This window comes from Sphingobium sp. MP9-4, from assembly GCF_005281675.1.
Taxonomy (GTDB): Bacteria; Pseudomonadota; Alphaproteobacteria; order Sphingomonadales; family Sphingomonadaceae; genus Sphingobium; species Sphingobium yanoikuyae.
In genome coordinates this window covers 57672-115342 of sequence record NZ_LUFI01000049.1, presented here as the reverse complement: position 1 = coordinate 115342, position 57671 = coordinate 57672, and the positions used below count along the sequence as shown (strand labels likewise).

Annotated in this window: 50 protein-coding genes, 1 tRNA gene and 2 pseudogenes (2 of these 53 cut by a window edge); 36 read left to right on the top strand and 17 right to left on the bottom strand. The window is 61.0% G+C overall.

Features of this window, described 5'->3' with window-relative positions; genetic code table 11:
* The 3 genes in view from aroE to A0U87_RS16370 are tightly spaced (each overlapping or abutting the next) and all read right to left on the bottom strand, a layout consistent with a single transcriptional unit that may run on beyond the window.
* Positions 1–241, bottom strand: partial view of a shikimate dehydrogenase gene (gene aroE, locus A0U87_RS16380; RefSeq protein ID WP_048938011.1) — the beginning only. 599 nt of this gene lie to the left of the window's left edge; only the first 241 of its 840 coding nucleotides appear in the window; its start codon is at positions 239–241; its stop codon lies beyond the left edge, outside the window.
* Positions 238–831: a nucleoside triphosphate pyrophosphatase gene (locus tag A0U87_RS16375; RefSeq protein WP_048938010.1), complete on the bottom strand. Its 594-nt coding sequence runs from the start codon at positions 829–831 to the stop codon at positions 238–240. Before A0U87_RS16375 ends, aroE begins: the two co-directional genes overlap by 4 nt.
* Entirely contained in the window at positions 828–1655 is an 828-nt protein-coding gene (locus A0U87_RS16370) for a pyruvate, water dikinase regulatory protein (protein WP_026108809.1), read from the bottom strand. The genes A0U87_RS16375 and A0U87_RS16370 overlap by 4 nt, the downstream gene beginning before the upstream one ends.
* A gap of 291 nt (positions 1656–1946) precedes the next feature.
* On the opposite strand from A0U87_RS16370, the gene hemE reads away from it, so the two are divergent.
* The 4 genes from hemE (at position 1947) to A0U87_RS27040 (ending at position 4473) form a co-directional block, all read left to right on the top strand.
* Positions 1947–3008 (top strand): uroporphyrinogen decarboxylase, encoded by a 1062-nt coding sequence (hemE, locus tag A0U87_RS16365; protein WP_048938009.1) that lies wholly within the window; start codon positions 1947–1949, stop codon positions 3006–3008.
* Positions 3008–3448 carry a CopD family protein gene (locus tag A0U87_RS16360; RefSeq protein WP_010335790.1) on the top strand — a complete coding sequence of 147 codons (441 nt, stop codon included), beginning with the start codon at positions 3008–3010 and terminating at the stop codon, positions 3446–3448. The genes hemE and A0U87_RS16360 overlap by 1 nt, the downstream gene beginning before the upstream one ends.
* Before the next feature lie 118 nt (positions 3449–3566).
* Positions 3567–4172: a hypothetical protein gene (locus A0U87_RS16355; protein ID WP_048938008.1), complete on the top strand. Its 606-nt coding sequence runs from the start codon at positions 3567–3569 to the stop codon at positions 4170–4172.
* A 172-nt stretch (positions 4173–4344) separates the two neighbouring features.
* Positions 4345–4473 (top strand): hypothetical protein, encoded by a 129-nt coding sequence (locus A0U87_RS27040; protein ID WP_268746425.1) that lies wholly within the window; start codon positions 4345–4347, stop codon positions 4471–4473.
* A 15-nt stretch (positions 4474–4488) separates the two neighbouring features.
* Here A0U87_RS27040 and panC read toward each other — a convergent pair whose 3' ends face one another.
* The gene (panC, locus tag A0U87_RS16350; protein ID WP_048938007.1) at positions 4489–5334 is read right to left on the bottom strand and encodes a pantoate--beta-alanine ligase; all 846 of its coding nucleotides are present in this window, start codon (positions 5332–5334) and stop codon (positions 4489–4491) included.
* Between the two features lie 108 nt (positions 5335–5442).
* Between panC and A0U87_RS16345 the strand changes: the two genes are divergently transcribed.
* The 13 genes from A0U87_RS16345 (at position 5443) to A0U87_RS16285 (ending at position 18883) form a co-directional block, all read left to right on the top strand.
* Positions 5443–6249 carry a division plane positioning ATPase MipZ gene (locus A0U87_RS16345; RefSeq protein ID WP_004209209.1) on the top strand — a complete coding sequence of 269 codons (807 nt, stop codon included), beginning with the start codon at positions 5443–5445 and terminating at the stop codon, positions 6247–6249.
* Positions 6249–6707 carry a hypothetical protein gene (locus A0U87_RS16340; protein ID WP_004209210.1) on the top strand — a complete coding sequence of 153 codons (459 nt, stop codon included), beginning with the start codon at positions 6249–6251 and terminating at the stop codon, positions 6705–6707. The genes A0U87_RS16345 and A0U87_RS16340 overlap by 1 nt, the downstream gene beginning before the upstream one ends.
* 19 nt (positions 6708–6726) lie before the next feature.
* On the top strand, positions 6727–8109 hold the full coding sequence (locus A0U87_RS16335) for a phosphomannomutase/phosphoglucomutase (protein WP_048938006.1): 1383 nt from the start codon (positions 6727–6729) through the stop codon (positions 8107–8109).
* Positions 8110–8531: 422 nt separating this feature from the next.
* A complete protein-coding gene (locus tag A0U87_RS16330) occupies positions 8532–9833 on the top strand; it encodes an outer membrane protein transport protein (RefSeq protein WP_137405736.1) in 1302 nt (433 codons plus the stop codon).
* A gap of 51 nt (positions 9834–9884) precedes the next feature.
* Positions 9885–11030 (top strand): flavodoxin-dependent (E)-4-hydroxy-3-methylbut-2-enyl-diphosphate synthase, encoded by a 1146-nt coding sequence (ispG, locus tag A0U87_RS16325; RefSeq protein ID WP_004209214.1) that lies wholly within the window; start codon positions 9885–9887, stop codon positions 11028–11030.
* Positions 11027–11257, top strand: a complete 231-nt coding sequence (locus A0U87_RS16320; protein ID WP_048938004.1) for a hypothetical protein — start codon at positions 11027–11029, stop codon at positions 11255–11257. Before ispG ends, A0U87_RS16320 begins: the two co-directional genes overlap by 4 nt.
* A 15-nt stretch (positions 11258–11272) precedes the next feature.
* A complete protein-coding gene (locus A0U87_RS16315) occupies positions 11273–12190 on the top strand; it encodes a DMT family transporter (protein ID WP_048938003.1) in 918 nt (305 codons plus the stop codon).
* Positions 12187–12678: a GNAT family N-acetyltransferase gene (locus A0U87_RS16310; protein WP_048938002.1), complete on the top strand. Its 492-nt coding sequence runs from the start codon at positions 12187–12189 to the stop codon at positions 12676–12678. Before A0U87_RS16315 ends, A0U87_RS16310 begins: the two co-directional genes overlap by 4 nt.
* 231 nt (positions 12679–12909) lie before the next feature.
* Positions 12910–15234: a DNA translocase FtsK gene (locus tag A0U87_RS16305; protein ID WP_037508930.1), complete on the top strand. Its 2325-nt coding sequence runs from the start codon at positions 12910–12912 to the stop codon at positions 15232–15234.
* A 407-nt stretch (positions 15235–15641) separates the two neighbouring features.
* A complete protein-coding gene (locus A0U87_RS16300) occupies positions 15642–16280 on the top strand; it encodes an outer membrane lipoprotein carrier protein LolA (protein ID WP_004209221.1) in 639 nt (212 codons plus the stop codon).
* Positions 16281–16527: 247 nt separating this feature from the next.
* On the top strand, positions 16528–17325 hold the full coding sequence (gene xth, locus A0U87_RS16295; protein WP_137405735.1) for an exodeoxyribonuclease III: 798 nt from the start codon (positions 16528–16530) through the stop codon (positions 17323–17325).
* Positions 17325–18386, top strand: coding sequence for a GTP cyclohydrolase II (gene ribA, locus A0U87_RS16290; protein WP_048938000.1), 1062 nt, complete (start codon positions 17325–17327; stop codon positions 18384–18386). Before xth ends, ribA begins: the two co-directional genes overlap by 1 nt.
* On the top strand, positions 18383–18883 hold the full coding sequence (locus A0U87_RS16285) for a L,D-transpeptidase family protein (protein WP_048937999.1): 501 nt from the start codon (positions 18383–18385) through the stop codon (positions 18881–18883). The genes ribA and A0U87_RS16285 overlap by 4 nt, the downstream gene beginning before the upstream one ends.
* A gap of 23 nt (positions 18884–18906) precedes the next feature.
* On the opposite strand, the gene A0U87_RS16280 is transcribed toward A0U87_RS16285, so the two are convergent.
* Together A0U87_RS16280 and mutS are read right to left on the bottom strand one after the other, a co-directional pair.
* On the bottom strand, positions 18907–21669 hold the full coding sequence (locus tag A0U87_RS16280; protein WP_037490690.1) for a [protein-PII] uridylyltransferase: 2763 nt from the start codon (positions 21667–21669) through the stop codon (positions 18907–18909).
* A 9-nt stretch (positions 21670–21678) separates the two neighbouring features.
* Positions 21679–24321, bottom strand: coding sequence for a DNA mismatch repair protein MutS (gene mutS, locus A0U87_RS16275; RefSeq protein WP_137405734.1), 2643 nt, complete (start codon positions 24319–24321; stop codon positions 21679–21681).
* Positions 24322–24458: 137 nt separating this feature from the next.
* On the opposite strand from mutS, the gene A0U87_RS16270 reads away from it, so the two are divergent.
* The 4 genes from A0U87_RS16270 to A0U87_RS16255 all read left to right on the top strand — a co-directional run bounded on the left by A0U87_RS16270 (position 24459) and on the right by A0U87_RS16255 (position 29662).
* The gene (locus A0U87_RS16270; protein WP_037509024.1) at positions 24459–26720 is read left to right on the top strand and encodes an NADP-dependent malic enzyme; all 2262 of its coding nucleotides are present in this window, start codon (positions 24459–24461) and stop codon (positions 26718–26720) included.
* A gap of 101 nt (positions 26721–26821) precedes the next feature.
* Positions 26822–27319, top strand: coding sequence for a flavin reductase family protein (locus A0U87_RS16265; protein ID WP_004209228.1), 498 nt, complete (start codon positions 26822–26824; stop codon positions 27317–27319).
* Between the two features lie 157 nt (positions 27320–27476).
* The gene (locus tag A0U87_RS16260) at positions 27477–28457 is read left to right on the top strand and encodes a hypothetical protein (protein ID WP_048937997.1); all 981 of its coding nucleotides are present in this window, start codon (positions 27477–27479) and stop codon (positions 28455–28457) included.
* Positions 28454–29662 carry a carboxylate--amine ligase gene (locus A0U87_RS16255; protein ID WP_048937996.1) on the top strand — a complete coding sequence of 403 codons (1209 nt, stop codon included), beginning with the start codon at positions 28454–28456 and terminating at the stop codon, positions 29660–29662. The genes A0U87_RS16260 and A0U87_RS16255 overlap by 4 nt, the downstream gene beginning before the upstream one ends.
* Here the strand turns inward: A0U87_RS16255 and A0U87_RS16250 are convergent.
* Entirely contained in the window at positions 29631–30182 is a 552-nt protein-coding gene (locus A0U87_RS16250; protein WP_048937995.1) for a phosphotyrosine protein phosphatase, read from the bottom strand. The genes A0U87_RS16255 and A0U87_RS16250 overlap by 32 nt on opposite strands.
* Positions 30183–30273: 91 nt before the next feature.
* Between A0U87_RS16250 and A0U87_RS16245 the strand changes: the two genes are divergently transcribed.
* Positions 30274–31308 carry a LacI family DNA-binding transcriptional regulator gene (locus A0U87_RS16245; RefSeq protein ID WP_048937994.1) on the top strand — a complete coding sequence of 345 codons (1035 nt, stop codon included), beginning with the start codon at positions 30274–30276 and terminating at the stop codon, positions 31306–31308.
* 4 nt (positions 31309–31312) lie between these two features.
* Here the strand turns inward: A0U87_RS16245 and uxaC are convergent, their stop codons facing one another.
* Complete coding sequence (uxaC, locus tag A0U87_RS16240) at positions 31313–32722, bottom strand: glucuronate isomerase (protein WP_048937993.1); 1410 nt, start codon at positions 32720–32722, stop codon at positions 31313–31315.
* A 46-nt stretch (positions 32723–32768) separates the two neighbouring features.
* On the opposite strand from uxaC, the gene A0U87_RS16235 reads away from it, so the two are divergent.
* A complete protein-coding gene (locus A0U87_RS16235) occupies positions 32769–34298 on the top strand; it encodes an altronate dehydratase family protein (protein ID WP_080993602.1) in 1530 nt (509 codons plus the stop codon).
* Between the two features lie 111 nt (positions 34299–34409).
* Here the strand turns inward: A0U87_RS16235 and A0U87_RS16230 are convergent, their stop codons facing one another.
* Both A0U87_RS16230 and A0U87_RS16225 read right to left on the bottom strand, forming a co-directional pair.
* Positions 34410–34685 (bottom strand): HU family DNA-binding protein, encoded by a 276-nt coding sequence (locus tag A0U87_RS16230; protein WP_017499409.1) that lies wholly within the window; start codon positions 34683–34685, stop codon positions 34410–34412.
* Positions 34686–34884: 199 nt separating this feature from the next.
* Positions 34885–34976: transfer RNA gene (locus tag A0U87_RS16225), tRNA-Ser, on the bottom strand.
* 231 nt (positions 34977–35207) lie between these two features.
* Between A0U87_RS16225 and A0U87_RS16220 the strand changes: the two genes are divergently transcribed.
* On the top strand, positions 35208–36011 hold the full coding sequence (locus A0U87_RS16220; RefSeq protein ID WP_048937992.1) for a DUF1134 domain-containing protein: 804 nt from the start codon (positions 35208–35210) through the stop codon (positions 36009–36011).
* 3 nt (positions 36012–36014) lie between these two features.
* On the opposite strand, the gene dinB is transcribed toward A0U87_RS16220, so the two are convergent.
* Genes dinB through A0U87_RS16205 form a run of 3 tightly spaced genes read right to left on the bottom strand, consistent with a single transcriptional unit; the run spans position 36015 to position 38230 of the window.
* The gene (gene dinB, locus A0U87_RS16215) at positions 36015–37112 is read right to left on the bottom strand and encodes a DNA polymerase IV (RefSeq protein ID WP_048937991.1); all 1098 of its coding nucleotides are present in this window, start codon (positions 37110–37112) and stop codon (positions 36015–36017) included.
* A 48-nt stretch (positions 37113–37160) separates the two neighbouring features.
* Positions 37161–37706 carry a DUF177 domain-containing protein gene (locus tag A0U87_RS16210; protein ID WP_048937990.1) on the bottom strand — a complete coding sequence of 182 codons (546 nt, stop codon included), beginning with the start codon at positions 37704–37706 and terminating at the stop codon, positions 37161–37163.
* On the bottom strand, positions 37703–38230 hold the full coding sequence (locus A0U87_RS16205) for a ubiquinol-cytochrome C chaperone family protein (RefSeq protein ID WP_010335815.1): 528 nt from the start codon (positions 38228–38230) through the stop codon (positions 37703–37705). Before A0U87_RS16205 ends, A0U87_RS16210 begins: the two co-directional genes overlap by 4 nt.
* A gap of 162 nt (positions 38231–38392) precedes the next feature.
* Between A0U87_RS16205 and bamE the strand changes: the two genes are divergently transcribed.
* Positions 38393–38905 (top strand): outer membrane protein assembly factor BamE, encoded by a 513-nt coding sequence (gene bamE / locus A0U87_RS16200; RefSeq protein ID WP_004209273.1) that lies wholly within the window; start codon positions 38393–38395, stop codon positions 38903–38905.
* Positions 38906–39756: 851 nt separating this feature from the next.
* Here the strand turns inward: bamE and A0U87_RS16195 are convergent.
* Both A0U87_RS16195 and A0U87_RS16190 read right to left on the bottom strand, forming a co-directional pair.
* Positions 39757–40992: pseudogene (locus A0U87_RS16195) on the bottom strand (IS701 family transposase); the annotation flags it as partial.
* A gap of 99 nt (positions 40993–41091) precedes the next feature.
* Positions 41092–41746, bottom strand: a pseudogene (locus A0U87_RS16190) (IS3 family transposase); the annotation flags it as partial.
* Positions 41747–42055: 309 nt separating this feature from the next.
* On the opposite strand from A0U87_RS16190, the gene A0U87_RS16185 reads away from it, so the two are divergent.
* The 9 genes from A0U87_RS16185 to A0U87_RS16145 all read left to right on the top strand — a co-directional run bounded on the left by A0U87_RS16185 (position 42056) and on the right by A0U87_RS16145 (position 53872).
* Complete coding sequence (locus A0U87_RS16185; protein WP_137405733.1) at positions 42056–43063, top strand: KpsF/GutQ family sugar-phosphate isomerase; 1008 nt, start codon at positions 42056–42058, stop codon at positions 43061–43063.
* An 18-nt stretch (positions 43064–43081) separates the two neighbouring features.
* Positions 43082–43912 (top strand): 3-deoxy-8-phosphooctulonate synthase, encoded by an 831-nt coding sequence (kdsA, locus tag A0U87_RS16180; protein WP_137405732.1) that lies wholly within the window; start codon positions 43082–43084, stop codon positions 43910–43912.
* 179 nt (positions 43913–44091) lie between these two features.
* On the top strand, positions 44092–45219 hold the full coding sequence (locus tag A0U87_RS16175; protein WP_137405731.1) for a glycosyltransferase: 1128 nt from the start codon (positions 44092–44094) through the stop codon (positions 45217–45219).
* Between the two features lie 137 nt (positions 45220–45356).
* On the top strand, positions 45357–47858 hold the full coding sequence (locus A0U87_RS16170) for a rhamnan synthesis F family protein (RefSeq protein ID WP_206366607.1): 2502 nt from the start codon (positions 45357–45359) through the stop codon (positions 47856–47858).
* 225 nt (positions 47859–48083) lie between these two features.
* Positions 48084–50336, top strand: a complete 2253-nt coding sequence (locus tag A0U87_RS16165; protein ID WP_137405729.1) for a hypothetical protein — start codon at positions 48084–48086, stop codon at positions 50334–50336.
* Between the two features lie 24 nt (positions 50337–50360).
* A complete protein-coding gene (gene kdsB, locus A0U87_RS16160; RefSeq protein ID WP_137405728.1) occupies positions 50361–51179 on the top strand; it encodes a 3-deoxy-manno-octulosonate cytidylyltransferase in 819 nt (272 codons plus the stop codon).
* Positions 51179–51784 carry a histidine phosphatase family protein gene (locus tag A0U87_RS16155; protein ID WP_137405727.1) on the top strand — a complete coding sequence of 202 codons (606 nt, stop codon included), beginning with the start codon at positions 51179–51181 and terminating at the stop codon, positions 51782–51784. Before kdsB ends, A0U87_RS16155 begins: the two co-directional genes overlap by 1 nt.
* Positions 51785–51930: 146 nt before the next feature.
* Positions 51931–52941 (top strand): right-handed parallel beta-helix repeat-containing protein, encoded by a 1011-nt coding sequence (locus A0U87_RS16150; protein ID WP_137405726.1) that lies wholly within the window; start codon positions 51931–51933, stop codon positions 52939–52941.
* Positions 52942–52969: 28 nt separating this feature from the next.
* Positions 52970–53872, top strand: a complete 903-nt coding sequence (locus A0U87_RS16145) for a CatB-related O-acetyltransferase (protein ID WP_206366606.1) — start codon at positions 52970–52972, stop codon at positions 53870–53872.
* A gap of 26 nt (positions 53873–53898) precedes the next feature.
* Here the strand turns inward: A0U87_RS16145 and A0U87_RS16140 are convergent, their stop codons facing one another.
* Entirely contained in the window at positions 53899–55218 is a 1320-nt protein-coding gene (locus A0U87_RS16140) for a glycosyltransferase family 1 protein (RefSeq protein WP_240700579.1), read from the bottom strand.
* Between the two features lie 15 nt (positions 55219–55233).
* Positions 55234–56388 carry a glycosyltransferase family 1 protein gene (locus A0U87_RS16135; RefSeq protein WP_137405725.1) on the bottom strand — a complete coding sequence of 385 codons (1155 nt, stop codon included), beginning with the start codon at positions 56386–56388 and terminating at the stop codon, positions 55234–55236.
* Between the two features lie 80 nt (positions 56389–56468).
* Here A0U87_RS16135 and A0U87_RS16130 point away from each other — a divergent pair, with 80 nt between their 5' ends.
* Positions 56469–57131 (top strand): ATP-binding cassette domain-containing protein, encoded by a 663-nt coding sequence (locus A0U87_RS16130; RefSeq protein WP_137405724.1) that lies wholly within the window; start codon positions 56469–56471, stop codon positions 57129–57131.
* A 71-nt stretch (positions 57132–57202) separates the two neighbouring features.
* Positions 57203–57671 carry the 5' portion of a glucose-1-phosphate thymidylyltransferase RfbA gene (gene rfbA, locus A0U87_RS16125; RefSeq protein ID WP_137405723.1) on the top strand. 416 nt of this gene lie beyond the right edge of the window, so 469 of the gene's 885 nt are visible here — the first part of the coding sequence; it begins with the start codon at positions 57203–57205; its stop codon lies beyond the right edge, outside the window.

Genomic DNA, 57671 nt, shown 5'->3' with positions numbered 1-57671 from the left:
AGTCCATCACCGCGATCTTGTGGGGAATGGTGACATTGCAGCCCAGCCAGTCGGGATCGGCCCGGCGCTGCAGGAAATAGGCGGACAGCCCCTCGGGCGTCACATGAGTCTTCTTATACTCCGCCTCGATATCCAGCGCCTGCAGCCAGAAATTGTGGATAAGGGGCGATTTGCTGTGGTCGATCGGGTCGCCGATCACCTCTGCATAAGGGAGGGGGGCATAGGGAAGCTTGTCGGTCATGACGCCAGAACGCCCCTTATGCGCAGGAAGTCAAGCAGCGGCAGCAGCGGCAGGCCCTGGATGCCGAACTGGCTGCCTTCCACCCTGGCGAACAATTGCGCGCCCGGCCCCTCGATCCGGTAGCAGCCGACGCACCATTGGCATTCGTCCCAGTCGTCCTCCAGATAGGAATCGATGAATCCGTCGGACAGGGTCTGCACCGTCATCCTTACCCGTTCGACATGGCGCCAGATCGGCTCATTGTTGAGCACGATCACCGCCGCGCTGTGGAGATGATGGACCCGGCCCGACAGCAGGCGCAGGATGCGCGCGGCATCCGCCCTGTCCACCGCCTTGTCGATCATCGTCCCGTCGTCGAGAGTCAGGGTCTGGTCACAGCCCAGCACCAGCGCGCCCGGCACCCGGCGCGACACCTTGAGCGCCTTCAGCTCCGCCAGCGCATCGGCCAGCGCGCGGCCGTCATGGCCATCGGCGCGCAATGCTTCCTTGGCGGCCTCTTCATCCACACCCGGCGACAGCGCCTCGAACGGCACGCCGGCCGCGCTCAGCATGGCGCGCCGGCTGGCGCTCTGCGAGGCTAGGACGATCATGCTTCATTTCCTTCCGCCAGTTCGCGGTCGTTGAACAGGTTGATGATGGCGGCGGCCGCTTCCTCGATCGACCGGCGGGTCATGTCGATCACCGGCCAGCCATTGTCGGCGAACATGCGCCGGGCAAAGGCCAGTTCCTCCTGCACCTTGTCGCTATCCACATAGGCGGTCTCGGGCGCCTGGTTGAGCGACAGCAACCGGTTGCGCCGTATCTGGATCAACCGCTCGGGACTGATGGTCAGGCCCACCACCATCGGATGCTTCAGGCCATAGAGGCTGCGCGGCGGCGGCGATTCCGGCACCAGCGGGATATTGGCGGTCTTGTAGCCGCGATTGGCGAGGTAGATGGAGGTCGGCGTCTTCGACGCGCGCGACACGCCCGCCAGGACGATATCGGCCTCCTCCCAATTCTCATGCCCAACGCCATCATCATGGGCGATGGTGAACTGGATCGCCTCGATCCGCGCGAAATAGGCTTCGTCCAGGATATGCTTGCGGCCCGGCCGGGTCCGGGTTTCCTGCCCCAATATGTTGGACAGGGCATCGGCCACGCTGTCGAGCGCAGCGACGTGCGGCAGGCCAAGCGCCCGGCAGCGCGTTTCCAGCCGCCGCCGCAGCACATGGTTGGTAAGTGTGAACAGCACCAGGCCGGGATGGGCGGAAATCTCCTCCATGATCCGGTCGAGATGCACTTCGGATCGGACCATCGGCCAGAAATGGCGGATCGCCTCGACATTTTCGAACAGGCCGATCGCCGCCTTGGCGATATTCTCCAGCGTCTCGCCGGTGGAGTCCGAAAGCAGGTGAAGATGGATACGTGACACAGGCATATCTCTGTGAGTCCCCTGTGGATAAAGCAAGGGATAGAGTTGTGGATAACTTTGCAGCCCCATTTCGTCCCCAGAAAGCGGAATCTTATCCACAGCCTCTCAACAGGGCCGGAATCTTATCCACAGCCTGTGGGTAATGGGGATGATTCAGATGACTCGCCGCGGAATCGCGTGACTCCAGGAGTCAAGCTGTTGGCAAAAGCGGGGACAGCGCATAAACCCCCGAACCAACAGCCCAACAACCTCAACATTCCTTTTTAAATATCTTTATAAAGTAGAGAGTTCATGACGGGTCCCGACGCTCACGCCGGCGCAGTCAGCGCCAAGCCGCTCCTTTCCGTATTGCGCGGCGCGGTGCCGCCCGTCCCGCCGATGTGGCTCATGCGCCAGGCCGGCCGCTATCTGCCGGAATATCGCGCACTCCGGGCCGACAAGGGCGGCTTCCTCGAACTGGTCTATGACAGCGCCGCCGCGGCAGAGGTCACGCTCCAGCCGCTGCGCCGCTTCGGCTTCGACGGCGCCATCCTCTTTTCCGACATATTGATCGTCCCCTATGCGATGGGACAGGATCTCTGGTTCGAGGCCGGTGAAGGCCCGCGTCTCGCCCCCATCCTGGCGGAGACCGACCTGTCGGCGCTGAAACCCGATTTCAGCCGCTATGAGGCTGTGTATGAAACGGTGCGGCAGGTGAAGGCCGCGCTGGACCCGTCAGTGACCTTCCTGGGCTTTGCAGGCAGTCCCTGGACGATCGCCACCTATATGGTCGCGGGACAGGGCAGCAAGGACCAGGGCGCCGCGCGTCGCATGGCTTATCAACAGCCCGATCGCTTCGCCGCGCTGATCGACGCGATCGTCGATGCCACCGTCATCTATCTCTCCGGCCAGATTAAGGCGGGCGTGGAAGCGGTGCAATTGTTCGACAGCTGGGCCGGCAGCCTCGCCCCGCTCCAGTTCGAACGCTGGGTGATAGAGCCCAATGCCGCGATCGTCCGCAAATTGAAGGCGCTCCATCCCGACATTCCGGTGATCGGCTTTCCCAAGGGGGCCGGCGCGAAACTGCCGGCCTATGCGATCGGCACCGGCGTCGATGCGGTGGGTGTGGATGAAACGGTCGACCCGCATTGGGCCAACCAGGCGCTGCCCGCCGGGCTTCCGGTGCAGGGCAATCTCGATCCGCTGGCGCTGATTGCCGGCGGTCAGGCGGTGGAACAGGCTGTGGATAACTTGCGCGCCGCCTTTGCCGGCCGGCCCCATATCTTCAACCTGGGCCATGGCATATTGCCCGATACGCCGATCGCCCATGTCGAGGCGCTGATCGCCTATGTGCGCGGAACGGAGACACGCTGATGCCCTATCTCGGCGCTGCCTATCTGTGGGTGAAGGCCGCCCATGTCATCTTCGTCATCTTCCTGATGGCGGGGCTGTTCATGATGCCGCGTTTCTTCGTCTATCATCAGGAAACCGTGCCGGGCTCGGCGGAGGACCAGCGCTGGATCGAGCGTGAGACGCGCCTGCTCAAGATCATCCTCAACCCGTCGCTGATCCTCACCTGGGTCTTCGGCCTGATGCTGATGGTGGAAATCGGCGCCTGGCATTTCGGCTGGTTCCACCTGAAGCTGCTCTTCGTCCTGGCACTGTCGGGCTATCATGGCTGGATCGCCAGCTATGCGAAGAAACTTGCGCGCGGTCAGCGCAGCCTGGCCGACAAGCAGTTGCGCATGCTGAACGAAGTGCCCGGCATCGCCGCGGCGGTGATCGTCATCATGGTGATCGTCCGCCCCTTCTGATGGTCGTAGCGTAAAGCGTCCGAAAAGATCGGGCGCTTTACTTGGCCTCTGGCGCAAGTCTTCGGACTATGCTTTGCCTCCGCCGGTCCGCATCCTGCGGACTTTCTGTGGGGGTATCATGATTCGTCTGTTTTTCTGCGCGGCCGCGTTGGCCGCGCCGATGGCGGCTGCGCAGCAGCCTGCCGTCACCATCGCGCCTGCCGTCGATGGCAATGTCCTGCGCGCCGGTGCCAAGGTGCCCGTTCGCACGCTGGTCGAACTCACCACCAAGAAGAAGGCCGTGAAGGTCGGCGATCGCGTCAATATCGAGACCGCCGAAGCCGTGATGGTCGGCAATAATGTGGTGATCCCCGCCGGCACGCCCGGCATCGCGGAAATCACCAGCGTCCGGAACAAGGGCATGTGGGGCAAGTCCGGCTTCATCGAGGGCCGCGTGCTCTACGTCCGGCTGGGGGGCCGGCAGGTGCGTTTGACCGGCACCTTCAATGACAAGGGCGTGACCGGCACCGCCGGCGTCGTCGGTGCGATCGCGCTGATCCCGGTCGCCGGCTTCTTCACCACCGGCACCAGCGCCAACATCCCGTCGGGCTCGATCATCCCCGCCTTCCTGGACGAGGATCTGGCCTTCTCGGTCGACAGCGCGGCGGCGACGCCCGCGCCGATCGCCGCGACCCCGGCTCCGGTCGAAGCCGGCACCGCTTCTCCGGCCGCTGGCGCACTTTGATCGACAGGGGGATCGGGGCCTTTGCCCCGGTCCCTCGGGCTGCTGTCCTACGCGGCCATGACCATGCTATAGCTGGGGTGTCGCCGATCGGGTGACAGGCGAATAGGATCGCCCCCGCGCAACATAATGTCAAAATGTGCGGGAAATGTGCGAAGTTAAGCGGAAGGCGCCCATGAATGACCCGCGCATCTGGTTCGGCCCCAAGCGTATCGGCTGGGGCTATGGTCCCCGCACCTGGGAGGGCTGGGCGGTGGTCGGCCTGTTCGTCCTCGGCTGTGTCCTGCTCAAGCGTCTGAGCTGAGGTCAGGCCGGCCCTTTAGGCCAGATCGACCGCGATATTGTCGATCAGCCGGGTCTTGCCCAGCTTCGCAGCGCCCAGCAGCCGTGCCGGACGGTCGAGCGTTGCGATCGGCTCCAGGCTGTCTGCGTCGCACAGGGTCACATAGTCGATCGGGTCGAAACCATGGGTCGCCAGCGTGGCGATTGCCTTCGCCAGTGCCGCCTCGACCGGCTCGCCCTTCTCGATCTGGCGCTTCGCCTCACCCAGCGCGCGCGGCAGCGCCAGCGCATCCTTGCGCTCCTGTTCGCTGAGATACGCGTTGCGCGACGACAGCGCCAGGCCATCCTCGGCCCGCTGGGTCGGCATGCCGATGATCTCGATGTCCTGATTGGTGTCGGCAACCATGCGGCGGATCACGGCGAGCTGCTGATAATCCTTCTCGCCAAAGATCGCGACATCGGGCGCGACCTGGTTGAACAGCTTGGTGACGACGGTGGCGACGCCATCGAAATGGCCCGGCCGCGCCGCGCCATCCAGCCCCTCGCTCACCCCCGACACCCGGATATTGGTGGCATAGCCGGCCGGATACATGACCTCGACGCTCGGCGCCCACAGGATGTCGACGCCGGCGGCCTGCAACAGCTGCGCATCCTTCGCCTCGCGCCGGGGATAGGCGTCCAGATCCTCGTTCGGGCCGAACTGGCGGGGATTGACGAAGATCGACACCACGACATGCCGGCCATGGCGGCGCGCTTCCTCGACCAGCGCCATATGCCCGTCATGCAGCGCCCCCATGGTGGGGACCAGCGCCAGCGTCTTTCCGTCGGACTTCAGCGCGGCGACGGCGGCACGCAGGGCGGGAAGGTCACGGAGAATTTGCACGGGACGAGGGGCTCCGATAAGGGCAGGGACACAGGGGCGTCCTGCTAGGCTTCGCGCCACGGGACCGTCAAGAATCTAGAGCGACAAACACGGGGTTATCAAGGTCCGATGGCGAACGCGCAAACGCACCTCATCGTCTTCGCCAATGAAAAGGGCGGAACCGGCAAGTCGACGACCGCCGTCCACACGGCGATCGCGCTGACTGCGCTCGGCCATAGCGTCGGCCTGATCGACCTCGACCCGCGCCAGCGCACCGTCACCCGCTATATGGAAAATCGCGCCGAAACCGCGCGCCGTCGCGGCATCGATCTGTCGGCGCCCGACTTTGCGGTGTTTCAGGGCGACAATGTCGCTGCGCTCGACGAACAGGCGGCGGCGGTTGCCGAGGGCAAGGATTTCCTGATCGTCGACACGCCCGGCCGCGACGATGATTTCGCCCGGCACATGGCAGCCCGCGCCAACACGCTGGTCACGCCGATGAACGACAGTTTCGTCGATTTCGACCTGATCGGTCAGGTCGATGCCGAAACCTTCCGGGTGCGCCGCCTGTCCTTCTATTCCGAACTCATCTTCGAAGCGCGCAAGTCGCGCGCCAAGGCCGATGGCGTGTCGATCGACTGGGTGGTGCTGCGCAACCGCGTCCAGCATCATGACGCCCGCAACAAGAAGCGCGTCGGCGATGCGCTGATGGAATTGTCGCGCCGGGTCGGCTTCCGCGTCATTCCCGGATTGTCGGAACGCGTCATCTTCCGCGAACTCTTCCCCTCGGGCCTGACCCTGCTCGACAAGGGGCATCTGGGCGATCTGGGTATCAGTCACATCGCCGCGCGCCAGGAACTGCGCGAGATGGTGGCCGGATTGGCCTTGCCGACCGGCGATCATGCCGCGTCCGTGGACATGCTCGGCGCCGCCTGATGGGGCTGATCGCGCTGGTGCTGATCGGCCTGGCGGGCTGGCTCATCTGGACCGGGAGATTGCAGCGCATGTCGACCAAGGATGGCATGGCATTGGGAGCGGCGCTGGTCGGCGCGGTGCTGGCGGCCAAGGGCAAGCCGGCGCTCGGTGCGCCAATCCTGCTGGGCGCGGCCCTCTTCTTCGCGTCGCAGGGCAAGGCGAAGAAGGGCGCTAACCGCGCCAGGCGCAAGGCTGCGCCGCCGGTGCAGACTGACAGGGCCGACGTGGAGGGCGCCCGCGCCCTGCTCGGCCTGTCGGCGGATGCCCGCGCAACCGATATCCGCGCCGCACATCGCCGCCTGATCGCCTCGGTCCATCCCGACAAGGGTGGAACCGAAGCGCTGGCTGCCCAGATCAATGCCGCGCGCGACCTGTTGCTGGCTGACCTTGCCGAGCGGGATCGTCCGTCCGCCGGCTGATTGCCCCAGAAAGGACTATATGGCCCATCGCTTCCATCCGACCCTGCTGCGCGAATATGATATGCGCGGCGTTGTTGGCCCGATGCTCGGGGAAGCGGACGGCTATGCGCTGGGACGCAGCTTCGCGACCTGGGTGCGGCGCGTCGGCGGATCAGCGGTCGCGGTCGGCTATGACGGGCGGCTGAGTTCGCCCATGCTGGAGGGCGCGCTGGTGCGCGGCCTCACCGACAGCGGCGTCGATGTGCTGCGTGTCGGTCTCGGTCCCACGCCGATGCTCTATTATGCCGAGGCCGAACTGGACGTGGCGGGCGCCATCCAGGTGACCGGCAGCCATAATCCCGCAGATCAGAATGGTTTCAAGCTGGTCCTGGATCATGCGCCCTTTCATGGCGAGGCGATCCAGCAGCTCGGCGCGATGGCGGCGGCCGGCGACTGGCTGGCGGGCGAAGGCCGGGTGCGCGATGTCGATATCATGCCGGCCTATGTCGAACGTCTGGTGCGCGATTTTGACGGCGCCGCCTGGCGGATCGGCTGGGACGCGGGAAACGGCGCCGCAGGACCGGTCGTGGAGAAGCTGGTGCAACTCCTGCCTGGTGAGCATCATCTGCTCTTCACCGATGTAGACGGCAATTTTCCCAACCATCATCCTGATCCTACCGAAGAAGCGAATCTGGCCGATCTTCGTTCCCTTGTCCTCTCCAGGAAGCTCGATTTCGGCGTGGCTTTCGATGGCGATGGCGACCGGATCGGCGTGGTCGACGGCTTCGGTCGGATCATCTGGGGTGACCAGCTGCTCGGCCTGTTCGCGCAGGTCGTGCTGAAGGATCGTCCCGGCGCCCCGATCGTCGCGGATGTGAAGGCCAGCCAGGCCCTGTTCGACGAGATTGCGCGGCTGGGCGGTGAGCCGGTGCTGTGGAAGACCGGGCACAGCCATATCAAGTCCAAAATGAAGCAGATTGGCAGTCCGCTGGGCGGCGAGATGACCGGCCACATCATGTTTGCCGATGATTTTTACGGTTTTGATGATGGACTCTATGCCGCCGTTCGCCTGATCCGCGCGGCTGCCCGGTTGCGCCGCACCGTCACCGACCTGCGCGGTGACATGGCCGAAATGGTCAACACGCCGGAAATCCGCATCGCCGTGCCGGAAGACCGCAAGTTTGCGATCATCGAAGACCTGCGCGACCGCCTGATTGCATCCGGCGCAATCGTGGAATCGATCGATGGCGCTCGCGTCCGTACTGTCGATGGCTGGTGGCTGCTGCGCGCGTCCAACACCCAGAATGCGCTGACCGCGCGGGCGGAGGCGTCGGATGCTGCGGGATTGGCGCGCCTGCTGGCCGAAATCGAATCCCATTTGCGTGATTCGGGCGTCGATCAGCGATTGCAAGCGGCGAAATAGCTTGTCGCAGCGCGCAAAATTGATATCGCTATCATTATTTCATGCGGAATTTCCCTTAGGGAAACATGGATTTATGACACCGGTTGCATGAAACGCAATCGCGCCATCATGTTTCGCATTTGCGACGAACGCCGCCTGGCCGCAAAAGGAACTCGCCTTTCAGGCATCCTCTCCTAAAACTTCATAGCCGTCCCTCGGGGCGGCTTTTTTTTTGACCTGTGACGTTGGCGCAACAGGGCGGCACTTGCCGTAGCGTCCAGCCGGCCGAAATCCGGGCAATTGAGCGAAAAATCGCGGAAATCCGTCATTGGCGCCTGTAGAAATCGTCGGGATAGCTGTTATGCGCATGGTTCCATAAGTCGCATGAGGCGTTTAAGCGCCCGCACCAAATGGCCAAATGAGTTTTTAGCAGAGGAAACGCCATGTCCCTTCGCCGTCGCATTCTTCCCACCATCCTGCTGACCGGCGCGATTGTCGCACCGATGCCGGCGCTGGCCGGTGGCTTCTATCTTCAGGAACAGTCGCCGGTGGAAACCGGCCGCGCCATGGCTGGCGGCGCCGCTGCAGGTGACGATCCCTCGACCATCTATTTCAACCCTGCCGCCATGACCCAGCTGTCGGGCGTCCAGGTTTCGGCCGGCGTCAACGCCCTGATGGCTTCCGCCCACCAGACCAACCGTGGCAGCTATCGCTCGGTCCCCGGTTCGACCGCCCGCGTGTCGGTGACCGGCAATGACGGCGGCCAGCCGTTCGAAAGCGTCATCCCGGTCCCCAATTTCTACGCCTCGGCGCAGGTCACCGACCGGCTGTGGCTGGGCCTCGGCGTCAATGCGCCCTTCGGCCTGAAGCTGGAATATGATGACGGTTTCTTCGGTCGCTATGACTCGATCTACACCGACCTCAAGACCTACAACATCCAGCCTTCGGCCGCGTTCAAGCTGAACGACAATTTCTCGATCGGCGGCGGCGTCGACGTGCAATATGTGAAGGCGAACCTGACCAACGCGTTGCCGCAGGTGTCGCCGCTGGTCACCACCGACGGCTTCACCAAGCTGAAGGGCGACGACTGGACCGTCGGCTGGAACGCCGGCATGTTCTACACCAACGGCACCACCAATGTCGGCGTCCACTATCGGTCGGGCATCAACCACAAGCTCAAGGGCACCCAGACCATTTCCGGCCTGGTGACGCCGCTCAGCGCCGCCAATGGCGAGTTCGATGCCTCGGCACCGCTGGACCTGCCCGATATCGTCACCGTGTCCTTCATGCACAAGCTGACGCCGAACCTGCGCGCGATGATCACCGGCAAATGGTATGGCTGGTCCAGCTTCAAGGGGATCGAGGTCACCTCGGCCACCGGCACCACCAACAAGGAACTGGATTACAAGGACAGCTACAGCGTCAGCCTGGGCGGCGAATATGATTTCAGCCCCGCCTTCACGCTGCGCGCGGGCACCATGTTCGACCGTTCGCCGACCAATCCGCAGCATCTGACCACCCGCGTGCCCGATGGCGACCGCGTGTGGCTGACGGGCGGCGCGACCTGGAATATCTCGCCGGCCTTCGCACTGAACGTCGCCTACGCCCATACCTGGGTGGAAAAGGCGAACATCATCCGCCCGGACAGCTATTTCCCGTCGCCGGCTACCGTCACCGCCACGACCCTGGCACAGACCAGCGGCAATGCGGACCAGGTTGCCGCATCGCTGACCGCGCGCTTCTAAAAAGCTGCGTTAATGCTTATAGGGGGCTCCAGAGATCTGGAGCCCCTTTTCATGTCCGAACATAATCCCGGCCTGCGCCCCTGGCGCGACATCGCCCGACGGCAGTCGCGGCAGATCATGGTCGGCAACGTCCCCGTGGGCGGCGGTGCGCCGGTCACGGTGCAGACCATGACCAACACGCTGACCCATGACGTCAAGGCGACGATCGACCAGATCCGTCGCTGCGAGGATGCCGGCGTCGACATCATCCGCGTGTCCTGCCCCGACGAGGAATCGACTGCGGCGCTCAAACAGATCGTCCGCGCCGCGCGCGTGCCGATCGTCGCCGACATCCATTTCCACTATAAGCGCGCGCTGGAAGCCGCCGATGCCGGTGCTGCCTGCCTGCGCATCAATCCCGGCAATATCGGTTCGGCCGCGCGGGTGAAGGAAGTGGTGGACGCTGCCAAGGCCAATAATTGCTCGATCCGCATCGGCGTCAACGCCGGCAGCCTGGAACGCGACCTGCTCGAAAAATATGGCGAGCCTTGCCCCGAGGCGCTGGTCGAAAGCGCGCTCGACCATATCAAGCTGCTGCAGGACCAGGATTTCCACGAATATAAGGTCGCGGTGAAGGCGAGCGACGTGTTCCTGGCGGTCGCGGCCTATATGCAGCTGGCCGATGCGGTCGATTGCCCGCTGCATCTGGGCATCACCGAAGCCGGTGGCCTGATCGGCGGCACGGTCAAGAGCGCGATCGGCATCGGCAATCTGCTCTGGGCCGGCATCGGTGACACGATCCGCGTCTCGCTCTCGGCCGAACCGGAAGAGGAAGTGCGGGTCGGCTATGAGATGCTCAAGACGCTCGGCATCCGCACCCGCGGCGTCAAGGTCATCTCCTGCCCCAGCTGCGCGCGGCAGGGCTTCGACGTGATCCGTACCGTCCAGGCGCTGGAGGAACGGCTGCAGCATATCAACACGCCGCTCTCGCTCTCGGTGCTGGGCTGCGTCGTCAACGGTCCGGGTGAAGCGCGCGAGACCGATATCGGCCTGACCGGCGGCGGCAATGGCAAGCATATGGTCTATCTGTCGGGCGTCACCGATCACACGATCCAGGATGCCGACATGGTCGACCATATCGTCAGGCTGGTCGAGGCCAAGGCGGCCGAGATCGAAGCCGCGGCGAGTGACGCGGGACAGGTCCAGGCGGCCGAATGACGGACAGCGCCGACCGGTCCGCCATCGCCCATGGCGCAAGCGCTACGGGCGCGCAGGCGGTCGGCGCGTCCGTCCTTGGGACATTGGCTCTGGGCGCGATTGCATTGGGGGCAATAGCGGTTGGCGCCTTGGCCATCGGTCGCCTGCGCATCGGCAAGGCACGGATCACCCGGCTTCATATCGACGAATTGCATATCGGCAGGATCGTCGGCCCCGGTCGCGACTGATCCCGTCACCCGTCGATGGATCGTCCGCTTTCCTCTCCCCGCAGCCCGTCCGGGCTGCTGCCCTTCCTCATCTGCTGCCTTGGCGTCGCGCTCTTTTCGGTGATGGATGCGGCGATGAAGGGGCTCAGCCTCTCGATCGGCCTTTATAACGCGCTGCTCTGGCGTGCGATCACCGGCAGCCTGCTCGGGCTGGTCCTGATGCTCGCCACCCGCCAGCGCTGGCCAAACCGCTCCGTGCTGCGCCTGCATCTGCTGCGTGGCGTTGTCGTGGCGCTGATGGCCAGCTTGTTCTTCTGGGCGATCATGCGCCTGCCACTGGCCGAAGCCATTGCCCTCTCCTTCATCGCTCCGTTGATCGCGCTCTATCTTGCGGCGCTGCTGCTCAAGGAACGGATCGGGCGGCAGGCGATCGGCGCCTCGCTGCTCGGCCTGGTCGGGGTCGGCGTGATCCTGTCGGGGCGGATGCGCGGCGACTATGATGGCGACGCGCTGATGGGGGCGGGCGCGGTGCTGCTCTCGGCGATGCTGTTCGCCTGGAACCTGATCCTCCAGCGCCAGCAGGCCCAGCTTGCCTCGCCGATCGAGGTCGCCTTCTTCCAGCATCTGGTCATGCTGGGCGTGTTTGCGATCGGCGCGCCGGCCTGGGCGATCGTGCCGACCGGAGCGGCGGTGCCGCTGGTGCTGCTGGCTGCCATCCTGGCCTTCACCTCTCTCGCCGCGCTCGCCTGGGCCTATGCGCGTGCGGAGGCCCAGCGACTGATCCCGGTCGAATATACCGCCTTCGTCTGGGCCGCGATCTTCGGCTGGTTCGCCTTTGGCGAACAACTGACGCTCACCACCCTTGCCGGTGCCTTGTTGATCGTCGCCGGCTGCCTTATCGCCGCGCGCACGAAACGGGCGGATATCGCCCATGTGGAAGCGGGAGCGGCATGAGCCAGGTCATCATCAGGGACGCGCAATCGACGGATATCGATACCATCGCGAATTTCATCCTGGCGCTCGCCGATTATGAGAAGCTGGCCCATGAAGTGAAGGCCGACCGCGAGACGCTGGCCCGCTATCTGTTCGGACCCCGGCCGATGGCGGAGGTGCTGATCGCCGAGCATGATGGCGCGCCGATCGGCTTTGCCCTTTTCTTCCACAATTTCTCGACCTTCGAGGGGCGTCCGGGCCTCTATCTGGAGGATCTGTTCGTCCTGCCCGAAGCGCGGGGGCTCGGCGCCGGCAAGGCGTTGCTTGCGCGTCTCGCCCGATTGGCGATCGCGCGCGACTGCGCCCGGCTCGAATGGTCGGTGCTCGACTGGAACGCGCCGGCGATCGCCTTCTACCGGGCGATCGGCGCCCGGCCGATGGACGAATGGACCGTGCAGCGCGTCGATGGCGATGCGCTCAGCGCCCTCGCATCGCATCCTGCAGGCTGACGCCCAGCAGCACGATCGCAAAGCTGCTCAGGGCAATCACGACAAAGGCGGGATAGAAAGAGGCGAACATGACGACATCTCCTTTCGCCGCCCATTTTGCGCCTGCGCCCCAGGCGCGCGACATACGCAATGTTGCGGATGGGGCGGGACGAGCCGAGGGGCCGCAGGCTTGACGAGGACTCCTGGCTCGGCGCATTGTGCCGGAACGGAACATTTGGGGGACATTTGACCATGGCTGTCAGCCGCGGAGCCAAGCGCGCGCCGGAATGGCGCGAAATGCTCAAGCGCAGCATCGTGCGCAGCGGCGCGCTGATCGGGGCGATCTCGCTGTTTCTGGCGACCCTGTTCCTGGCGCTGGCGCTGCTGAGCTATCAGCCCAGCGACCCGTCGATGAACACGGTGGCGGGCGATCATGTCGCCAATATCATGCGCGCGCCCGGCGCCATGGTGGCCGACATGCTGCTGCTGCTGTTCGGCGTGCCGATCGCGCTGCTGCTGCCGCTGATGGGGATCACCGCCCGTCGCCTGTGGGGCGATCATGAGATGATCGGGTGGAAAGCGCAGTTCGGCAAATGCCTGGTCGGCATCATCCTGATCGGCATCGCGCTGGCCCTGTTCCAGCCCGATCCGCTGGTCGGCCTGCCCTCCGGCTGGGGCGGCATGATCGGCCTTGTCACCGCCAAGGGGGTGATGAGCCTGACCGCCCAGGCGCCGGCCGCGCAGGGCTGGATCATCGGCATATTGGTGGTCGTGGCCATGCTGGCAGGCCTGTTCGTCTGGTATCGCAGCCTGGCGCTGGAAAAGCCGATCTTCACCATCCGCCGCCCGACCCTGCCCCGGCTCAGCCTGCCGCGCCCCTCGCTCGCCTTTGCGGGACAGGGGGGAGCGGCCGATCTGGACGAGGATGATGACGGCCCGGTCGAACGGGTGATCGCGCCGCGCAAGCAGGTGTCGAACGAGCCCAAGCCGCCGATCACCATCCAGGCGCCCAAGCCCGCCCCGGTGCAGCGCTCGACCGCGCCGGTGTCGCAGGATGATCTGTTCGGCCACAGCTCGCTGCCGTCGGCCGACCTGCTCAACCCCATCCCCGCCAATCAGGGCCAGAAGATCGACAAGGCGGCGCTGGAACGCAACGCCCGCCTGCTGGAGAGCGTTCTCGACGACTTCCATGTGAAGGGCAATATCGTCGAGGTTCGCCCCGGTCCCGTCGTCACCATGTATGAGCTGGAGCCGGCACCGGGCATCAAGGCGAGCCGCGTGATCGCGCTGGCCGACGATATCGCCCGCAACATGTCGGCGCTGTCGGCGCGCGTCGCCACCATTCCCGGCCGCACCGTCATCGGCATCGAGCTGCCCAACACCAATCGCGAGGGCGTGTCCTTCCGCGAACTCATCACCAGCGAGCAGTTCGGTGCGGAAGCGACCCTGCCGATCATCCTGGGCAAGAATATCTCGGGTGAGCCGATCATCGCCGATCTGGCGCCGATGCCGCATCTGCTGATCGCGGGTACCACCGGTTCGGGTAAGTCGGTCGGCCTCAACGCCATGATCCTGTCGCTGCTCTACCGCATGACGCCGGACCAGCTGCGCCTGATCATGATCGATCCCAAGATGCTGGAACTGTCGACCTATGACGACATCCCGCATCTGCTCGCCCCGGTCGTGACCGAGCCGAGCAAGGCGATCCGCGCGCTCAAATGGGCGGTGGAGCAGATGGAGGATCGCTATCGCATGATGGCGTCGATCTCGGTCCGCAACCTCGCCAATTACAACGAGAAGGTTCGCGCCGCGAAGGCCAAGGGCAAGCCGCTCGGCCGCCGTGTCCAGACCGGCTATGACCCCGAGAGCGGCAAGCCGATCTATGAAGAGGAACAGCTGGATTTCCAGCCGTTGCCGCAGATCGTGGTGGTGGTCGACGAACTGGCCGACCTGATGATGACGGCGGGCAAGGAAGTCGAATTCCTGATCCAGCGCCTGGCGCAGAAGGCGCGTGCTGCCGGCATCCACCTGATCCTGGCGACGCAGCGGCCTTCCGTCGACGTCATCACCGGCGTCATCAAGGCGAACCTGCCGACCCGCATCAGCTTCTTCGTGACCAGCAAGATCGACAGCCGCACCATCCTGGGCGAACAGGGCGCCGAACAGCTGCTGGGCAAGGGCGACATGCTCTACATGCATGGCGGCAAGGGCCTGATGCGCGTTCATGGTCCCTTCGTTTCGGACGATGAAGTGCGCGTGGTCGCCGACCATTGGCGCGCGCAGGGCTCGCCCGATTATATCCAGGCGGTCACGGAAGAGCCGGAAGAAGGCAGCTTCGCGCTCGACGGCGTGGACCTGGGCGATGACAGCCCGGACGCGCAGCTGTTCCGCAAGGCCTGCCAGCTGGTGTTCGAGAATCAGAAGGCGTCGACCAGCTGGCTGCAGCGCCAGCTGCGAGTCGGCTACAACAGTGCCGCACGCCTGATCGAACGGATGGAGGAGGAAGGACTGGTCGGTCCGCCCAACCATGTCGGTCGCCGCGAAGTGCTGCGTGACGAGAATGGCAATCCGCTCTGACGCTACGAAATGCTTGTTTTCCTTGAGCGATTGCGTTCCGTGCAACCATGCTTGCTGCCTTCGCATTTGTCGTGACAGGGGCTTTGGGACATTAGGAACAGGCCTTTCAGGCATCCTCTCCTAAAAACTTTTCAGGCTGATCTTCGGATCAGCCTTTTTTTTGTCCGCGAATCGGTCTAGGCAGGCGTCGCTGCTGCCGCGCCGATAAACATAATTGGAGCGGTGCCGCCGGTAAGACCGGCATGGCGAGGCGGGAGCACGGGGGATCGAGCCAGCCATTTCACGGCCGCTCTCCCCCGTCTGGTCTTTCCGATCGATCCTTTCCCTTCGATGGAACAGCAAGGTTCACAGCGGGTTCAAGCCCCACCTCCTATGCCCCCTTTTCCGAACAACCCGGAGATGATTGCATGAAGCGCATCCTCGCGCCTGTCGCCCTGTCCCTCGCCACCGCGCTGGTTGCGGTGCCGGCGGGCTATGCCCTTGCCCAGCAGGCGGCACCGTCCGACCTCAATCAGGTCAACGCCTATATCCGCGCCGTCACCACCCTGACCGCCGATTTCAGCCAGACCGACCGCAATGGTCAGGTGCTGACCGGCAAGCTGACCCTGAAACAGCCGGGCAAGATCCGTTTCCAATATGAAAAGGGCGTGCCGCTGCTGATCGTGGGCGATGGCAAGGCGCTGACCCTGATCGACTATGAAGTGCGCCAGGTGCAGCGCTGGCCGATCGGCAATTCGCCGCTGGCCGCGCTGATCGACCCGACCAAGGATCTGTCGAAATTCGGCACCGTCGTCCCCACCGGCGACCCGACCGTGCTGAGCGTGCAGGCGAAGGATCCCAAGCGGCCCGAATTCGGCACCATCACCATGATCTTCAAGCGCAAGCCCGCGTCGCCGGCCGGGTTGGAGCTTTATGGCTGGGTCGCGCTCGACGCGCAGAATAATCGCACGGCGGTGCGCCTGTCGAACCAGCAATATGGCGTACCGGTCGCCGATTCCGCCTTCCGCTGGACCGATCCGCGTCCGCGCGGCCGTCCGAACGGCTAGGGCGGGCCACAGGAACGATGGGCTGAAAACTTTCTGCCATCGTTCATCTGCCGCTCATATCGGATCGCCTAGATAGAGATCACGGCGAGAGACGCAGACCGGGATTTCCCCCCTGTTACCCGGCACACCGCTCCCGTCGCAAAGCGCTTCAAGGGCGCGATCGAGACCCCCGTTCCACGCCCCCGGAGCGGGGGTCTTACTTTGTCCGGCGCTTGCGCGCGGGCGCGCGGCACCCTAGGTGCTTTTCATGGCCGATACCCTTTCGATTGCATCCTGGAACATCAACAGCGTCCGCGCCCGGATCGACATCGTCGAACGCTTCCTGACCGAGGAAGCGCCCGACATTCTCTGCCTGCAGGAAACCAAGGTGGTGAACGAGATTTTCCCCACCGACATGTTCAAGCGGCTGGGCTATGTCCACCAGGTGCTGAACGGCCAGCGCATGCATCATGGCGTTGCGATCATGAGCAAGGTGCCGATCCATGAGGACGACCGGTTCGACTGGCAGGCTAATGGCGAAGCGCGCCATGTTGGCATCCGGCTCGACAATGGCGTGCGGATCGAGAATGTCTATGTCCCCGCCGGCGGCGATGTCGCCGACCGCACGGTCAATCCCAAATTCGGCCAGAAGCTCGACTTCATCGAGCGGATGATCGAGTGGTCCGGCGCGCTCGACAACAAGCCGACCATCCTTACCGGCGACTTCAACATCGCGCCTTTGGAATGTGACGTCTGGAGCCACAAGCAGCTGCTCGACGTGGTCAGCCATACGCCGGTCGAATGCGAACTGCTGGGCCGGTTGCAGGCGTCGAACGACTGGGTCGATATCGGCCGTCATTTCCATCCCGCGCCGGCGCGTCTCTACACCTGGTGGAGCTATCGCGCGAAGGATTGGGCGGCGTCGGATCGCGGCCGTCGCCTTGACCATATGTGGATGACCAGGGATGTCGCCGACAAGACGGTCGCCCACCGTGTCGTAGAACCCGCGCGCAGCTGGGAAAAGCCGTCCGACCATATCCCGATCATCACCGAGTTCGCCTTCTGATGAACGGGCGGGATGCTGCCCGCGCCATCGATGCGCTGCGTCGCGGCTGGGCGATCCGCCTGACCGCGCCTGATGGCGCGATCCGGCTGATGGCGATCGAGGGCGCGGATGCGGTGACGCTGGCCGATTTCGATCCGCAGGGGCAGGCTGATATCCTGATTTCCGCCGCCCGCGCCGAGACGCTGAAGCTCGCCAACCAGCTGGCGGCGGCCGATCCCGACCTGCCGGTGCTGATCGAACGGGCGCCGTGGATCGACGCGGATGTCGCGACCTCGATTTCCGATCCGGTGCTGGACCTTGCCTCGCCGCTCAAGGGGCCATTTCGCGCGCGGGCCTTGCCGGCGCCGCAGGCGGCCAAGGCTGCGCTGCGCCTGGCCCGGTTGGCCGGCATCCTGCCCGCCTATTTCCTCACCGAAGGCGACGGCCCGGTCGAGGCGGAAGTCAGCGCCGATGATGTCGGCGATTATGACGATGCCATTCACCTCGCCATCGCCACCCGTGCCCGCCTGCCGGTATCGGCGAGCGAGAGCGCGGAGATCATCGCCTTCCGCAGCCCCGACGAGCCGCGCGAGCATGTCGCGCTGGTGGTCGGCAAACGTGACGCATCGCCCCCGGTCATCCGCATCCACAGCGAATGCCTGACCGGCGACGTGTTCGGCAGCCTCAAATGCGATTGCGGCCCGCAATTGCATCAGGCGCTGCACCAGATCGCCGACGCACAATGGGGCGTGCTGCTCTATCTGCGGCAGGAAGGGCGCGGCATCGGCCTCGTCAACAAGCTGCGCGCCTATGCGCTGCAGGATCAGGGCTTCGACACGGTCGACGCCAATGTGCGGCTGGGCTTCGCGATCGATGCGCGCGACTTCTCGGTCGCGGCGCGGATGCTCGACCTGCTCGGCATTGGCGGCGTGCGCTTGCTCACCAACAATCCGCAGAAGGTCGCCGGCTTGCAGGCGGCCGGGATCGAGGTGGTCGAACGACTGCCGATCATCCTGCCGGCCAACCCGCATAATGAACGCTATCTCGCCACCAAGCGCGACCGGACCGGCCACCAGCTATGAGCGTTATCCATGTCGATGTCGCCACCGGGCGACTGCGCTTCGGCGATCTCGACATGGCCTGCACCATCGGCCGCAGCGGCGCCTGTGCGGCCGCCGACAAGCGCGAAGGCGATGGCTGCACCCCCTTGGGCAATTGGCCGATCCGTGCGGTGCTGTTGCGCCCCGGCAAGGTCTCCGCCACCGGCATCGCCCTGCCCTGGCGCTGGACCCATGCGGGCGATGGCTGGTCGGATGATCCGGCCGATCCCGCCTATAACCGTCCCGTGCGCCTGCCCCGGCCCTTCTCGACCGAAAGCCTGCAGCGCAGCGACGAGGCCTATGACGTGATCGTCATCCTGGGCCATAATGATGCGCCGCCGGTGCCGGGCATGGGCAGCGCCATCTTCTTCCATCTGTCCGAAGGACGTCCGACCGCCGGCTGCGTCGCGGTCGACCGCGACGACATGCTGCGCCTGTTACCCTTGCTGTCACCCGGCGACGTCATGACCATTGCCTGAGAATTTAGGCGCCTGAGTAGCGATCAGGCGCGCTCCAGTGCCTCGCCCACTTCGCCGCCGGCCGCCTCCAGCAGCCGCCGCTCCAGAGTCTGCAACCGGGCCTTGCTCTCGATCTTCCCGCCCAAGAGGTCGGTGACATAGAAGGTATCGACCGCGCGCTCGCCATAGGTGGCGACATGGGCGCTGTGGACCGTGACCTTCGACTGGAACAGCGCATTGGCCAAGCTGAACAGCAGCGCCGGCCGATCGCGGGCATTCACCTCGATCACGGTGAAGCGGTTCGACGCCTTGTTGTCGATCAGCACATTGGGCTCGATGCGGAAGGCTTCGGCGCGGGTGCGGGGCAGCGGGCGCGCTTCCAGCTTGGTGATCATGCGGTGGCGGTTGGAGAGGGAATCCTCGATCGCTGCCTTGATCCGCGCCAGCTGCTCGGGACTGTGGAAGGCACCGCCCAGCGGATCCTGCACCAGGAAATTGTCGATCGCGACGCCGTCGCGCGTCGTATGGATGCGCGCGTCGATGATGTTGCCGCCCGCCAGATGGATCGCGCCGGCAATGCGGTAGAACAGGCCCGGATGGTCGGTCGCATAGACGGTGACCAAAGTCGCACCACGTTGTGGATAATATTGCGCGGCGATCGACAGCGAGGAGTCGCCCGCTTCCAATATATGCCGGGCATTATGGACCAGGATATCGTCCGGTTCGGCAATCCAGTAGCTTTCGGGCATGCGGCCGCTGAATGCGGCGAAGGTCGCCTCATCCATGCCGAGCGCCTGGCGCAGCGCCTCCTGCTTGGCGGCAACGCGTTCGCTGCGGCCCTTCTGCTTGTGGCCCAGGCGCAGCACTTCCTCGGCGGCATCATAGAGGTCGCCCAGCAACTGCCGCTTCCAGCTGTTCCAGACGCCCGGCCCCACCGCGCGGATATCGACCACGGTCAGGCATAGCAGCAGGCGCAGTCGCTCGGGGCTCTGCACCACCTCCACGAAATCGAGGATCGTCTTGTAGTCGGCCAGGTCGCGCTTGAAGGCGGTGGCCGACATCAGCAGGTGGTAACGCACCAGCCAGGCGACGGTCTCGGTCTCGGCGGCAGTCAGGCCGAGGCGCGGGCAGAGATGCTCCGCCACTTCCGCACCCAATATGCTGTGGTCGCCGCCGCGCCCCTTGGCGATGTCATGCAGCAGCACCGCGACATAGAGCACCCGGCGCGACAATATCTTGCCCATCAGCTCGGTCGCCAGCGGATGGTCGGTGGCCAGTTCGCCCTTCTCGATCCGGGCCAGCAGGCCGACGGCGCGGATGGTATGCTCGTCCACCGTATAATGATGGTACATGTCGAACTGCATCTGCGCCACGACGCGGCGGAAATCGGGGATGAACCGGCCGAACACGGTGGACTCGTTCATCCAGCGCAGCACCGTTTCCGGGTCGCGCGGGCTGGTCAGCACATCCATGAAGGCGGCGTTGGCCCGTGCGTCCTTGCGCACCTTGGCGGTGATCAGGCCGGCGTCGCGGCTGGCCGCGCGCATCGCGCTCGGATGAATCTGCAGCCCATGCCTGTCGGCCACGGCGAAAATCTCGACCAGGCGGACCGGATCGGCCTGGAAGAAATCGTCGCTCGGCAACGCCAGACGCCCGCGATCCAGCACGAAACCGTCCAGCTTCTTGGGTCGGCGAAAGATCGACGGAATATAGCGGCGTCCGCGCTCGGCCAGCTGGTCGTCCAGATGCGCCAGGAACACCGCAGTCAGGTCGCCGACCGCCTTTGCATTGAGGAAATAATAGCGCATGAAGCGCTCGACCCCGGATCGTCCGGCCCGCGCGGTGAAATGCATCCGCGTCGCGGTTTCCAGCTGCAGGTCGAAGGTCAGCCTGTCCTCGGCCCGCCCCGTGATCATGTGCAGATGGCACCGCACCGCCCACAGGAAATCCTCGGCCTTCTGGAACTGGCGCAGCTCGCTCTGCGTCAACAGGCCGACATCGACCAGTTCGGCGACCGATTTCACCCGGTTCACATATTTGCCGATCCAGAACAGCGTGTGCAGGTCGCGCAGGCCACCCTTGCCTTCCTTGACATTGGGCTCGACGACATAGCGGCTGTCGCCCATGCGGCGGTGGCGCTCGTCGCGTTCCTCCAGCTTCTCGGTGACGAAGGTGCGGGCGGTGCCCTGCATGATCTCGCTGTCGAAGCGGACGGCCACTTCCTCGTAAAGCGCCCGGTCGCCCCACACATAGCGCGCTTCCAGCAGGGCGGTGCGCACGGTCAGGTCGGCCTTGGCCATCCGCATCGTCTCGTCGATCGACCGGCTGCTATGGCCGACCTTGAGCCCCAGATCCCACAGCGAATAGAGCATGGATTCGATGATCTGCTCGGTCCAGCCGGTCGGCTTCCAGGGAGTGATGAAGCCGATGTCGACATCGCTGTGCGGCGCCATCTCGCCCCGGCCATAGCCGCCGACGGCGATCAGCACGATCCGCTCGCCGGTGCTGCGGTTGCCGGCGGGATAAAGATGATGGGTGGTCGCGTCGTAGAGCAGCCGCAAAATCTGGTCGATCAGGAAGGCAAAGGCGGTCACCGCCTCGCGCCCGCGCGTCGGTTTCGCCTCCAGCCGGCGCGCGACATCCTCGCGACCATGCTCCAGAGCGGCCTTGAGTTCCTTGACGATCAGCCCGCGCAGCTTGATCGGATCGCCCCGGTGCTCCTGCGCCAGGGCGTTGATGCTGTCGGAAATCGCGCGCCGGTCAATGATCGCGCGGCGCGACCCCAGGCTGGGGAACTGCATGACCATGGCTCTCGTCTACTCGTGGTGACTGGCGGCGGCCAGTTGTTTCAAACGATATATGTGATCGAGTGCCTCACGCGGGGACAGGGCGTCGGCATCGATGCCATCCAGTGCGTCGCGCAGCGGATCGGCCACCTCTTCGGCCTGCGTTGCGACACTGGCGAACAGCGGCAGGTCGTCCAGTCCCGCGGCAATGCCGCCGGTCTTCGCCTTGCCTGCCTCCAGACGGCCCAGCACATCCTTGGCGCGCTTGAGCACCAGTGGCGGCAAGCCGGCCAGCCGCGCCACCGCCAGGCCATAGCTGCGATCAGCCGGCCCTTCGGCCAGTTCGTGCAGCAGCACCAGATCACCCTTCCATTCGCGTGCCCGCACATGATGCAGCGACAGCGCATCGAGCGTTTCGGACAGGCGGGTCAGTCCATGATAATGGGTCGCGAACAGGCAGCGGCAGCGATTGACCTCATGCACTGCCTCGACAACCGCCCAGGCGAGCGCAAGGCCGTCATAGGTGGATGTGCCGCGCCCAACTTCGTCCAGGATGACGAAGCTATGCTCGGTCGCCTGCGCCAGGATCGCGGCGGTCTCGACCATCTCGACCATGAAGGTCGACCGGCCGCGCGCCAGATTGTCGGACGCGCCGACGCGGCTGAACAGCCGGTCGACCAGGGTCAGCGTCGCCGTTTCCGCCGGAACGAAGGCCCCGGCCTGGGCCAGGATGACGATCAGCGCATTCTGCCGCAGGAAGGTCGACTTACCGCCCATGTTCGGGCCGGTGACCAGCCATAGCCGGTCGGTCGCGACCAGGCGGCAATCATTGGCGACGAAGGGCTGGCCCTGTGCGCGTAGCGCATCCTCGACCACCGGATGGCGCCCGCCGACAATGTCGAGGCAGGGGCCAACCCCGTCCTCGACCACGAAAAGGGGCCGTTGCCAGCCGCCTTCGGCCGCCCGTTCGGCCAGCGCGGCGGCAACGTCGAGCCGCGCCAGCGCATCGGCGGCGCGGGCGATGTCGGCCTTGCGGTCCAGCACGGCATCGATCAGCGTTTCGAGATGGGCGGCTTCCGCTACCAGCGCATGGGCACCGGCCTGCGCCACCCGTCCGGCCTGTTCGTGCAGGTCGATCGAGTTGAAGCGTACGACCCCGGCCAGCGTCTGGCGATGGGTGAAGCCGCTTTCGGGCTGCATCAGCTGGTCGGCGGCGCGGGCCGGCACCTCGACATGATAGCCCAGCACGCCATTATGGCGGATCTTGAGCGCGCTGATCCCCGTCTGCTCGCGATATTGCGCCTCCAGCGCGGCGATCGCGCGGCGGCCGTCGCCAGCCAGGCGGCGCAGCTCATCCAACGCGGGATCGAAGCCGTCGGCGATATAGCCGCCATTATTGGTTTCGGTCGGCGGGCTGGGCACTAGCGCGCGCGCCAGCGCATCGACCAGCGCGCCATGCCCGTCGAGCGCCGGCAGCAATTGCGTCAGCAACAGCGGCTGATCGGCCAGCCGGCCCAGCCGCTCGCGCAGCAAGCGCGCCTCGCCCAGGCCGTCGCGCAATTGGCCCAGATCGCGCGGGCTGCCCCGCCCCACGGCGACACGGCCCAGCGCGCGGCCGATGTCGGGCAGTGCGCGCAGTGCTGCCCGCAACTGACTGCGCAGCGTCGCGTCATCATGGAACAGCTGGACTAGGCCCAGCCGGGCGTCGATCAGCGGCGCATCCATCAGCGGCGCCGACAGATCCTGTGCCAGCAGCCGGGCGCCTGCCCCGGTGACGGTCCGGTCGACCGCGCCCAGCAGGCTGCCCGCGCGGGTGCCGCCGGTGGTCGCGACGATTTCCAGGCTCTCGCGCGTCGCCGCGTCGATGGCGACATGGGCGCCGCTGGTTTTGCGGAGCGGCGGCGCCAGGAAGGGCATCGTGCCCTTCCCCGCATGGTCGAGATAGGAAATCAGCCCGCCCATCGCGGCCAGTTCGGCACGACTGAACTGGCCAAAGCCATCCAGCGTCGCGACCGCGAACAGGCGCTTGAGCGCCTCTTCGGCACGGGCGCTGGAAAAGGCCGCCTTGTCGAACGGATGGCTGTTGGCGACCTCCAGCGTCGAACCCTCGGCAATCACCACTTCGCTCGGCCGCAACCGGGCGAGTTCGGCGGGCAGGTCGCCCGCCCGCACCGTCATCGTCTCGAACCGGCCGGTCGAAATGTCGGCGGCGGCCAGCCCCAGCTCGCCTTCGCCGCCCGTCTGGGCGAGCGCGACCAGCATATTGTCGCGCCGGCTGTCGAGCAGGGTTTCCTCGGTCAGCGTGCCGGCGGTGACATAGCGGACGATGGCGCGTGCCACGAGCGCCTTGCCGCCCCGTGCCTTGGCCTCGGCCGGCGTCTCGGTCTGCTCGGCGATGGCGACGCGATGGCCGCCCTTGATCAGCCGGGCGAGATAGGATTCGGCGCTATGCACCGGCACGCCGCACATCGGGATCGGCTGCCCGGCATGTTCGCCACGGCTGGTGAGCGCAATGTCGAGCGTCGCGGCCGCCATCTTGGCGTCATCGAAGAAGAGTTCGAAGAAATCGCCCATGCGGTAGAAGAGCAGGCAATCCTGCGCCTCTGCCTTGAGGGTGAAATATTGTGCCATCATGGGGGTAGGCTGGGTGGTGGTGGAGGTCGAATTGGCCATGGGGCAAGCGGATAGCCTGATCGCTCCGCTGAAACCAGAGCTTCGCCAAAGGGCAGGAAAATTGCGCTTCTCGCACTTGCCCACAAGATAATCTTGCCGCTAGGGCGGCGCTATTGTTCCATTATGTGGGTATCGCGATGACCGAAAAGTCAAATGTGGAATTTTCCGAGCGCGAGGCGCTGTTCTTCCACGCGACCGGCCGCCCCGGCAAGATCGAGATCATTGCCTCCAAGCCGATGGCGACGCAGCGCGATCTCTCGCTCGCCTATTCGCCCGGCGTCGCGGTGCCGGTGCGCGCGATCGCCGAAGATCCGGCGACCGCCTATGATTATACCGCCAAGGGCAATCTGGTCGCGGTGATCTCCAATGGCACGGCCATCCTGGGCCTCGGCAATCTCGGCGCGCTGGCGTCCAAGCCGGTGATGGAGGGCAAGGCCGTCCTCTTCAAGCGCTTCGCCGACGTCGATTCCATCGATATCGAGCTGAAGACCGAGGATGTTGATCGCTTCATCGACGCGGTCGAACTGATGGAGCCGAGCTTCGGCGGCATCAATCTTGAGGATATCAAGGCGCCCGAATGCTTCGTCATCGAAACGACGCTCAAGGAACGGATGAACATTCCGGTTTTCCATGACGACCAGCATGGCACCGCGATCATCGCGGCGGCGGGCGTCATCAATGCCGCGCTGCTGACCGGTCGCGACATGAAGGACATGAAGGTGGTGGTGAACGGCGCGGGCGCCGCCTCCATTTCCTGCACCGAGCTGATCAAGGCGCTTGGTGTCCCCAATGAAAACGTCATCATGTGCGACAGCAAGGGCGTCATCTATCAGGGCCGCACCGAGGGCATGAACCAGTGGAAGTCGGCCCATGCGGTCAAGACCGACGCGCGGACCCTCACCGAAGCGGTCAAGGGCGCCGATGTGTTCCTCGGCCTCTCGGTCGCCGGCGCCATGTCGCAGGATATGGTGAAGTCGATGGCGGCCAATCCGATCATCTTCGCCATGGCCAATCCCGACCCGGAAATCCTGCCGCCTGACGCCCATGCCGTGCGTCCCGACGCGATCGTCGCCACCGGGCGCTCGGACTTCCCCAACCAGGTCAACAATGTCCTGGGCTTCCCCTTCATCTTCCGCGGCGCGCTCGACGTGCGGGCGACCGGCATCAACGAGGCGATGAAGCTGGCCGCCGCCAAGGCGATTGCCGACCTGGCGCGCGAACAGGTGCCCGAGGAAGTGGCCAAGGCCTATGGCCGTTCGCACAGCTTCGGTCCCGACTATATCATCCCCGCGCCGTTCGATCCGCGCCTGATGGAAGTGGTGCCGGCCGCCGTCGCCCAGGCGGCGATGGATACCGGCGTCGCACAGAAGCCGATCGCCGACATGGCCGCCTATCGCGATTCCCTGAAGGCGCGGCTCAATCCGACCACCTCGGTTCTCACCAGCGCCTATGAACTCGCCAAGGCCAATCCCAAGCGGGTCGTCTTTGCCGAGGCGGAAGAGGAAGTGGTGTTGCGCGCCGCGATCCAGTTCCGCGAGCTGGGCTATGGAATCCCCGTGCTGGTCGGCCGCGATCATGTGCGCGACAAGCTCAAGGAACTGGGCGTCCAGGATCCCGACAGCTTCGAACTGCACAACAGCGTCAATTCGCCGCTGGTGCCCGAGATGGTCGATCTTCTCTATGCTCGGTTGCAGCGGCGCGGCTATCTGCGTCGCGACTGCGAGCGGATGGTCAATCGCGACCGCAACATCTTCGGATCGCTGCTGGTGAAGATGGGCGTGGCCGATGCGATGATTTCCGGCGTCACCCGGCCCTATGGCCAGACCCTGCGCGAGGTGAAGCGGGTGATGGATCCGGCTGCGGGCCGTACCCCCTTCGGCATCCATGTCATGGTGACCAAGGACAAGACCGTCTTCCTGGCCGACACCACCGTCCATGAACGGCCTTCCGCGTCCGAACTGGCCGACATTGCCGAGGGCACGGTCGCGGTCGCGCGGCGCATGGGCCATGACCCGCGCGTGGCCTTCCTCTCCTATTCCAATTTCGGCAATCCCCCCGGCGCCTTCCTCGACAATGTGCGCGATGCGGTGAAGCTGCTCGACCAGCGCGACGTCGATTTCGAATATGAAGGCGAAATGACACCGGATGCGGCGCTCAATCCGACCGTGATGAAGAATTATCCGTTCAGCCGCCTGTCCGGCCCGGCCAATGTGCTGGTCATGCCGGGGCTGCAGTCGGCCAACATCTCGGCCAAGCTGCTGCGCGAACTGGGCGGCACGTCGATGATCGGTCCGGTGCTGGTCGGCATGGAAAAGTCGGTGCAGATTGCGACCATGTCGTCCAACGCGTCGGAACTGCTGACGCTGGCCGTGCTGGCCGCGGGCGGTATCGCCCTCTGATGATCGTGGCGGGGCACCAGCCCCGCCCCTATCCGCTACGACCAGTTGGTTTCTGACCGGTTTCGCTTGCCTTGCGCCATCGTCTGCTGGAAGACCATGGCATGAACAGCGCAACCATGATCGACAGTGCCACCTTCCGCCGCGTCCTGGGCCATTATCCGACCGGCGTGTGCGTCGTTACCGCGTCCGCCGAGGATGGCGCCCCGGTCGGCATGGTGGTCGGCTCCTTCACCTCGGTGTCGCTCGATCCGCCGCTGGTCGCCTTCTTCCCCGCCAAAAGCTCGGGCAGCTGGCCGCGCATCCAGCAGATCGGCCGCTTCTGCGTCAATGTCCTCGCCAGCGATCAGCAGCCGCTCTGCCGCCAGCTGGCGGCACCGGGCCCTGACAAGTTCGCCGGCGTGTCGCACCGCGTATCCGACAATGGATCGCCCATCATCGACAATGTCGTCGCCTGGATCGATTGCAGCCTGCATGCCGTGCATGAAGCCGGCGATCATTATATCGTGCTGGGTGAAGTGGTCGCGCTGGAAGTGGAACGGCCCGACCGGCCATTGCTGTTCTTCCAGGGCAATTATGGCGAATTTTCCCTGCTCGCATGAGGAACAGGCGGCGCGACGTCGTCTGATCGGGCAAGAGGGCAAGAAAAAAGGGGTAAAGCTCGTTAAAAGGCCGTAATGATCCATACATGGGTCAGAAACATCACGGCTCCTTAACGTCTGCCGTCTATCATCGTCCCCATTCCGGATCGGACTGATCATGACTGCGCTGCTCATCACCATCGACACCGAATTGTCCGCAGCGCTGCACCAGCGCGGCTTCGGTCTTGAGCAGAATCTGCGCCAATCGATCTGGGGTGAGACGGCGGCCGGTGCTTTTGGCATCGGCTGGCAGATGGACCTGATGGACCGCCATGGCCTCAAGGGCGTCTTCTTCCTCGATCCCCTGCCGGCGTTGATCCACGGCCCCGCCTTTCTCCAGCCCATCGTCGCGGCCATCGTCAGTCGCGGGCATGAAGTGCAGCTCCACCTGCACAGCGAATGGCTGGCCTGGGTCGAAGATTCGCCAGTTGAAGGGCGACAGGGGCGCAATATCGGCGATTTCAGCCTGGCCGACCAGATCACCCTGCTCGGCCTTGGTCGCGACCTGCTGGAACAGGCGGGCGCCCCGCGGATCAGCGCGTTCCGGGCCGGCAATTTCGGCGCCAATGACGATACGCTGCGGGCGCTGGCGGCGATCGGCATCGGCTGGGACAGCAGCGTCAATCCGGCCTATCTCGGCCAGGGATGTGGCATCAGCATGGATGCCGGCCAGATCGGCGCGGTTCGCGCCCAGGGTTTGGTCGAACTGCCCGTGTCGGGTATTGCTGACCGCCCCGGCCATTTCCGCCCCGCGCAGATCTGCGCCATGTCGGCCGCCGAAATGCGCGCCGGCATGCGCCACGCCGCGCAGGAAGGTCATGATGCCTTCGTCATCGTCACCCATAGTTTCGAAATGCTCTCGCGCGATCGGATGCGCCCGAACCGCACGGTGATGCGCCGGTTCGAGCAATTGTGCCGCACCGCAGCAGCGACGCCGGGCATGCGTCCTGCCGGCTTCCATGATCTGTCGCCCGCGCTCGCCGATGCCCCCGCGCGCGCGCTGACCCGCGTGCCGCCCAACCGGCTGCGCACCGGCCTGCGTGTCGCGCAACAGGCCTGGGCGACCTGGCGCTACGAACATCGGCTGGTGCCTGCGTGAGCCGCCTGCCCTGCGCGATCGTCATCGGCCTGGAAAATGCGATCAGCCTGACCATCGTCCGGGAACTCGGCCGCCATGGCGTGCCGGTCCATGGTGTCGGGCCGGCAAGCGGGATCGCGGCGGCATCGCGCTACTGCACGGACAGCACCGATCGGCCGTCAGGCCCGGCGGCCGATTGGCTGCCCGACCTGATCGCCCGGACCGGCGCCCGCGCCGTCTTCGCCATTTCGGAGACCGATCTGCTCGATCTGGCGCTGCTGCCGCCGATGATCGGCGATTGCCATATATTGGTCCCGCGCGCCGAAGCGCTCAACCAGGTGATCGACAAGCGCCGCACCCTGGCGGTCGCATCGGCGCAGGGCCTGTTGATACCGCAAACCTGGCAGCCGATGGCGGGCGACGATTTTCAGGCTCATGCCGCATCCATGCCCTATCCGCTGGTCGCAAAATGGGCCAATCCGCCAGCGGTTATGCCGCTGCTCGAGCGGGCGGGGCTGGAATGGATAAAGGCGGAATATGTGCGGACGCCGGATGCGTTGCAGGCGCTGCTTGCCCGCTATCGTCCGGTCGGTATCTGGCCGATGATCCAGCAATATTGCGGCGGTGTTGGCCTGGGACAGATGCTGTTCATGGCCGATGGTGATGCGACCCTGCATTTCCAGCATCGCCGCCTGCACGAATGGCCGCCCGAAGGGGGCGTATCGACGCTGTGCCGTGCCGAACCGCGCGACCGCCATGGGCCACAAATGGCATTGTCCGAACAATTGCTGCGGGCGCTCGGCTGGCAGGGGCCGGCCATGGTCGAATATCGCTATGATGCAGCCAGCGGTCATTATTGGCTGATGGAGGTGAACGGCCGCTTCTGGGGCAGCCTGCCGCTGGCCGGCCATTGCCATGCCCATTTCGCCTGGGAAGCCTATCGCCGGGCGGTGCTGGGTGAAACGGATGCGGCGCCCCTGCCCCGCGATACGCTGCGCGCGCGCTACATGGTGCCGGAAACCAAGCGCCTGTTGCGATTGCTGATGGGCGGTAAGATCGCCGATCCCTTCTTCCGGGCCAGCCCATGGCGCGACCTTGCCACCTATCTGCTGGGCTTCCTAGACCCGCGCATGCGCTATTATGTCTTCAGCTTCAGCGATCCCCGGCCGTTGCTGCGCGATCTGGGGCAGATCGTCAGGAAGGCGTTGCGCCGGGATAAGTCCTGATCAGCGCCGTCACCGCCTGCTCGATCCGTTGCAGGCAATAGGCCATGTAGCGATCGTCCAGGCCATAGGGATCGTGCAGATGCGGCATCATCGGCTGTGTCCATGTGCCAAGCAACTGGCGCGGCAGGTGCGACAGGCGCGGATCGGCAGCCAGCCGATGCAGTTGCCGCACTTCCATCGCCAGCAGCAGGTCGCCTGGCTGCGGCTGATAGTCCGTCCTGTCGAGTGCCTTGTGGCCTGACAGGTCATGGCCCAGGGCCTGCGCCGCCGCGATTGCCGGATCATGCGCCGGTCGTCCGGTGGTGGTCGACAGGCCGAAGGAGGCCGTGCGGGCGCCGGCCTTGCCGGCCACCACATCGGCAAAGGCGCTGCGACAGATATTGCCCTGGCACACGAAGACCAGCCGACGCACTTCGGCCGGGTCGGGACGCAGCGTGGCCGATTGCCCCAGCGCGAGCTGCGGATAGGATAGGGCCAGGCGCACCAGACCGCGAAATGTGCCGAACCGCGCGTTGATCATGAGGCGGTGCCGATGGGGAGCAGGGAATCCATTGAAAGGGCCTTAGCCCAAACAGGTTGCGATTTCCCTCCCCCTGTGGCTAGCCGCAAAGATGCGATCAACAAAGGACAGCCCGCAGGGAAGCGATTCCACCATTGCCGATGTCGCCGCTGCGGTGGGCGTCTCGATCCGCACGGTATCACGGGTTCTCAACCAGTCGCCCAAGGTCAATGCGGAAACCCGCGAGCGCGTCCAGAAGGCGATTGCAGCGCTCAACTTCCGTCCTTCCATGCGCGCCCGCGCCTTCGCCATGGGCCGCTCCTTCCTGATCGGCATGGTCCATAATGATCGCAACGCGCTGGTGCTCGACGCCGTGCAGCGCGGCATCGTCGGCGAAGCGGGCCGGCGCGGCTATGAACTGGTGGTCCATCCCACGCCCATGGATGCCGCCGCCTCGGTCGAGGATGTGCTGCAATTCGTCCGTCGCTCGCGCACCGACGGTCTGGTGGTGCTGCCGCCGGTATCGGGCATTGCCGGACTGCCCGAAGCGCTGGCGCGCGAGCATATTCCCGCCGTTGCCCTGTCGGCCCTGCCGATCACCGGCTATGCCGATGTGATCCTGTCGCCCGAGCGCGAGGCGGCCGCACAGGTGGCGCACTATCTGCTGGAACTTGGCCATCGCCGCATCGCGATGGTCGGCGGCCCGGCCAACGCCATTTCCGCGCAGGAGCGCCGGGCGGGCTTTGTCGAGGCGCTGGCCGCCGCCGGTGTCACTTTGCTGGACGAGGCGGAGGGCGATTATGGCTTCCAGTCGGGCCTTGCCGCCGCCGAGCGCTTCCTGTCGCTGCCGACCGCGCCCACTGCGATCTTCGCCGCCAATGACGTCATGGCTGCCGGCGTCCTCAAATGCGCCGGAATCAAGGGCGTTGCCGTTCCGCAGTCGCTGTCCGTCGTCGGCTTCGACGGCAGCCTGTTGTCGCATGTCGTATCGCCAGCGCTCACCACCATCTGGCGCCCCTTTGGTGATATGGCGCGGATCGCGACCCAGCAACTGATCGACCGGATCGAGGGGCAGGCCGTAACCGCCGAACTGCCCCCGCCGCTGCGCCTGGTGGAGGCGGAATCGAGCGGTCCCGTCCCCGCCTGACCGATCAGAGCCGATAGGCGCGGCGCACCAGCCCGACGGTCAGTTCCTGCGCCAGCTCGGCCGCTTCCCAGTCGGCCAGCCGATGTTCGGCGACCAGCCGCGCCAGGAAGGCGCAGTCGATGCGGCGGGCGACATCATGCCGCGCCGGGATCGACAGGAAGGCGCGGGTATCGTCGTTGAACCCGACCGTATTGTAGAAGCCGGCGGTCTCCGTCGTCATCTCGCGGAAGCGGCGCATCCCTTCTGGACTGTCATGGAACCACCAGGCTGGGCCCAGCCGCAGGCAGGGATAATGGCCGGCCAGCGGCGCCAGTTCGCGGGCATAGGTGGTCTCGTCCAGGGTGAAGAGGATGATGGTCAGGTTGGCGTCGTTGCCGACCACCTCCAGCATCGGCTTCAAGGCACCGACATAGTCGGTGCGCATCGGGATGTCGGCGCCCTTGTCGCGGCCATGGCTGTGGAACAGCGCGGCATTATGGTTGCGGCACGAACCGGGATGGATCTGCATCACCATGCCGTCCGCCTGGCTCATCTTGGCCATTTCGGTCAGCATCTGGGCGCGGAACAGTTCGGCATCGTCGGCATCGGCCGTGCCGCCGACGATCTTCGCGAACAGCGCCTCGCACTCCACGGTCGACAGGTTGGCGGTGCGCGGCGTCGCAAAGCCATGGTCGGTCGCGGTTGCACCCATGGCGCGGAAGTCGGCGCGCCGCTTGGCATGGGCGGCCAGATAGCCTTGCCAGCTTTCGACATCCTCGCCGGTCATGTTGCCGAAGCGGACCAGCGCGTCGCGAAATTCCTCATGCTCGGGATCGATCACCGAATCCGGGCGATAGGTGGTGACCACCCGCCCCTGCCAGCCGGATTCCCGGATCGCCTGATGATGGCGCAGATCGTCGTCCGCGCCTTCGGTCGTCGCCAGCAATTCGATATTGAACCGCTCGAACAGCGCGCGCGGACGGAAGGCGTCGGTGGCGAGCGCCGCGTTGATCGCATCATAGACCTGGTCGGCGCTTTGCGAGTCCAGCGCCACGTCCAGCCCGAACACTTCGGCAAAGACATGGTCTAGCCACATGCTCGACGGGGTGCCCCGGAACAGATGATAATGGCTGGCGAACAGGCGCCATGCCGCGCGCGGATCGGTATCGGGCAGGCCGCCACGATGCGGCACGCCCAGATCGTCCAGCGCGATGCCCTGCGAATAGAGCATGCGGAACAGATAATGGTCGGGCGCCAGCAGCAGTTCGGTCGCGTTGGACCAGGGGGCATTGGTGGCGAACCAGGCCGGGTCGGTATGGCCATGCGGGCTGATGATCGGCAGGTTGGCGACCTCGGCATAGAGCGCGCGGGCGATCGAACGGGTCGTGGGATCGGCGGGGAACAGGCGGTCGGGCGACAGGGTAAGCGGATGCATGGCGATCTCCTTGTCCGCCGGTTACCGCCTTGTGCCAACGCTGGCAATGGCCTATTCCAAACCCATGTCAATCCTTGCCGAAACCGCCCCGCTGCTGGCCCTTCAGGTCGCACCCGAAGATGATGTCGCCGTCGCGCTGCACCCGCTGGGGGCAGGGCAGACCGTGCGCGTCGGCATGGTCGATGTGCAGTTGCGCGATCCGGTCCCGGCCGGGCACAAGTTTGCGCTCCACGATATTGCGGCCGACGCGCCGGTCCGCCGCTATCGCGCGCCGATCGGCCTGGCGACGCGGGCGATCCTGGCGGGCGAGCATGTCCACAGCCATAATCTCCACACCGCGCTTTCGGGCGAACTGGCCTATCGCTTCACCGGCGCGCAGCCGCAGCCGCTATCCCCAACGGACCGGCCCGTCCCGCATTTCCGCGGCTATGTCCGCGCCGACGGCAGCGTCGGCACGCGCAATGAGATATGGATTCTCCCGACCGTGGGTTGTGTCGGCCGATTGGGTGAGCGGCTGGCAATGAAGGGGGCGGCGCTGGCGGAGGGGCGTATCGATGGCGTCCATGCCTTCAATCACCCCTTTGGTTGCTCGCAACTCGGCGCCGATCTGGACGGCACGGCCGCGATTCTCTCCTCTCTGGCGCTCAATCCCAATGCTGGCGGGGTGTTGCTGCTCGGGCTGGGCTGCGAATCCAACCAGCTTGATGCGCTGCTGTCGCGCATTCCGCCCGATCGCCGTGCCCGGCTGCGCACCGTCCGCGCGCAGAGCGAAAGCGACGAGTTCGAGGCTGGCATGACGGCGCTTGCTGAACTGATCGATCTCGCCAGCGCGGATCAGCGGCAGGATGTGCCGCTTTCGGCGTTGCGCCTGGGGGTCAAATGCGGTGGCTCCGATGCGATGAGCGGCCTCACCGCCAATCCGCTGATCGGTCGCATGGCCGATGCCGTGGCCCAGGCACAGGGCAGCGCGATCCTGACCGAAATCCCGGAGATTTTCGGCGCGGAGACGCTGTTGATGAAGCGCGCCGAGAATGAGGCCGTGTTCGATCGGCTGACGCAGGTGGTCAACCGCTTCAAGCGCTATTTCCTCGACCATGGCGAGCCGGTGTCGGAAAATCCCAGCCCCGGCAATATTGCCGGCGGCATCACCACGCTGGAGGAAAAATCGCTGGGCGCGGTGCAGAAGGGCGGGATCGCCATCGTGACCGACGTCATCGACTATGGCGACCGCATCAGCCGCACGGGCCTCACCATATTGGAAGGCCCCGGCAATGATGCCGTGTCGACGACGGCGCTGGCGGCGGCTGGCGCAACCCTGACCTTGTTCTCGACCGGTCGTGGCACGCCACTTGGCAGTCCGGTACCGACGGTCAAGATCGCGTCGAACAGCGCGCTGGCCGATCGCAAGCCGGGCTGGATCGATTTCGACGCCGGACGCGTCCTGCAGGAAGGGATGGATGCCGCGGCCGATGCGCTGCTGGCGCATATCGTCGCGATTGCCAGCGGGGCGCCGGCCCGGAACGAGGTGAATGACGAACGCGCCATCGGCATCTGGAAGCGCGGCGTAACCCTTTAGTTTTTCGCCCAAGGATCAATGGGCGTTGGGGCGATCCGTCCGTGCGGGACCGGAGGACGCCGGCAGAATAAGCCCGGCGCCGCGCCATCAGGCGGGCACCGGGCCAGTTCCTCAGCCGTTCAGCTTGTCCTTGACCGCCTTGGCGGGGGTGAAGGTCAGCTTCTTGGCGGCAGCGATCTGGATGGTCGCACCGGTCGAAGGGTTGCGGCCTTCGCGGGCGGGCGTGTCCTTGACCTTGAACTTGCCGAAGCCGTTGAGCGAAACTTCTTCGCCCTTCGCGGCAGCATCGGCGATCGCGGCGAACACGCCATCGACCAGCTTGCGAGCATCGGCCTTGGTGATGTTGTTGGCCGAAGCCAGGCTGTCGGCGAGGTCGCTGTTGTTCATGGAATAGACTTTCCTTTGTTGTTGGCGCGCATTGCATAGCTGGCACGAAAGCCAAGGTCCATCGCCCCCAAGCGTCCGATTGCGCTTAAAAGTGCGGTTAATGGGGCGTTTTCGACGCTTTGTGCATGCGACGATGCCAACCGACCGGTCAAAGGCCGATATTGCGGCCTGAGCGGCCGGATCATCATCAATGGAAAGGTGGCGGAGACGGAGGGATTCGAACCCTCGGTAGCCCCTTAAGGCTACGACGGTTTAGCAAACCGCTGGTTTCAGCCACTCACCCACGTCTCCGCACGAATTTGCCTACCGGAAACCGGGAGGCAGTGGCTAGGCGACGGGCTATAGCGACGGCTTTGATCCATGGCAACGGTCCAAATGTGCGATTTTTCATGCGGATTTGCACAATCGGATTCAATCTGGCTTAGAATCGACTCCGGTGGGCGTTCGTTCATTGTCGTTTCAGCTTGGCGACGGATAATCTGACGGATGTTTTCAAGAGCGGGCTTCGGGGAGTATCGGGTAATGATCGGCAGCATGGGGCGCACGGGCGCCCGCTTCGCACGGGTGGGTGCCCTGATGGCGGCACTCGGCGGGCTCCTGCTGGCGCCGGTCGCCAGCGCGCAGATTCGCACGGTCGATCCCAACACGGCGATCGATTCCGATCTTGCGCCGCCGCCGGTCCAGAACAGCACGCCGACCGATCCCGGTGTCGACTCCAGCCTGCCGCCGCCAGCCAGTTCGACTGATTCCGGCACTTATAATGCCGCTCCCGCTGCCGGCGGTGCGACCGCCACCGGCGCGCCGGTCACCTCCAATTCCCCGCCAGCCGCGATGGCGCCGGGCGAATCCTATCAGGAAGATGACCTGATCGGCGCGGCCGAAGGCGTGTTCGGCAAGGGCGCCGAGGGCCTGGCCGGCATCATCGAGAAGATCCTCAAGGATCAGGGCCAGCCCAATGCCTATATTTCCGGGCGCGAGGCGTCCGGCGCCTTCGTGGTCGGCCTGCGCTATGGTTCGGGCACGCTCAACCACAAGATCGAGGGCAAGCGCGAAGTCTATTGGACCGGCCCGTCGATCGGCTTTGACGTCGGTGGCAATGCCGCCAACACCTTCGTCCTGGTCTATAATCTCTACGACAGCCAGGATCTCTACCACCGTTTCCCGGCCGCCGAAGGCACCGCATATCTGGTCGGTGGCTTCACCGCCAGCTATCTGCGCTGGGGCAGCGTGGTGCTGATCCCGATCCGCCTGGGCGTCGGTTATCGCCTCGGCGTCAATGCCGGCTATATGAAGTTCAGCGAAAAGCGGACCTGGCTGCCCTTCTGACGGTCATAGCAGGGAGAGCTGGGCGCCCGCGTCGCCGCTCTCCCCCGCTTCCCCCTCGCCTTCCAGATTATGCACGCCCAGGCCCAGCAGCCGGGCGCCCATGCGCAGCGGCAATTGCGCCTTCAGCAGCGCGCGACCAGCGTCCACCAACTGTTCGACTGACCGGACCGGCGCGGCAAAGCTGCGCGACCGGGTGATGATGCGGAAATCGGCGAACTTCACCTTCAACACCACGGTCCGGCCATAGGCCTGCGCCTTCTCGATCCGGGCCCACAGGCTTTGCGCGATCCGCTCGATTTCGCGCAGCAGGGCCTCCTCGGCGACAAGATCCTCGAAGAAGGTATCCTCGACGCTGACTGACTTGCGCTCCTGCCGTTCATGCACCGGCCGGTCGTCCTCACCCCGCGCGGCGCGATAATAGAAGAGCGCGCTGCTGCCGAAATGGGTCTGGAGGAAGGACAGGTCGCGATCGCGCAGGTCGGCGCCGGTCTCGATCCCAAATTTGTGCATTCGTTCGGCGGTAACCGGACCGATGCCGTGAATCCGCCGCACCGGCATGCGCGCCATGAAGTCGGCGCCTTCCGCCGGCCGCACCACGCACAGCCCGTCGGGCTTGTTCTGGTCTGACGCCAGCTTGGCGATCAGCTTGTTGTAGGACACTCCGGCCGATGCGGTGAGGCCCGTTTCTTCCTGGATCAGCCGCCGGATTTCCTGCGCCACCTGCGTCGCCGATGCGATGCCCGGCTTGTTCTGCGTCACGTCCAGATAGGCCTCATCGAGCGAGAGCGGCTGGATCATGTCGGTGAAGCGCGCGAAGATCGCGCGGATCTGGGCAGATACGCTGCGATAGACCTCGAACCGCGGCTTCACGAACAGCAGCTCGGGGCATAGCCGCCGTGCCCTGGCACCCGGCATCGCCGATCGCACCCCGAATTTCCGCGCTTCATAGCTGCAGGTGGCGACCACGCCGCGCGGACCGCCACCACCCACGGCAATTGCCTTGCCGCGCAGACTCGGGTCGTCACGCTGTTCGACCGACGCATAAAAGGCGTCCATGTCGATATGGATGATCTTGCGCAGCGTGGGCGGCGGGGCGTCCATGGCCGGCCTTATGCCACCATGGGAACGAAAGGGAAACAGTCGGGCGTGTCAGCCCTTCTTCTTGCCCTTTTCATCCTTGGCCATGGCCAGCAGTGCGGCAAAGGGGCTGGCCTGATCCTCGGTCAGCACCCCGGCCTCGCGCAGATAGCTGTCGGCCTCCGGCGCGCGCGGATAGGGCTCCATCGCCAGCGCCACCGTCTCGGCTACCGCTTCGCCCATGTCGATGACATTGCCGTCATAGCCGATCGTGTCGCAATCCTCCGCGTCCAGCTCCAGTTCCTCGCCCTCGGGCAGGTCGCCGCTCTCGGGCACGAAGCGCAGCAGGAAATCGGTATCGATGGTTTCGGGCACCGGCAGGCCGGTGGCGACGCAGGGCTGGGCCAGGGCGGCGCGCACCCGACCGCGTGCCAGGATCGTGCTGCCCTCCGCGCTCAGCTGATAATCCGCCTCCAGCCGGTCGAGCGCCAGCAGCGCAAAACGGCGCATCAGCGCAGCACGCTCGCCCTCATCGGCGCTGATGGTCACCAGGCTGTCACCCAGCTTGCCCAGCTGGTCGGCGCGCACGGGGCGCGAAAATTCGATCATGTCGCTCATCCAAGGTCTCCAGCCAGCAAGGCGTCGCGGGTCAGGCAGGCCAGCCTTGTCCAGCGCGCGCGCAGCGCGCCCTCGACATGGGCCAGGGCGTCCGTCGACGGGGCATCACCGCGATACAGGTTTCGGCGCAGCGCATCCTCCAGATCGCCCTCCCCCGTCAAGGCCGCACGATAGGCCGCCAGTCGCCCGCCCAGCGCGCTCATCATCCGGCCGATATGCTTGCCGACGACAACATCGCCAATCCCTTCCTGGCGCAGCTGGCCGTCCATGTCGTCGACGAACAGCTCGGTCAGCCACACGCTGTCCTGCGCCGCGCCCAGCGCCTCCAGCCGCATCAGCACCTGCGCCAGTATCGCGACGATCATGTCGAACCGGCCGTCCAGCGTATCGGGCACACCGCCCTGCAGATACCAGTGCGGCTGCCGTCCTTCGGCCACCACCGCATGATAAAGCGGCATCAGGCCGGCCTTCGGATCATCGCGGCCCAGCAGGCGCTGGAGGAAGGAAGGACGGGATTGGGACATGGGTTGCCGTCTTTTCGTGATGGAATGTGGGCCAGCGGGCTTCGCGGGCGCGTGCGCCCCTTGCCGGGGCCTGCGCATTTCCATATTGATCGCTGGGCCGCCCGATGCAATGGCGGCTTTCTGTTTCTTGGGTTCGCGGGCCCGTCCCCGCAGGAGAAGACCATGCGCAAGTTTAGCCGCCAGTCCCGCCGCGGGCGTTTCCTGCTGGCTCTGGGCCTCGGCGCGATCGTGATCAGCGCATCGGGCTGTACCCGCATCCGCACGCATCAGGGCTATCAGGTCGACAAGCTGCTGGTGGACTCCGTCCAGCCCGGCATCGACAACCGTGCCTCGGTCGAAGGCACGCTGGGCCGTCCCAGCTTCGTCGCCCAGTTCGGCGAACAGGACTGGTATTATGTGTCGCGCGACATGCGCTCGCTCGCCTTCTCCAACCCCAAGCCGGTGTCGCAGACCGTGCTGCATGTCCGGTTCGACCCGGCGGGCAATGTCGTCGCGGTCGATCGCATGGGCCTAGAGCAGGTCGCGCACATCTCGCCGACCGGCGACAAGACCCCGACGCTGGGCCGTCATCGCAGCCTGTTCGACGAGATTTTCGGCAATATCGGTGCCGTGGGTGCCATGGGTGCCGGCTCGGCCGGTGGCGCCGGTCCGGGCGGCGGCCCGAACGGCAGCTAAGGCTGGCCGCACTGCGAAGATATAGGCGCCGTCCTGTCCATCATGGACCGGGCGGCGTTTTTGTTCGGACGGCATGACCTGGCCATTGGATCGGCAGCGGTTCAACCTGCGACAGACACAAAAAAACCGCCGTTTCCGGCGGTTTTTGCTTCCTTCCTCACCAAAGGAAAATGGTGCCAGAAGAGCTTTCGGTCGGACGACCTAAACGATTGATTTAACAGTCAAATCATAGACTTGCGAATACGCCAACGGCATCATTAGCATGATTTCAATTCGTGGAAAAGGCTGGACGACTATGGACGCGGTGATTCGGTCCCCGAGACCGCAAATTAATGGCGGCTCCGTTCAGCGCTGTGGATTATTCGGACCACAGGCCAGCGTGAGAAGAGCCGGCATCCTTAGTAGCGATACCGCGTACCTATGATGAGGGCAGCGAGAGCCTACGATTTTTGTCGAAGGCTTTGATAGTGGAGAAGTGAGCAAGAAAGGGCGCGCGCTAGTCCGCGTGTACCAACGCAAGTTCGTCAGCGTCCAATTGCATTACCACCTTGCAGAAATGTGAAGACTCGGTTGACAACGCCCGATTGTGGCTGGTGCTCACGGAGATCATTCGCGATATTCAACTCATCGACGGGGGTGAAGGATAATTTCAAGCGGACTGCGGAAGAGGCCCCGAACACTTTCGAAGTAATTGCGGACGCCGCTGCGGCGCGTCTCCACGAGAAAGGGCTGAGCTTGGCTAGCACTACATTGGCAGAAGTGGGATTGACGCGCTTGAGAGAGCGCCTCCGCAATGAGGGCATTGGCCTGGCGGTGGGCGCGAGAGGCGGTAAAGGATGGTTTGGCGGACTGCCGGCAGGCTGGGCTGAGGTGGTGGCCCGGGGACTCTTTTTTTTCCGTCCCGCCTGAGCGAGCCTGCGGGTCTGAAGGAAGGCATAGGCCATCATTGTCATCAGAGAGTGGCGATGCAGCCCGATCCAGGAGCGACCCTCGAAGTGGTCGAGGCCGAGTTCTTCCTTGTGTTGCTGATGCGCCTGCTCGCAGATCCAGCGCGCCTTGATCGCCCCCGCGAGGTCCCTCATCGAGGTATCGGCCGGTAGGTTCGAGAGGTAGTATTTTCGCTCGCCGGTCAAGCGATGCTCGCCAACCAGCCATGCTTCTTCGCCGGGCATGTGTTGAGCTCCGGCTGCGCCGATCCGCTGTGGCGCACCATCGGCGATGCGTACACGCACGGCGGCAAAGCGCGCTGACAGGCGCCCCTTCGTTCCCCGGCGCCAGCAGACCTGACGCCACTTTACGTCTTCGAGCATGGCGTGCGCGGCCCGGGATTTGACGTCGGGCACGTGCCGTACACGCGGACGCCCGTGGTTCGCCACCGGGAAGATCAGTTGCACGTCGGCAGGATAGACCTTCTGATGCCGGGGGATGCCGACGGCCCAGCAAAGATCCCGTGCGCTCAATGCCTGCCGGAACGAGGCGGATAGGCCATATCCCGCATCGGCCAGAACGCAGCCGAAGCGGACCCCAGCGGCGATGACGCGGTCGATCTCCTCAATGGCGATCTCGGGCTTCGTGCGATAGGTCTGGAGAAGATCCGGCACACCAGCCTTGGCCATCCGCACCACATCGCTCGTCCAGCTTTCCGGCAGGAAAAGCCGTAAGCTCAGCATGACCGGCACTTCTCCCGAGGCCAGCGTCACCGATACCAGCGTTTGGCAGTTCGCGTTCTTGCCCAGCGCCGTGGCGTATTGCGGCGCGACACCGACCGACGCCTTGCCTTTCTTCGGCAGCGCGGTGTCGTCGATGATCAGCCAGGCCTTGTCACCGCCGACCAACTCATCCGCCTGTCGCCACAAGGTCGCTTCCAAGGGCGCGCTGTCCCAGATACCTGCACCAATGAAATGGTGCAGCCGGTCGTAGCTGACCTCACTCACGCGGGCCGCCATGGGCTGGATGCTCTTGCGATCACCGGGACCGATCAAGCCCGCGATATACGCTGGACACATCCGCCGCCGTGTCTTGTTGCCGAGCCCCTGCAGATACGGTTCCAGCCAGCGCTCAAGATCGCCCTGCCAATTCCCTTCCATCACCAGCCTCCATCAAAGCTGGCTCCCTATGAAACACGCATCTTGCCCTGGTGGAATCCCAAAAATCACGCTTCTGCCAAAGTAGTGCTAGTTCTTGCCTGCCCATTCCAGGATCGCCCGACTGGTAAATTCGCTGCCATTACCGCTGACAATGCAGGTCGGTTTGCCATACAGGCGCACCAGCGTGTCCAACTCGCGGGCTATGCGGGCACCAGAGATGCTGATATCCGCCACCATGCACAGGTTCTCGCGACAACAGTCATTATTGATCGCCAAAATCCTGAACTTGCGCGAGGCGACGTCGGTATCGGACACAAAGTCCATCGGCCACCGGCACAGGCATCGGTGTCCGGCTGCCCCGCGTCCGTTTGCGGCCACGGCGTCGGCTCACCGACAAACCTTCCTCCCGATAAAGCCGGTGAAGCTTCTTGTGGTTCATGATCATCCCCTGTCGCTCGAGTATGATGCCGATCCGCCGGTAACCAAAGCGACGGCGCTTGCCCGCGACGTCCTTGATAGCGTCACGGATGGCAACTTGGTCCGGCGGGCGTTCACGCCGAACCGTCTTCAGATCGACACCAAACGGCCCGCAGGCGCGGCGTTGCGAAATCTCGTAATCGCGCAGCACCCGCAGCACTGCGTCTCGCGGCGGGCCCGGTTTTCCCAAAAAATCCATCAGGATGGCGTTGTCCAGCGTACTGTCCGCCAGCAGGCGCTTCAACTTGCCGTTCTCGTCCTCCAGTTGGCCCAAACGGCAATCATATCAACGGGTCCTGACCCCACGCTCTTCGGGCGGGTGGGGAGATTGGCGGCCTCGATCAAGCTGCCCGGTGTGCCGGTACCGGGCGGGACATAAGCCTTCTTCGTTATGTTAGATTATTTCGCCGTTAAGTTAGATTCCAACGAGCCGAGTTCTGGCGAGTGATCCGGATCCATGTTTTGCTATGAAAAATATTGTAGAAAAACTTGACCTAACCCGCAACGAAGAACCAAAAGCAGCGTAACCGATAAGGGTTTTTGCGGAATACGATCAGCGCCCCAAAGCGGCGCGATAGAGGGAACTATGCCTAACCAAGCTAATCTCTTCGTTACAGAAGTTGCAGGCAATCTTGAAGCTGAGAAGCAAACTCGGGAGATTGCGCGACGTGTTCTCACGACAGAAGCGGAAGCTTTGATGGCTATGGCGGATGATCTGCCGACAGATTTTGAGTTGGCAGTAAACTTGATTCTTTCCAGCCGGGGGCGAGTGATAACGTCCGGGATGGGCAAATCCGGGCATATTGCGCGCAAAATCGCTGCTACGCTCGCTTCGACAGGAACTCCCTCTTTCTTCGTTCACCCCGCCGAAGCGAGTCACGGTGATCTTGGAATGGTGACAGAGGAGGACGTCTGTCTTCTCATCTCTAATTCCGGTGAAACGTCGGAATTGGGAGATATCACCGCTCACTGTGTCCGTTTTGGTATCCCGATCATTGGCATTTCAAAGAATAATGAAAGCTCTCTGATGATGGCCGCCACATGTGAGCTCACTCTTCCGGCAATGCCAGAAGCGTGCTCTATCGGTATGGCGCCGACGACATCGACGACGTTGACATTAGGGCTGGGCGACGCCTTGGCAGTAGCTCTGATGGAGCGACGAAAATTCGATCTGGAGCACTTTCGTACCTATCATCCTGGCGGCAAGCTAGGAGCACGCTTAGCAACCGTTGATCAACTGATGCACTCTGTGAACGGCCTTCCCCTTGTGGACGTAACTGCCATGATGTCGGATGCAGTGCTGGAAATGACTGCTCGTGGATTTGGATTCGCTGGCGTTGTCGATGATAGCGGACGCTTGATCGGGGTAATTAGCGACGGCGATTTACGTAGGAATCTGTCGGGATTGTTGGAGCGTAACGCGTTCGAAGTCGCGAGCAAGAATCCCGTCACCATATCTTCGGGTACATTGGCAGCAAAAGCATTGGCGACATTAAATGAACATAGCATTAATGTTGCATTTGTCGTTGATGACAGAATGTTTCCTCTAGGTATTGTCCACGTGCATGACTGTCTTCGTGCTGGAGTTTCATAATATTAAAAGGTCAATTTTATGTCTTTGAATAAGATCGTCAATATCGGTGACATAGTAGTTGGCGGTAATAACCCCATATTCCTTATAGCTGGACCTTGCCAACTTGAAAGTCATGCTCATGCACGCATGATGGCAGAGAAAATTCTTGAGGCGTGTGAACCCACGGCTACGAAATTTGTCTTCAAGGCGAGCTACGATAAGGCGAACCGCTCATCCATTAAGACCCAACGTGGGTTAGGGATGGAAAAGGGGCTCGAAATTTTGGGACGGATCAAAGATGAGTTTCACCTGCCAATCATAACAGACGTTCACGAGTCCAGTCATTGCGCAGTTGCTGCACAAGTGGTCGATGTCCTGCAAATCCCCGCATTTCTCTGCCGTCAGACGGACCTATTGGTCGCTGCGGGGGAAACGGGCAAAGTAATCAATGTGAAAAAAGGCCAATTTCTCGCACCGTGGGACATGAAAAATGTGGCCGACAAACTGGCGTCTACCGGTAATGAACAGATTATGCTGTGCGAACGCGGTACGTCCTTTGGTTACAATGCTCTGGTCACGGATTTTCGCGGTCTGCCGACAATGGCGGAAACGGGTTACCCCGTGATTTTCGATGCCACTCACTCCGTGCAGCAACCCGGCGGCCTGGGTTCGTCATCCAATGGGCAGCGCGAGTTTGCGCCGGTTCTGGCCCGTGCCGCCTGCGCTGTGGGGGTTTCGGGTTTGTTCATTGAAACTCATGAAGACCCAGATAACGCACCATCTGACGGGCCGAACATGATTCCCGTGCATCAGATGAGGGATTTAATCGAATCCTTGCGGGCATTCGACGCCCTTCGCAAAAATCTTTAGATCCATCAAAATATCATGATTATTCCATGCGGTCTTGTTAATTGCGCACCGAAAGTCCGCTACCGGAACGTGGCGATTTCGACCGATCAAGATGAGTTTTCAAAGCAATAATCTTCGAATTTCATCTAGCTCACGGCCTGGTCGAGGAGGACAATTGAAATCTCGGAAGATGATTTTCGATGCCAGCTGAATTAGCCAATCGGGCACGGCGCAGAAAAGAGGATAAATCAAAAATTATCATGATCCAAAGCACAACATCCCCGCACCGCAAATCTGTCTGCTTCATATCGGAGACCGGCCGTGTCGAGCGCCCCCTGCAGGATCCTTCGGTTCGTTACCGTTGCTATCATCCTGCCGAATTGCTCATCGAGGCAGGGCATTACTGCTCGATCATATCGGCGCCAAAATTCTACGAGAATCCTAATCTGGAATCAGACGTACATATATTTCATCGCCCAAACATGGCGCGGGCAGGTTTCGCCGACGTTATCCGACTTTTGCGCAAGCAGGGAAAGCCAGTCATAGCCGATTATGATGACCTGATTTTCGGCACTCCAGACATCGCTCTTGAATCGTCAGCCGTTAAAAATGGGACCCTTACGCCGGACAAAGCTATTGCCGCTTTTTCCAGCAATCTCGCTGGTTTAAGGGAATTTGACACGGTGACTACTTCCACCGAACCGCTTGCGGACAAGGTAAGGGAATTTAATCCAGGCGCGCGCGTTCTGGTCGTTCCTAATATCGTGCCGCCATCCATTTTGTCTGTTCAGAGCGGTTTCGAAACCCATTTGCGGACACGATCGGCGACGACGATTGGTTATTTCGCCGGAACGAAGAGCCACGACCGAGATTTCCCCGTGGTTGAAGCGGCATTACACAGGGTTTTGGCCGAAAATTCCAATCTATCGCTTCTAGTCGTCGGGCCCGTCGTCGTTCCGCGCGCAATCGCATCGCTACCTAACGTAAGCACCGCGCCGGTAGTCAATTATCTTAGGCTTCCTAGTCTGATGGCCATGTGCTCCACCGTCATCGCTCCACTAGAAATGAGCGCCTTCAATGCCTGCAAATCGCGTGTCAAATTTCTTGAAGCCGCGCTCAGCGGCTGTCGACTCGTTGCCACCCCGATACCGGATATGCAGGTAATTGGCTCAACTCACCTAACGCTCGCAAACAACTGCGATGATTGGTACGAAGCGTTGTCTGAACTCCCCAACACGAACCAGAGACGCGAATTGGCGATACGGAACATGAATTTTTTACAAGAAAACATGAAAATTGACGGTTTGAAGAAATTCGGAGAATTATGATGAGAGTGCTTCTTTATGTAGAACCTCACCCCATCCGGAACAGCCAATCTCATTTCGATGACATTGCTCGGCGGTTTCTTCCTCTTCTATCGTCAGACACCAATTTCGACGTACGCATGTTCGCAAGTAATGGGACCTTGCAAAAGGTCGGACAAGAGAAAATTGCTCCATATCTTGCTAGCATTATTCGCTCCACGCAGGAAGAGGAAGATCTTTTTCAGAGGCATATGCTCGATTGGCACAAAGAGGGGATATCCTTGTGGAGCAATCTTCTCGAAGGCAAAGGCTATATTACGGAAAATTATATAAAAATTCTCCGCCGTATTTGGTACACTTTCCCTTTTGACGTCATCGTTCACTGGGGCGAGAACGGTGCTGTAACGCGCTTCATAGAGGAATATCCTGTCACTCGAATCGCTATGGAGTTAGGGTGCACGCGGGCACCTTTTTTTGAATCTGCGATCATGGATCCATTTGGAACAAACGGCGCAAGCGTCGTGCCTAAACTAAAAATATCAGATATTCGGGAAATTGTGGGCGGACATGAAATGTCTAGCCACGAGGCCGTGATGGTATATTCTCAAAATCTAGAAACTGTTCCTTACGAACAACAATTTTCTATGATGTCGAGCGATATTAGTAAAAATCTATTTAGTAGAGATCGGTTGGCGTTTCTGCCGTTACAGTTGTACGACGATGCAAATCTTCTGCGTTTCTCTCAATATAAGACGTTGACTGAAGTTGTTCTTGATGTAGTTCCGAAATTGGCGGAAAATGGTTACACTGTGATCGTAAAGCCGCATCCAGCATCGAAGTTTAGGCCAAGTGCCGCGGTTGCAAACGCTCTCGCTCAAGCATCTATAAAAAGATGGTCTCAGAACGTAGTTTGGTTGGATCGGCAAGATAGCTCTTTTTCAAATACGCATCTAATAAGAATTTGTGATTTCGTCGTAACGGTCAATAGCTCGGTAGGGTTTGAAGCACTATATTTTGATAAACCCGTCGTTGTTATGGGTGACGCTATTTACAAGCCAAAAGAATTATTTCCGACTATTGATGACGTGATTTCTTCAAATTTTGACGAAGAATTTTATCGAAAAAACATTGGTTATTTGAGGCGATATTTTCTTGGTGGGTACCTACAGCCGGAATATATTCGGTCAAATAAAGCACTTTTCTGCGAGCGTATTAGCTTAATTCACGGTCTTCACGAGCAATATCCAAATGATCCACTTGGTTTTGCAAGGAATTATTGGAGATCTATTTCTCCTGGGTGGCAATCCTTGAATCGTGGCACTATGTTTTCTGGCAGGTCTAAGCCTGGAGTTGGTGAATTTGGCGTTCCCCAATTGCCGTTGGAGTCCGGCAAAATCAACGTTGTCGCGACTGATGGTATTACGTCGGATTGTGCGCCATATTTGATGGCCACTCTTCGATTTATTGGGCTCTCAAAATCGAAGGATCCAGAAAGCTTCGCAGACTGGTTGCACGACCTTTTGTCTGAACAAGGTGGAATTGAGCAGTTCGTTGACGTCGGTGACTTTCTCGATTCAGAATTTTATCTGAATTCTCATGAAGATCTCAAGCTGGCAGACGTTGATCCGAAGGAGCATTTTCTTTCTTGGGGGTTTGCCGAGGGGCGTGTTGCCCATCCTTCGCTTCCAGCTAGTTCAATAGAGGATGCTATTAGCTGTATAATAAGGACGGCAAGCCTCATCCTTAGCAACAACCCATTGCCCGATTATCCGCTGGATCAGGATCAGGAAATGGAAAGGCAAGCTCAAATTGAAGATATTTCGCGGTCTCTCAACGAAAGTTCTCATAAGATTGCTGTTGTGGCTCACCTATATTATGCGGATTTGGTGCCCGATCTACTTAAAAGACTAGAGGCAATCACTGAGCCGTTCGATTTCATCGTAACATTACCTGATTGGGGTACCCGGCGTATCGTCGATATGGTGAGATCTTCTTATCCTGATGCGATATTCTACAGATCAGCAAATCGAGGGCGTGATATTGGTCCATTCATGGACCTTCTACCTATCATTATTGCAAAAGAATATGACGCGTTGTTGAAAATTCAAACTAAGCGTGGATACTACATCGCCGGTCGCTACATTCCGGAACTAGGTGACTTGTGGCGTGAAGAAACATTTAGAGAACTATTAGGGAGTCCTGAAAGAGTCACAGAGATTATTTCTTGTTTAAGAAATAATTCTGATGTTAATATGGTAGGGCCAAGAGCATATTATATGTCACTTGAACATTACCCGTACCATGATCAAGGTTATCTTGCGAGAATATTATTTGGCGAAAGTTCGGGGGCGGGATTTTTTGCAGGAACAATGTTTTGGACGAGACCAAAATGCTTGAAAAAGATTTCCGATATTATTGGTCTTACCAACTTTGCGCCAGAGACTGGCGCGAATGACGGTGCAATTGCTCATCTAGTAGAGCGCTTCTTTGGTCATGCAGCATCCCTGCACGATGGGCGCATTTATGGTGCATCAAACGAAGCCAATGATGGCCTGTTGCCGGATTTGGAGCCAAACGCCACGCGTATCCATGACCATTTAACGCAATCTTTGCGCGTCCGGAAGGAAGAGAGGGAAGTTTCTCGAGAAGCGTTGGTCTGGTAAATCGCTCAGGGAGCGTTTGAGAATGTGACAATGGTGGGTTGAATTGGGAGTTCGCTCTGCACTGCATGAGTGCATGTGCGGCGCCAAGGGTTTCTTGGAGATATCCTAGCGGTACCTGTTGAGATCGCCCACCGTCGTTTTTGAATGAGCCACCTAGTAGACGAAAAAATCACCTGTTTTGGGGTAACCCAAACTTGGATTGAAGTTATTATAGAGACGCCGATTATGGAAAATGAGGAGATATCAAGCTTCCATAATGAGCTTGATAAACAAACAATTTTTGGGCCTTCTCATGCCATTCGATGGTCTTGGCATGTCCGTGACGACGTGGTGCCCTGTCAGCTTCCCAGTGATCAAATCATTGGGCTGGGTGGCGCCCCAATATGGTCCGGGACCTTACTGGACAAGGCGTCGTCTAGAGCAGATGAGCAAGCCGTTTTCGGCGTCATGGTGCCTGACTTTCGATTCGGAAACGGTATTTGCCTCGATCCACTGGCCCAATTTGGATCGGTCGTGAGAGATGGCTTTCTGGGTATAGACAGCAGGGCGATGACCATCGCTCATGATCGAGCCATGCTTGATCGTGGCATGGCTGGGATGGAGGAATGGCATCGCCGTTTCGGTAAGCGGGTACGCTATGTTCTTTGGTGCCTTTTCGGACGCCAAGTTCATGATCGAATGGCAGGCAAGCATATCAGCACCGGGGTTTATCGCCATCCTGTTTTTAATTACAATGATGTGGTAAATGCCTTTCCTTATCTCGACATTGTGGATCTATCTTCGCTTCTGAAATGGCCAATACATGAATTGCGGCGACTCTATATCGATTCAAGTTCTCATCCGTCGCAGATCGGCTATTTATTTTTGGACGAAGTTCTTGTGAACGGAGGAGATGTTGTCAAAGCTTATGAGGAATCCGTAGCTGAGGTTGAAGGCATTCTTCACGAAATGGCGAATCGCGCCCATCAGGCGAAAGGGCGAAAAATCTTGCTGACCGGTCAATCGGTGTGGCTGGACACATTCATGGCCTACATGGGCAGTCAAGGCGTCGAAAAGCTTGCAGGCGCAGGTCTCATCGTTGCCCCGCTCAATGCAACACCGGGCCAACCCTCCATCAATCAGCTAAGCCGCTCTATGAATTTGGACGATTGCGCCGTAGTGGTGATGTCCGCTGGCGGAATCGATCTTTCGAGTTCGCTGGCTCAGGCCTTTGACACCCATTCTGATGCATGGAGAAATATTCGCTGCATTGATTGGGAAAGTGCCACCATTCCCGCGATCACCGGCCGGAGCGAAACGCCGCAATTTACGAAAATCAATTTATCCCTGCCGAAAAGCGACGCCGCCATAGTGCCGGACCTGATCCCGTCCATGGTAGAACAAGGGCCATTGGGTATGCCGTCCTGGACCGGTATCCTTCATATTCTGGATTTGATCGCTTCTCAGAATGTGTCGACGGTAGCTTTGTCATCTGTCCGAGATGCACCGGCGACAGGGCCGGCCGGCGCATACCGGGTCGAAAATGATGTTTTGCTGACGGAAGACGGCGTTGCTTTTCTGATCGGCGGCAATCATTCGGTTCTCAAATATGCGACGGGAGAACTCACCCCGGCGCAAAGCTCTCTGGATGCCTTTGCGGACAATATGGCGGCACGTCAGGAACTGGCCGACAGATACCAGATTCCTTACGCGCACGTCATTTTCCCTGACAAGCAATCGGTAAATCCCGAAGCGTTTCCGTTTCAGCCGGTTCACCGGTTGGGAGAGGTCTACAGGGAGCAGTTGCCTGCCCCATTGCGGAACCGGGTGCTGTATCCTGCCGACATGCTGCATGGCGAAGCCGATCCCAGCTTTCTGGCGCTCGACACGCATCTGACCGACCATGGGTCGCTCGCGGTGTTGAGGTTGATGCTTCAGATGACAGGTATCGAAGCGGATCATGCCCTGAGCCGCATCCGCCGCCGCATCACGAAATTCCAGCGTTGGTCCGGGGATTTGGGCAGTAAATTCACTCCGGCGCTCCATCAGGAGGGATTGCTGCTGGACCCGGACTGGCAAGTGAGCGATTTTCGCAGCCCCGGCGGGTTCAACGACGGCATGGTCGATATCCTGCTCAGCCCGGACGCGCCGGACAATCGCACGATATTGTTGTTTGGCGATTCCTTCTTCCGAATGATGCTCAAACATATAAGCGCCGTATTTACCCGGGTCATATGCTTGCGCACCCGCTTTCTTCATGAGGAAATGATTGCGCTGATCCGGCCGGACATAATCTTCACGGGCAACGCAGAACGATATCTGTCGATGGTCTCACCCGATACGGAAGCGCAGGCCTTTGCCCTATATCCGCATCTCAGGAACGCTTCCGACCTAGCCTTTGACCGCCCTTTTCTTGACGCATGGGCAGCCGTTACGGCACCGCGATCTTCGCATGCCCGGCGCTTCGCGCAACAACTTGGCATTCTACCCGCACGCTAATTCCTCAAAAGCAGAGATTGGTCTATGACTGACCTTATCGTGATCCCCGCCCGCTACGGGTCCAAGCGCTTTCCCGGGAAACCGTTGATGGACATAGCCGGGCATAGCCTAGTTGCCCGGGTGATCGACGTGGCGATGCAGGCTGCCGCCCAACTGAATGATGTCGACGTTGTCGTTGCCACCGACGATGATCGCATTGCGGCTCATGTGGAGGCCTTGGGTGTTCCGGCTGTTATGACCGCCAGCGACATCAGTTCAGGCACCGGACGCGCGCTGGCCGCAGCCCAATCCTGCGCCACGCCGCCTGGGCATGTGGTCAATTTGCAGGGTGACGCCCCATTTGTTCCCGTCGATGTGGTCAGCCAGTTGATGCAGGTGGCGCGGGAGGCAGGGGAGGCGGTCGTGACGCCCGTGACGCAACTGGACTGGGACGATCTTGACGCGCTGCGCCAGCATAAGGTCGCAGCCCCTTTCAGCGGGACGACCTGCGTTCGCGATGCCGATGGCCGTGCGCTGTGGTTCTCCAAATCAATCATCCCAGCCATTCGGGATGAAGGAAAATATCGTGAAACCGCGCACTTCTCGCCGGTTTTCCGGCATATTGGCCTCTATGCCTACAGCCTGCGCGCTTTGGAGCTTTTTGAGGATGCTCCAGAGGCCAAGTATGAGAAACTGGAAGGGTTGGAGCAACTCCGCTTCTTCGAACTGGGCATTCCTGTCCAGACCGTGAAAATCGACCGTCCCCGAATTTCGATGAGCGGCATCGATACGCCTGAGGATGCCGTTCTGGCAGAACAGATGATCGCCAGATTCGGAGATCCATTTATGGGCGTGATGCGGTGATGCGCAGGCTGTTCATCGTTCGTCACGGCAACACTTTTGGTCCTGGAGAGCAGTCGCGCCGGGTCGGCTTCCGCACCGATATTCCCTTGGTCGCTTCCGGAGAGGTACAGGCAGCCGCGCTTGGCGCATGGTTTGCCAAAATGGGTATCTCGTTCGACCGCGCCTTATCCGGCCCGTTGATACGGACCAGACAGACGGCCGACGCTATCCTGTCCGCGTCCCCTGTGCCCTGTACCTTGGAGATTTCCCATTTCCTTGCCGAGATAGACCATGGACCGGACGAAAATGGGTTGGAAGAAGAGGTGATTGCGCGCATTGGGCATGATGCGATCAGGCAGTGGGATGAACTGGCGCACCCGCCCGAAGGATGGATCGTGGATGCCGAAGCAAGAATTGCGGCATGGCGCGATTTCTTCTCGGCAGAAACGTCCGAGAATGTCCTGCTTGTTACCAGCAATGGCGCAGCGCGCTTTGCACTACTGGCTGCTGAATGTTCCGGCCGCCTCGACTCCCTCAAGCTTCGAACCGGAGCTTATGGAGAGATCGTGCAGACCGGCCCGGGGGATGTTCGGATAGAAAACTGGGATCAACGCCCTCCTTCATAAAGGTCGACGATTGACGGGGCAGGATACAAAAGCGGCGTTGCCAGTTTAACGATCGCTATATCGAGCCGATCATCAGGGGTGAGGCGCCCCTGCTTTGTGCGTTTCGTTCTCGAAGGAGGCGGACGCTCCACGAGAGGATGGATCGCATGCCATTAGTCTTTGCTCTAGCCGCCGCAGCAGCAGCGACCTCGCCGGGCGCCGCCGCCTGCAGCCCGGCCGCTTACGCCGCCCTGACCGCTCCCAAGGACACCAATGAGAAGCCCTATGTGCTGTCATGCAGCGTAACTCTTAAAAAGGGAGATAATATTCCGCGCAGGATATTGTTATTGGGCGGCGAAGCAACTGGCGTTCAGATTGACTGCAATGGTGGTGATGTCGGATATAAAGGTATAGTAGAACTGAAACGTGGCAATGGTATGAAAAGATTAAGTCCTTTCGATAATCCAACTATAATGATTGCTACGAAGAAAAAAGATGACTATTGGTCAACTCCTTCTGGTATATCTATCCGGCGATGTAATATTCATGGAAATTTGAGAACATCAGCTGTTTACTATGAAAGTCTATTATCTGAATCTAGAAAGCCAAATTTCACAAGGTTTTTACAAAAAAATGCTCCGCACAGCATAAAAGTTTCTGATTCATCAATAATTGGATACCAGCATATCCCTCTCTATATTGGGCCGGGAACTACGGAATTTATTTTTGAGAATTCCAGGATATCCGGAAATGGTGAGGCTGCGATTTATTTTGACCTAGAGTCTGGAAAAAATATCATAAAAGGCAATAATTTTGATATAAAAACCGAAAGAGAAATTGTTGCAGTAGACGGATCAGCAAATAACGTCATTTCAAATAATTTATTTAGACTATATCGGTTTGATGCCATCCATCTTTATCGAAATTGCGGAGAAAGTGGTATTATCAGGCATCAATCTCCTAGCGGAAATATAATTTACAATAATAAATTTTATTCTGAGGATAATAATATTAAGATGGTTGTCGTTAATTCGAGGACGGGTAAAATGGGAATTGATCCCGCGAGAAGTCCAAAAATTTGTGATCTTGATAAGGGTTTCAAGTTCGGTAGCAGCAAAAATGATGATGATGAGGGAAAAAATAACAGTATACGGGGAAATAAGTATTATTTATTATAAATGAAATTTTTCATTCATGGTAATTTGCATGATAAATTCCGAAACAGATTTTTCTTCTATTACGTGGACATTTCGAAAGGCGGAATCAAATCTTATATTTGATTACGTTAGATTGAATGGAGACGGCAGTATCAGCGGTATTCCCGAGAATCTTGGCGTCAGCTGGTTCATTAATTCGGGGATTCTGATGTTCCGTGCCAAGGACGGTAACGTCCGAATCGGCTTTCGAGATCATTTCATCAAGCCGCCCCATCGCTTCCACCGGGGGTGGGTGCCTATGGCTCATGCACTATACACGGGCCCGGATGAAGTGTACGAAATTTTCCCCGATGGCGCAGATGTAGGTTTTCTGGCGCGATGGACAGCCTATGCTTTACGCAACCATCCCAGTGCTAGTCGTTACGATATCGGCGCTTACACCTATGGCATTCCGAACATACTCCAGGGGGGGGATGCGGGGCTAAAAATCGGACGCTTCACGTCCATAGGCCCCAACGTCACTATTGGTTTGGGTTATCATCGGACCGATAGCGTCAGTACCTATCCTTTTGCCACGATCCACCAGATGAGCGGCGACTGGCCGGCAGCCGATGGACTGGCTGACCACACCCATAATGGCGATATTAGGATCGGCTCCGATGTTTGGATTGGCGCTAACGCCTATATCGGGTCGGGCGTAACAATCGGGCATGGTGCCGTGATCGGAGCATCGGCAGTCGTCACCAAGGATGTTCCGGCCTATGCCATAATGGGCGGCAATACAGCCGGCATTCTACGCTATCGCTTTTGCGAGGATCAGATTGCGGCTTTGCTGGACATCAAGTGGTGGGATTGGCCGATAGGGATCATAAGTGCTAACCTTCCGCATATCTGCAATGAAAATGTCGATGACTTCATCCGGTTCGCGCGAAGGTGGGAATTGGACCGCTGAGAAAAAACCAAGCCCCCGTACGACCTTCACAAGACTGATGCGTATAACGCCTGCAACCGTGCCTGATAAGGTTGGTCGGAAAATTTGCGCGCCTGAATGACGCCGGCAGCCTTGAGATTGGCTCGCAACGCCGTATCCGCGTCGATTTTTTCGATAGCAGCCCTGATATCCTGAACATCATAGGGATCAACCAGCAGGCCTGCGTCGCCGATGACCTCCGGCAAGGAACCGGTAGTCGATCCGACGACCGGAGTTCCGACTTGGATCGCTTCTAGTGCTGGCAATCCAAAGCCTTCATACAAAGAGGGCAGCAGCACAGCCTTGGCGTTGCGGATCAGGCGAAACAAAAGTGGTCTGGGAAGATAATCCAGCTGTCTGATACGATCGTCACTGACGATGTGGCCATGCAACTCCAGTTGCCCTCCGGAGTTGGCCGAACCCGACATGCCCCAATTACGCGCCGTCACCAGCACAAGGGGCGATTGCGCATTGCTGATCGCATAAGCCTCGACGATGCGCGCTAAATTCTTCTTGGGATCCACAGCTCCGAAAAACAGGAAATAATCCTGCGGCTCCAAGGAGAAAAGCTGCCTGATCATATGCGCGTCCTCGATGGAACTGGCATCAGCCAACATCGGGGGAACCGGGCTGCTCTGAAACGTATTGATCACCGCCGCCTCATTTACGGGAAATCGGTGAACAATGTCATTCCTGCTTGTTTCCGACACCGTACAGATCGCATCGGCTGACCGCACGCATTCTTGAACGAGTTTAAAATAAAAATTTTTATCATCCAGCGTCGTGTAAGGCATTTTCAAAGGAACAAGATCGTGAATTGTGTAAATATTCTTTGCACCCTTCATCGATACCGGAATCGGATAAGTCCAATGAACAATGTCCGGCGGATTATCGACGGAAATTTTTAAGAACCTTCCGAAGTACTGAAAATGCCACCGCGCCGCTTCAAAAAGATGAGCGCCAGACCACACCTTGTCAAAGACTGGCACTCTCTCTGCCAAGCTCGTTTTTTCCGTCCGATTGCTGACCTCCACTTCGTGCATGCGCACCCCAAGCAGCGAACGCATTTTTTCCCGACGGACCCGTGCGTGCCGCTGCTTGCGATGCTCCACCTTCTCGCGCCCAATCGCGTCGTACAGCATCGTCTCACGAATGGCCGGATCGCGCCCGACATCAATTCCGAAAATGCCTTCTACCTCATGCCCCATTTGTCTCAACATTGATGCCAGGGTGAAACCGTAATTGGCCACACCCGTACCCTTGGGCATCGCGAAATTGAACCCGTCCAACGCTATTCTCAGATGGTTCGGTCGGGACATGTCAGACATTGGTACTTTCATTTATCAACAAGCGAGTGCGGCATAGAGAGCCTCTATTCGCTTTGCAAAGCCAGCCTGAGAAAACTTCGACACCTGAAGCGGGCCAGCCCGTTCGTAATACTGTCGAAGCGCCTCGTCAAAAACCAGACGGCGGAACCCGTTCGCAATGGCATCGACATCTTCAGGGTCGACCAGCAAAGCGGCCTGCCCGGCCACCTCCGCAAGTGCGCCCCGATCAGAGGTCAGAACAGCCGTTCCCGCCGCCATGGCTTCTGCGACTGGGAGCCCGAAACCTTCCACCAGTGAAGGAAATACAAGCGCCAGTGCATGGTGTATGAGACTGTTAATAACGATTTCCGGCTGATGGGGCAGGCAGAATATGTTGAGATTTTTGTCTCTATACTGGTGATGATCACCGACCAGTACCAAAGGCACATCCGCCCCTCCGATTGAGTGCGCCTCGACGATGCGATCAATATTTTTCCGCTTCTCTCCCGATCCGACGTAAATAAAATAGTCTTTCGAACGAAGGCTGAGCGGCAGAGGCGCGCCGGCTCCGGCCGGCCGGACCGCAACGCCGCAATTTGTCACTCGATCAGCGGGGCATCCTGTGACCCGAATGATCTCGCTGCGCGCATGGTCTGACACGGTTACGATATGATCTGCCTGTCGCATCACGATATCCAACAATTTCGCGTGGCGCTCCGCATCCATCGGCGTCAATTCCGGATGGGTCATCGGTATGACGTCATGCACGGTATAGATGTTGACCCAGCCGTCAATACGTACCGGTAAAGGCAGGGACCAATGAACGAGATGCCGCCTGCCGGACGTCTCGGCCACTGTCGGTCGAAGGCTAGTCATCCTGAAATGCCTGCGGAATCTCGCTGCAGCCAGTCGATAGATATCTGCTGCATAAAGGTCATTCTCCCCAATGTCTGACTGCCTGAGTGCAGGCTGGCTATTGCAGAATCGGGCCACCAATGATCGCTTCGATATCGTTACAATGTTGTCCGACCTGAAGTGCAGCGCGCAATCATCGTCCACGATCAAACTCGCTTCTGGCTGAAGCGACAATTGTGCTTCACGCAGCTGCGCCGCATAGGTTGCAATGCCGGAACCGGGCCGGTTCAAGATACGACCGTCCATCGCGAGCTTTATGCCTTTGAGAATGCTCATACGGGCGCTATAGCCTATGCTGATCGCGGGCCAGCCAGAATTTTGAATGCCTGCTGCTTTGAAAATGATCGAGCGAAAAAATGATCAGGTTTGAAAACGTAACAAAGATTTACAACAGGCATCATTTTACAAAGACAGTATTCAGCGACCTGAGCTTTCAGATAAATCCTGGTGATAGCCTGGCTGTTTGCGGCGCAAATGGCGCCGGCAAATCCACCTTGATCCGGCTGCTGGCGGGTATCGAGCAGCCAACCAGAGGCCGGGTCACCAAGACCATGACCACATCGTGGCCGATCGGATATGCAAGCAGCTTCGATCGTGGATTGACGGGCGCCGACAATGTCCGCTTCATCGCGCGTATCTATCAGTATGATGAAGATCAAGTGCTCGATTTTGTTGAGGAATTTGCTCAACTCGGCCATTATCTGCACCAGCCCGTCTCAACCTATTCTGCGGGCATGACTGCGCGACTGGCTTTCGGCGCATCCCTCGCTATCAAATTCGACTGCTATCTGATTGACGAGGTCACGGCTGCCGGTGATGCGAGGTTCCGCCAGAAAAGTGAAGACGCGCTGCGCGAACGTCGCGACAACGGCACTCTGGTGATGATTTCACACGATCCTTACACGCTTCAGGCCTATTGTAACCGGGGTGCCGTGCTCTATGGCGGCACCTTGGCTTTCTACGACAGCGTTGAAGAAGCTTGCGAAGTTCATAATGCGCTGCAAATGAGGTCTTCCTAGAGCATGTCAGGGCGCTGGTCGTTGGCGCGTCGATTTGAGTTGTCATTATCATCACAGTCGCGGGGGATATTTTGCGCAAAGGCATAATTTTAGCAGGCGGCTCCGGCACGAGGCTCTATCCATTGACGAAGAGCGTCTCAAAGCAGCTCATGCCCGTTTACGACAAACCCATGATCCATTATCCTTTGTCGACGCTCATGCTGTCCGGCATAAGGGAAATATTGATCATCACCACACCCGGCGACAGTGCTGCATTCCGCGCATTGCTGGGCAATGGATCTGATATCGGCCTGTCGATTCAATATGCTGTCCAGCCCAAGCCGGAAGGCCTGGCCCAAGCCTTCCACATCGGCGCCGACTTCGTGGGGGCTTCGCCATCTGCGCTAGTACTTGGTGACAATATTTTCCACGGTCATGGCCTGCCGGAACTCCTGAAGGCCGCGAGCGCGCGCCCCAGTGGCGCGACGGTCTTTGGCTATTATGTGAAAAACCCGGAAGCCTATGGCGTCGTGGCGTTCGATGAGGCGGGCCGGGCAGCGA

Coding starts and splice junctions, on each gene's coding strand:
- A0U87_RS16375 (WP_048938010.1), bottom strand. CDS start 831: ATGATCGTCCTAGCCTCGCAGAGCGCCAGCCGGCGCGCCATGCTGAGC.
- hemE (WP_048938009.1), top strand. CDS start 1,947: ATGACGGGTCCCGACGCTCACGCCGGCGCAGTCAGCGCCAAGCCGCTC.
- A0U87_RS16360 (WP_010335790.1), top strand. CDS start 3,008: ATGCCCTATCTCGGCGCTGCCTATCTGTGGGTGAAGGCCGCCCATGTC.
- A0U87_RS16355 (WP_048938008.1), top strand. CDS start 3,567: ATGATTCGTCTGTTTTTCTGCGCGGCCGCGTTGGCCGCGCCGATGGCG.
- A0U87_RS27040 (WP_268746425.1), top strand. CDS start 4,345: ATGAATGACCCGCGCATCTGGTTCGGCCCCAAGCGTATCGGCTGGGGC.
- A0U87_RS16345 (WP_004209209.1), top strand. CDS start 5,443: ATGGCGAACGCGCAAACGCACCTCATCGTCTTCGCCAATGAAAAGGGC.
- A0U87_RS16340 (WP_004209210.1), top strand. CDS start 6,249: ATGGGGCTGATCGCGCTGGTGCTGATCGGCCTGGCGGGCTGGCTCATC.
- A0U87_RS16335 (WP_048938006.1), top strand. CDS start 6,727: ATGGCCCATCGCTTCCATCCGACCCTGCTGCGCGAATATGATATGCGC.
- A0U87_RS16330 (WP_137405736.1), top strand. CDS start 8,532: ATGTCCCTTCGCCGTCGCATTCTTCCCACCATCCTGCTGACCGGCGCG.
- ispG (WP_004209214.1), top strand. CDS start 9,885: ATGTCCGAACATAATCCCGGCCTGCGCCCCTGGCGCGACATCGCCCGA.
- A0U87_RS16320 (WP_048938004.1), top strand. CDS start 11,027: ATGACGGACAGCGCCGACCGGTCCGCCATCGCCCATGGCGCAAGCGCT.
- A0U87_RS16315 (WP_048938003.1), top strand. CDS start 11,273: ATGGATCGTCCGCTTTCCTCTCCCCGCAGCCCGTCCGGGCTGCTGCCC.
- A0U87_RS16310 (WP_048938002.1), top strand. CDS start 12,187: ATGAGCCAGGTCATCATCAGGGACGCGCAATCGACGGATATCGATACC.
- A0U87_RS16305 (WP_037508930.1), top strand. CDS start 12,910: ATGGCTGTCAGCCGCGGAGCCAAGCGCGCGCCGGAATGGCGCGAAATG.
- A0U87_RS16300 (WP_004209221.1), top strand. CDS start 15,642: ATGAAGCGCATCCTCGCGCCTGTCGCCCTGTCCCTCGCCACCGCGCTG.
- xth (WP_137405735.1), top strand. CDS start 16,528: ATGGCCGATACCCTTTCGATTGCATCCTGGAACATCAACAGCGTCCGC.
- ribA (WP_048938000.1), top strand. CDS start 17,325: ATGAACGGGCGGGATGCTGCCCGCGCCATCGATGCGCTGCGTCGCGGC.
- A0U87_RS16285 (WP_048937999.1), top strand. CDS start 18,383: ATGAGCGTTATCCATGTCGATGTCGCCACCGGGCGACTGCGCTTCGGC.
- A0U87_RS16280 (WP_037490690.1), bottom strand. CDS start 21,669: ATGGTCATGCAGTTCCCCAGCCTGGGGTCGCGCCGCGCGATCATTGAC.
- mutS (WP_137405734.1), bottom strand. CDS start 24,321: ATGGCCAATTCGACCTCCACCACCACCCAGCCTACCCCCATGATGGCA.
- A0U87_RS16270 (WP_037509024.1), top strand. CDS start 24,459: ATGACCGAAAAGTCAAATGTGGAATTTTCCGAGCGCGAGGCGCTGTTC.
- A0U87_RS16265 (WP_004209228.1), top strand. CDS start 26,822: ATGAACAGCGCAACCATGATCGACAGTGCCACCTTCCGCCGCGTCCTG.
- A0U87_RS16260 (WP_048937997.1), top strand. CDS start 27,477: ATGACTGCGCTGCTCATCACCATCGACACCGAATTGTCCGCAGCGCTG.
- A0U87_RS16250 (WP_048937995.1), bottom strand. CDS start 30,182: ATGATCAACGCGCGGTTCGGCACATTTCGCGGTCTGGTGCGCCTGGCC.
- A0U87_RS16245 (WP_048937994.1), top strand. CDS start 30,274: ATGCGATCAACAAAGGACAGCCCGCAGGGAAGCGATTCCACCATTGCC.
- uxaC (WP_048937993.1), bottom strand. CDS start 32,722: ATGCATCCGCTTACCCTGTCGCCCGACCGCCTGTTCCCCGCCGATCCC.
- A0U87_RS16235 (WP_080993602.1), top strand. CDS start 32,769: ATGGCCTATTCCAAACCCATGTCAATCCTTGCCGAAACCGCCCCGCTG.
- A0U87_RS16230 (WP_017499409.1), bottom strand. CDS start 34,685: ATGAACAACAGCGACCTCGCCGACAGCCTGGCTTCGGCCAACAACATC.
- A0U87_RS16220 (WP_048937992.1), top strand. CDS start 35,208: ATGATCGGCAGCATGGGGCGCACGGGCGCCCGCTTCGCACGGGTGGGT.
- dinB (WP_048937991.1), bottom strand. CDS start 37,112: ATGGACGCCCCGCCGCCCACGCTGCGCAAGATCATCCATATCGACATG.
- A0U87_RS16210 (WP_048937990.1), bottom strand. CDS start 37,706: ATGAGCGACATGATCGAATTTTCGCGCCCCGTGCGCGCCGACCAGCTG.
- A0U87_RS16205 (WP_010335815.1), bottom strand. CDS start 38,230: ATGTCCCAATCCCGTCCTTCCTTCCTCCAGCGCCTGCTGGGCCGCGAT.
- bamE (WP_004209273.1), top strand. CDS start 38,393: ATGCGCAAGTTTAGCCGCCAGTCCCGCCGCGGGCGTTTCCTGCTGGCT.
- A0U87_RS16185 (WP_137405733.1), top strand. CDS start 42,056: ATGCCTAACCAAGCTAATCTCTTCGTTACAGAAGTTGCAGGCAATCTT.
- kdsA (WP_137405732.1), top strand. CDS start 43,082: ATGTCTTTGAATAAGATCGTCAATATCGGTGACATAGTAGTTGGCGGT.
- A0U87_RS16175 (WP_137405731.1), top strand. CDS start 44,092: ATGCCAGCTGAATTAGCCAATCGGGCACGGCGCAGAAAAGAGGATAAA.
- A0U87_RS16165 (WP_137405729.1), top strand. CDS start 48,084: ATGGAAAATGAGGAGATATCAAGCTTCCATAATGAGCTTGATAAACAA.
- kdsB (WP_137405728.1), top strand. CDS start 50,361: ATGACTGACCTTATCGTGATCCCCGCCCGCTACGGGTCCAAGCGCTTT.
- A0U87_RS16155 (WP_137405727.1), top strand. CDS start 51,179: ATGCGCAGGCTGTTCATCGTTCGTCACGGCAACACTTTTGGTCCTGGA.
- A0U87_RS16150 (WP_137405726.1), top strand. CDS start 51,931: ATGCCATTAGTCTTTGCTCTAGCCGCCGCAGCAGCAGCGACCTCGCCG.
- A0U87_RS16145 (WP_206366606.1), top strand. CDS start 52,970: ATGATAAATTCCGAAACAGATTTTTCTTCTATTACGTGGACATTTCGA.
- A0U87_RS16140 (WP_240700579.1), bottom strand. CDS start 55,218: ATGTCTGACATGTCCCGACCGAACCATCTGAGAATAGCGTTGGACGGG.
- A0U87_RS16135 (WP_137405725.1), bottom strand. CDS start 56,388: ATGAGCATTCTCAAAGGCATAAAGCTCGCGATGGACGGTCGTATCTTG.
- A0U87_RS16130 (WP_137405724.1), top strand. CDS start 56,469: ATGATCAGGTTTGAAAACGTAACAAAGATTTACAACAGGCATCATTTT.